Genomic DNA, 57,671 nt, shown 5'->3' on the forward strand with positions numbered 1-57,671 from the left:
GTCTACCTATGCCAGTATTATCTCCACGATTCAGGACCGCGGCTATGTGCGTCTGGAAAACAAACGTTTCTATGCCGAAAAGATGGGTGAGATTGTCAACGACAGATTACTGGAAAACTTCCAGGATCTGATCAGCTACGATTTTACCGCCAATATGGAGCAGCATCTGGATGAAATTGCCGATGGCAAGCTGTATTGGAAGCAGGTTCTGAATGAATTCTATGGGGATTTTTATAGCAAGCTGCTGAACGCTGAGAAACCTGCCGAAGAGGGCGGAATGCGTGCCAACGAAGCGGTAATGACGGACATTCCCTGCTCTAAATGCGGCCGTCCCATGACCATTCGCACCGCCAGCACCGGCGTGTTCTTAGGCTGTTCCGGTTACAGTCTGCCACCGAAAGAACGGTGTACCAATACCATGAACCTCACGCCAGGTGATGAAGTGGTCAAGGTGGACGATGAGGAAGAAATGGAAACTGAGGCGCTGCGCGCTAAACGCCGCTGTCAGGAGTGCGGCACAGCCATGGACAGCTACCTTATCGACGAGAAGCGCAAATTGCATGTCTGTGGTAATACACCGGTGTGCAAAGGCGTGTATGTGGAGCAGGGCACCTTTAAGATCAAAGGCTACGATGGCCCGATTATCGAATGCGATAAGTGTGGCGCCAATATGGAGCTTAAAAATGGTCGCTTCGGCAAGTATTTCGGTTGCACCAATGAAGAGTGTAAGAATACCCGCAAGCTATTGCGTAACGGCGAAGTGGCACCGCCTAAAGAAGACCCGGTGGATCTTCCTGAGTTGCCTTGCACTAAGTCCGATGCGCACTTTGTGCTCAGAGACGGCGCTTCAGGGATTTTCCTGGCGGCCCATAACTTCCCTAAGTCGCGGGAAACCCGTGCCCCGTTAGTCGAAGAGCTGGCGCGTTTTCGAGACCGTTTGCCGGAGAAGTTCTTGTATCTGGCCGATGCGCCTCAGGAAGATCCTGATGGTAACAAGACACTGGTACGCTATAGCCGTAAAACCAAACAGCAGTACGTTACCTCAGAAAATGAAGACGGTAAGGCAACCGGCTGGAGTGCCTGGTACAAAGGCGGGAAATGGCAGGTTGACGATAAGCGTAAAGGTAAAAAATAACCATTCGCTGCAGATTACGATCAGCGAAACGTAACGTGATGTAAATCGGGTAAAAGGGAAGCGGTCGCTTCCCTTTTTTATCAGATTTATTGGAATACAGCATGCCGTCAAAGGTTAAAAAACAACATTTGCCAACCAAAGTCTGTCCTGTGTGCCAGCGACCCTTTAGCTGGCGCAAGAAATGGGAGCGTGACTGGGACAACGTCGTATACTGTTCTAAGCGCTGTCAGAGGAATCCATCCGCATCACGAATAGATGCATGAGTCTGTGTCACACGATATCCCGTTTTGTAGCCTTGTACAGAACCAACACCTTCTTAGAGTGGATGATTGGCATCCCAGGTATCTTCTGTGACGCCCTGTTCACGTAATACGACTTTGCGTAACTTGTTAGTTGAAGTTCGGGGCAATGCCTCTGCACTTACCTGACGAAAGTAGCGGGGTAACGCATACGCCGGGATGTGTTCTGTGGCGTAAAGCAAAACCTCTTCGAAGTTAAGGCGGATGTCACTGACGATTACGGCCATGACTTCCTGCTCATTATCGATGCTCCCGGCAGTCACTCCAATTACGGCACACTCACTGATATCAGGGTGTGTAAGTAGCGCTGATTCAACCTCGTAGGAAGAAATGTTTTCGCCGCGGCGGCGAAGACAGTCGCTGAGTCGATCAACAAAGTAGAAATAGTCATCTTTGTCCTGAAATCCCGCATCTCCGGTATGAAACCATAAGTTTCTCCAGGCTTGCAGTGTTGCTTCCGGCATACGGTAATAGCCGCTCATAAAACAGCCTGCAATTTTGGGCCTGACCTGAATTTCGCCCACTTCATCAGTATGACAGGGGAGATCGGTGTGTGGGTTTGCAATGCGCACCTCGAAATATCGGTGGTAAGCCTTTCCGCAACTGCCGGGTCGAGGTGCGCTGAGAGGGGTGTAAAGCGGAATGTTGACTTCAGACATACCGTAGAGCTCTACCATCTGGATCCCAAAGCGCTGCTCAAATAAGTCGATGCGTTCTGCCGAAGCCGGTGCTGCCGCAATCACCCTGAGATGATGGGCTCTATCCAAATTAGATGTCGGTTGTGATGTAATGAATTCAGCCATCACTCCTAAAAGATTGGTGTGAGTAATCTGATAATGACAAACATCATGCAGCCATTGACTGGCACTGAACTTCCTGCGAATGACCGCTTCCGCACCGGCAATCAGACAGGCATAGAGCTGCATAAATAGCCCGTTAGCATGGAATAAGGGCAACGTGATGTAATAACGTCCATCACTGGTCAGCTCCAGGTTGTCGATACATCCCTGTCCATAAAGGTAACAGTGAGCATGGGGCATCATAACGGCCTTCGAGGGGCCAGTGGTGCCGGATGTAAAAATCAGCGCCGCCAGATCAGAAAAGCATGCTTGTGGATGCTGCGTTTTTATTGGTGTGTCGTACAAATGAGAAAAGGGCAGCACCTTAATGTTAGGAAGTTGTGTGGTCTCGCTGCTGTCAACAACAAACACCGTGTGTAAGCAGGTAAGCTCATTTGCCATCGACTCCAGCATTGCCAGGTGGGCTTGATGACAGATTACAACCTGAGCTTCACTGAGCGTTAACGAATGGGCCAGGAATGGTCCTTTAAGTGCTGGATTCAAGCCCACAAATACTGCGTCCAGCTGATGGCAGCCCAGCCAGATTCCCACTAGTTCAGGACAGTTTTCCAGTAGTGATGCGACCTTACTCTGAGCTGCAATACCCTGAGCCGCCAGTCCAGAACTTATTTGTATGGAAAGCTGCCGCAACTCACTAAAGGTGTAACTGGGTCCATCAATAAAGCGTATAGCAAGCTGATCCGGTCGTTCTTGAGATTGTCGGTCAAGCACCTGGACGGTGGTCCAATGTTTTGGGTCAGGTGTCATAGTCATGAGTGAATGCCGGTAAACAGACCTGCTCAAAGGCCATGTCAGAAGCCGATGCAACAAGTTAATCAATCAACGGGCTACCCAGCCTCCGTCCAGCACCAGTGTTTGCCCACAAATGTTTTTTGCCGCAGGACTGAGTAAAAACGCTGCACAGCCGGCCAGCTCTTCCACATCAATAAAGGCCTTTTTAGGCATGGGCTCAAGCATGATTTTTCGCTCGACGTCCTCAACACTCATATTGTTTTCTTTAGCCTGCGCCTCGATCTGTTTTTCCACCAAGGGTGTTTTAACGTAAGAGGGGCACAAGGTATTGATGGTAATGTCGTGTTCGCCCACTTCCAGTGAAAGGGTTTTTGCAAAGCCCAACAGGCCATGCTTGGCCGCTACATAAGCTGATTTATAAGGCGACGCCACCAGAGAGTGAATCGAGCCTACATTAATAATACGGCCATAGTTACGGGCTTTCATTTCAGCCAGAAAGGCCTGTGTGAGCAAGGCCGGGCCCGTTAACATCACATTGATTAGCTGCTGCCACTTCGCAGCGGGGAAATCTTCCAGTTTGGCCACATGCTGAATGCCTGCATTGTTGACCAGAATGTCGACGTGTCCGGTTTGTTGCGGTAATTCGGCAATCTGACTTGCATCACTCACATCTAAGGCAATAGCTGAGGCCTGGGTTCCCGCAGCAACAAGTTCATCTGCCGCTTGCTGCGCGGGTTCAAGATTAATGTCGGCAATGATAATGCGATAACCCAGCGTTCCAAGATGTCTGGCGATCCCAAGGCCAATGCCGCTGGCACCTCCGGTAATTAAAACAGTTTTGCTGCTCATATTATTCTCCTGCAAGACGATGGACCATATTGGTCACAGCCATGATCTGCTGCCCTTTCTGGGTGGCATAGTGTTCATCGGTATAACCCCACCAATCCCAGCAAGCCTGTGGATTCAATGGCATGATGTTGGACTTTTGGGTTTGCGGGTACAGCACCACGGTATTGTGCTCATCGGCCCAGTTATTGATGCCGGTGAGGCGGGCATAGTCGTTTCCAACCGCTTCGATATTCTGGTTACAGCCATGAAAGCTCACGTGAACCTGACACGTGGCGCCGTTAATACAGCTGGAAGGCGCATAAACATAGGCCATATCTGCCAGTCCTGATGCGGCGTCCCCGCCCAGTTCCTGCTGGTTAATACTGAACAGTTGCCCCTCGGCAGTGACGCTGACAGGCTCTGCATCGGAAATATGACCCAGCATCTCAGCGGCTGCGTCATAATCGCAGTTACCGATAAAGGGTGCTTCAGACACCTCACAGGCGGTGCCGTTATCAAGGGTAGGAAAGTGATGGGCAAACGGCTTGTCGTTAATGTATTGAACGGATTCTGTCCCGGCCCAGCGCTGATATTGTGAGACCAGTTGCTCAGTGACCGGTACAATTACTTTTTTATCTTCACTGCCATGTAAAATCCAGACTTTATCGCCTTTGAGGTGCTCAAGGTCGCTGATCAGCTTTTGGCTCTCCCAGTCTTTGAGCGTTGTTTCGATTTGGGACAGATCTACGGGTTTGTCCTGTTTGTTGACGCACTCTGAGAGCGCAGTCATGATGCTGTTACGTGCACAATAATAGGGCCCTGCGGCAATGATACCCGCACCGGAAACCCAGTCACTGTGAGCAACATGGAACTGGGTTGCCATATAGCCACCACTGGAGAGGCCAGATACGGTAATTGCATCGATATCCAGTTTTAATTGGGGCAGTTGTGCCATTGCCTGAGCACTGAGACCCAAAGTCGCCGCCATTAATAGGTGTTTCATAATCACTCCGATGCTAAAAAGTCGCTGAGTATGGTGCTTGCCTGTTTGATTTCGCTAACGCCATTAAAATGCCCTAACTGACCGTCTAACTCGTGGTATTGACTGTCTTTGCCCAGGCTTTGTAAACGTTTGTGGATATCGCGAACCAGATAGGGCATCAGGATCAGATCCTGCGCCGCAGGTAAGAACAGGGTTTGGGCCTTAATGTTCTGCAAACCGTCCTGAAGCTGTTTGCCCTGACCGGCCAGATAGAGCTGACTGGCTCGCACCAGGTAAAGCAGGTGATTGGCGTCAGCCGTCTTAGCTCGTTGTGCAGCCCGGCCATTGACCCAGTCTACGATCTGATGAGTATTGCGAATATCCTCAAGTGGCGCCGTTTCAATCGGGTGGTGATCCTTTAGAACCTGATTAAAAAACGCCGGATGCAAGGCATTTTGGGTGACCAGTGCCAGTGCGGCCGTCAGCCCCTGAGTTGGCGGCTCATCAGAATAATAATTGCCATCATTGAAATTGGGATCGAGTTTAATTGGCGTCGCCCAATGCTCAAGCGCTGAGACGGTCCAGGCATCCATATAACCGGCGCCAATTACCGACACCATACGCTCAACCCAGTCTGGGTAGGCACTGGCCCATTCAAGGGCCTGTAGCGACCCCATCGATGGCCCAATCACCGCATGTAGTTTTTTAATGCCAAGGGATTCGAGCAGGGCTTTTTGCACATTCACAAAGTCCCGTATGGTCACGACCGGAAAATCCAGCCCATAGGGTTTGCCCGTATCCGGATTGATGCTGGCGGGGCCGGTGGTGATCACATTGGGATTATGCACGCCCAGATTAGCCAGGGTATCGACACTGATAACAAAGTAGGTGTTGGTGTCGATGGCTTTACCGGGGCCAATAATGGCATCCCAATACCCCGGCTGCTCATCATCGGGGTGATACTTGCCCGCGGCATGTGAATTGGCCGAAAAGTAATGGGTGATCAGCACGACATTACTTTTATCTGCGTTTAGCTCACCGTAACTTTCCCAGCCTACCTGGACCTGCTTAATGGTCTTGCCACCAAAGGTCTCAAAATTGCTAAGTTCGAAGCGCTTTTTCTCAACCAGTAATTCGCTGGCTTGCGCCAAATGACTACTGGTAAAGGAAATGACAACAAATAGTAGCGTAAGCAGCTTTTGCATCTTAGTCTCCTCAGAACCAGTTAAACAAGGCCACAGCCATACCCAGACCGATCAGCGGTACCACTACGGTCAGTGCGCCTACTGCCCAGTAAGCTCGCTGATGGGTCTCACCGCAGATGGCGCGAATAGTCGTGACCACATAACCGTTGTGGGGCAGGGAATCCAGTGCACCGGAGGAAATCGATACAATGCGATGCAGTTGTTCCGGATCCACACCTTGGTCCATATAGTGCGGGCCAATCAGCGGCAGAGCGATAGCCTGTCCACCTGAGGCAGAACCTGTCAGGCCGGCAATGACACTGACCGCCACGGCCGCCCCAATCAGTTCGTTACCGGGTAGATGTGTCATCACATCAACGGCCACCTGGAAAGCTTCGGTAGATTTGGCCACGGTACCAAACCCCACTACTGCAGAAGTGTTACCGATGGCGACCAGAGCCCCGGTTGTACCGGCACTGACGGCGCCACTGAGGTTATGAAAATGCTTGAAGTTAATCGCCATCAGGGTGAGCACGCCACCGCCCAGCGCCACAATCAGCGCCAGTTGTTGCAGGCTTTCGTGAAAACTAAAAGACAAGACTAAAACCACCATAAGAGGAATGATGCCTGTCATCGGGTGCGGGTAGTCACGCTCTGGAATGGCAGGATCGCTGTCTCTGTGTTCAAAGCGCTCGCCGTTATCGACAGCCTTTTTGATCATGCGCTTGAGCCACCAATAACCGAAGCTGGCCATAAATATAGCGACGACCAGGCTCACTTCCCAGGCCGCAAAAGGCGAAGTGCCAAGGTATTTAATCGGGATCCAGTTCTGGATCTCCGGGGAACCGGCTGAGGTCATGGTAAAGGTCACAGAACCAAATGCCAGGGCAGCAGGAATAAAACGACGGGGTAAATCCGCATCTTTAAACAGACTCAGTGCCATCGGATAAACCGAAAAGGCCACCACAAAGACACTGACGCCGCCATAAGTGAGAATGGCGCAGGCCAGCACAACCGCCACAACCGCATGTTTCATGCCGAGTTTGCTGATGATCCAGCGGGCCACCGCATCCGCGGCGCCGGTGTCCTCCATAAACTTGCCGAACAATGAGCCGAGTAAAAACATGAAAAACCAGGCGGCGATAAAGCCTGAGAAGCCGTCCATATAGGCGCCGACAAAATTGGTTTCACCGACAAAAACAGGAATGCCACTGGTGAGGGCAACGATCAGGGCGCATAATGGCGCCGCGATAAACAGGTTCATACCCCTGATGGTCAAGATAATGAGTAACAGCAGTCCGCCAACCAGACCCAATAAACTCAACATAATAAAATGTCCTTAGCATTTACTCCGTTAGCCGGAGTGTGAAATAACAGACAAAAACCCCATTACTGGCCCTTCGTCTTGATGACCTTTTGTTAACAAATGCCAAGTACTCTTATTCATACGAGCCCGTACATTGTGTGTCATACCTGGCTTTTGGCCCATAGTACTATGGTACAGCATACGTTTTTAACGGAATGATCTAGAGTAGCGGTGACCTTGTTAATAAATGCAACAAAAAATAAACAAATAGGCTAACACCCGTTAAATAAGAAGTTAGAAGGAAACATCATGACCATGTTCACCTCACACAAAACCCTGAGCGCACTGGCAGTCTCTGCTGCGCTGACCAGCGCCATGCCTGCAATGGCGCAGGAGCAACAAGAAGAAGAGAAAAAAGGCGGTCTGGAACGCATTGAAGTCACAGCCCGTAAAACGGTAGAGAGCATTCAGGAAGTGCCGATTGCACTGACGTCGGTTGGTGCCATTGAAATAGCGGAAAAGGGAATCAGTACGGTTGTTGAATTGCAGCAAATGTCTCCTAACACCACATTACAGAAAAGCCGTGGTACTAACTCAACATTAACCGCCTTTATTCGTGGTGTGGGCCAGGAAGATCCGCTTTGGGGCTATGAGCCAGGCGTCGGCATTTATGTAGATGATATCTATATGGCCCGTCCACAGGGTGCAGTGTTGGATATCCTTAATGTTGAGCGTATCGAAGTACTGCGCGGCCCTCAGGGCTCACTGTATGGCAAAAATACCATCGGTGGGGCAGTCAAGTATGTGACCAAGAAGATGACGGGCGACACAGAGCTGTCTGTTCGCGGTACGGTTGGAACTTACTCACAAAAAGATCTAAAAATTGCCGGTCAGCTGCCATTAATTGAAGACACTCTGTACCTCGGTGTGTCTTATGCCAACCTGAACCGCGATGGCTTTGGTAAATTCATAACCTCTGCGTTGCCTGGTCAGGACAATGAAAACTACAACAAAGATCTTGAGGCTTATCGTATCACCCTGGAATACGCGCCGACTGATGATTTGTTTATACGTTTGAACTACGATAACACCGTGGATGATTCGAACTCCAAAGGTGGTTATCGACTGCTCCCCAGCTTGCTGACTGATGCGCCGGTTCCGGATAGCAAGTATGACTCTTATACCAGCTTACCGACCAGGAACAAGGTCGAGAATGAAGGGATCAACCTGACGGTTGAGTGGGATATCAATAATGAGTTTGCGTTTAAATCGATTACCTCGAAGCGGGAAGGGTACTCACCAACCAACATCGATTTTGACAATACCTCGCTACCTATCTTTGATGTGCCCGCTATTTACGATGACGAACAGTTTACCCAGGAATTTCAGTTAAATTATGTGACTGATAACCTGAATATGGTAACCGGTTTGTACTACTACACAGCCGATTCCTGTGGTCAGTTTGACGCCATTCTGGGCGTGCTCGGTCAGGCCCTTGGTGCGCCAGGTTTAACCCGTGAAGTGCGCGGTTGCAGTAATGGCGACAGTATCGCGGCTTACGCTCAGGGTAGTTACAATGTTACGGAAAAACTCTCCGTTACCGCGGGCGCTCGCTATACCAAAGACGAGAAAGAAGCGACCGTTTACAACGGCTTGATTTTTTCCAATGTCTATCCTGAAACAGACTGGATCCCTGGTTATGTGCGCGATGAAAATGTCATCAATGCGTCTGTACCGAAAGTGCTGGATGATAAAGAAGACTGGTCACGGTTTACGCCAAGGTTGGGGGTTGAATATCAGGCCACCCCTGATGTGATGGTCTATGCGTCCTATGCCCAGGGCTTTAAGTCAGGTACCTTCAACCCAAGAGCCTCAACACCGGAGCCAGCAGCCAACCCTGAGATTGTTGATTCCATGGAGATGGGCTTTAAAAGTGATCTCGGCGACTATGTGCGTCTGAATATGACGGTATTCACGCTGGATCATAAAGATCGTCAGTATATCTCCGTGATTCCAGACCCAGATGATGCAACCGTACTGAACCAGCGTTTAGGTAACATTGGGCAATCCAGTGCAAAAGGCCTGGAATTGGACCTGACGGTAGCCGCCACGGATAACCTGGAGATGTTCGCAAACCTCGGTTATATCAACGCCAAGTTTGATGAAGTTCGCTCATTCGTGGATGCGGAGAACTTTATTGATATCTCTGATCGATTCAGTATCACTAACACGCCCAAAGTCAACGCGAACGTCGGGTTTACCTATAATATGACGTCAAGTTATGGCGACTTTATTATCAATGGTAACTACTACTACCGCACCAAGTATGATCTGGTGGAGCTGGATAACCTGTTGACTCAGGACGAGTATGGTCTGCTTAACCTGGGTGTGAACTGGTACTCCAATGATGGTCAGTGGACAGTGGGGCTGCATGGTAAAAACCTGACCAATGAGGAATACCTGGTGGGTAACTATGCCTTCATTGCTCGGGATCCTAATAACCCGGGCGAATTCATCCCTGGATTAGGCGGTGATAATACGCTGATTGGTTATTATGGCGATCCACGTACTGTCAGTCTGACAGTGGGTTATCGTTTCTGATAACTGCTTAAGGTGAGAATAAAAAGGGGCGGTTTGTCGCCCCTTGCATTTCCCGCCCGCCTCACGGATAGTAGTCCGGCTTGTAACCCGAGATAAGTCTGTATCCTGATATGAGTACCCAACCCCGAGCCATTATTGCTGACGATCACCCGTTGTTCCGTAGTGCAATGAAACAGGCTGTACAAAATACCCTTGGCGGCAATATTCTGGAAACCGCCAATCTCGAAGACACCCTCACTCTATTGCAACAGCACCCTGCCATTGAACTGGTGTTTCTGGATTTGAATATGCCCGGTAATCATGGGCTCACAGGGCTGACAACCTTGCATAACGCTTATCCCGGTGTGCTGGTATTAATCGTCTCGGCGGAAGAAAATCCGGCCGTGATTCGCCGCGCCATTGATTTTGGCGCCAGCGGTTATATTCCCAAATCTGCCTCACTGGATAAGATTGCTGAGGCGGTGGAAGCCGTTTTAGACGGCGAGCAATGGTTACCCGAAGAAATCGAGCCTTTAATACAGCGCGAAGGCGATGTCCGTGATCAGCATTTTGCCCGTAAACTCGAGTCGCTGACACCACACCAGTTCAGGGTGCTCAAGCATCTGGCCAATGGCCTGCTGAATAAGCAAATTGCCTTTGAAATGCAGGTGCAGGAAACCACCATCAAACAGCACGTTTCAGCCATTTTGCGCAAACTGGAAGTCATTAACCGCACCCAGGCCGGCGTGATGTTCAAACAGTTTATGGAAAAGCCCGACACAGCAGCGTAGTAGGGTGAAGCGGGCTTGTAACCCGTGTAGCAGCGCGTCGAGTGAAAGCCGTTTTTTGGCCGTAACGATGTTTAATACACTTGTCAGATGGCACTTGCCGCAAGTGTTTTAAGCTCACTTTCGTATCCTTGTGAATTGAAATTATCCGACAACTTATTCATAAAACCATGAAGGTACGACACCTGTTTAATTTTGGTCCTTTGCGTGTGGCTTAAATCCGCGATTAACTCTGATACTGAAAAGTGTTCTTCTGTTTGAGGGAAGATAAGAGTTATCGGAAACAGTGGTACGACTTCTCGATTATTTCTTATTTGTGAACCATAAAAACATGTAGCTTGTTTGACAGAAGCAGATGCAGGGCTATTTGAGAGATTCCATATGGCAGATGCACCGACACTAAATCCAACTAGATTTACATCAGATTCTAATTGGGTTAGTAATTTACTTAAATGCTTGGTGTATTTTTCAAGGCCAGTATTTGAGGTGAAAAACTGATATGCATCGTTTTCGGTTTGGAAGGCCATTTTTTGACCGTCGTATGGGTCTACGATGAGATAGTTCTTACAGATTGCATTTGCTAACTCCTCAAGAGCAGATGTTTTACCGAAAATATCTGTAACGATTATGGTATTCACTTAATTTTCCGTGTCATGTAACGCCTCGCTCACCGGGAAATTGGGGGCGCAGCGAGTAATTTCTCCGCGTGCAGCAACTTGTATGTCTGGGCTTTGCAATCAAGTGGGAGCAGGTCTTTGTAGCAAGCTCATGGCGATGCTCATTTTGCTGCTTTTTCATCATTGCACATAATAACGTCGCATAACGTCCAGATAGAATGATTCATTAACCAGTGACATGCCTTTGGCTTTAAAGGCCTGTAAGTCCGACTCAGAGGGGAAGGTGAAATAGTTGCCACCCGGTGGCTGCGCTGAGCAGGCAAGCTTGCCGGATGTGTTCAGTTCGTTTACTGCCCAGAGAATATCTTCAGCGCCCTGGCGATAGAGACTGAGTACGTTTTCCAGGTAACAGGCCTCAGGCTTTGTGTCTTGCCGCGAAATACGAATAATACGGCCGGTATCGATGGAGTTGTCGTCAATGGTATGCAGTGTGGTGCCAATCTGTTTTTCACCGCGCAGCATGGCCCAGAATGTGGCCATTACCCCGCGATAGTCTGGCAGCACGCCGGAATGTAAGTTGATGACGCCAAATTCAGGCCGATTAATACAGTCAGATTTAAGAATGCACCCGTAACGAATACAGATAATCAGATCCGGTTTTAACGCGTTTAGCTCAGCCAGACTCTCTTCGCTATTGGCGTTGTTCTGTACCTTTGGCGGTGCAACCAGGTAGCGGCATAACCCATCGAAACTGTGAAACTTTCCCTGTTGAGCGTTGGTATTGAGCAAAGGCTCGATCACCTGGTTGGGCAGAGACTGCTCGAAAAAAGTGAGCCGCTGCAAATCAGGTGGCTTCGAGCCGTTACCGCCCACTTTTGACGATAGCCAGAGATAACACTGGTGGTCATGCAGCGCTGGCAGTAGCTGGTTCAGTGCCACATTGCTGGCGAGATCGCGATTAGACAGAATGACTATGTTCATCTGATTCGTACAGCGAGACCATGGTTTAGGAACGTTTCCCGAGTGTAAACCTGCGACAGCCTGTCATCAATGCTGGGGATGAAAGCCTCAGGCTGATTGACCGTCGTTATTCGAGCACCGCTTTACTAAAAGCGTTAAGGTGCGCTGCCCAGGTATCGCGGGTCAGGGCACTAAAGGCATCACCGATGCTGATCTCTGCGCGGAGATGCTGCTGTGAAACGCTGTAGGGGGGCGGAATCAGCGCCACACCCTGCTCATTAACCCACTGACAGGCGCGTTTGAAAAAATGCTCCGGTTTAATGTTAATCTGCAATCGGAACATGCTGGTATGGGGCACAGTGGGGAGGGTAGAAACACCGGGCAGGGTGTTTAATTGCCCGGCCAGCCAAAGGGCCTGCTGATGACGCTCAGCCATTTGCAGTAAGTGTGTTTGCATCCCCAGGCGCGCGGCAAGCACAAAAGGGGCCTGCGTGTGCAGGTTACCACCGGCGCGGCGCTGCCAGCTTCTGGCCTGTTGAGTAAAGTCGGTATCGCCCAGTAACATGGCACCGGCCAGCCCGCCTAAATCCTTGTAAAAACTCACATAAACAGAATCAAACAGGGCGGCAATCTCGGCCAGGTTCTTGTGATAGGCCGCAGAACATTGCCACAACCTGGCACCATCAAGGTGGGTTTTAATACCCTGAGCCCGTGCCCAGTGTGTAAGGTCGTTCAGGCTTTGCCAGCTTGGCAGCACACCGCCGAGTTCTCGCATCGGCAATTCAATCAGCACGGCTGCCAGCGGCTGAGTCTGATGAAGTGCCTGTAGCGCTTCCAGGGTTGGAATGTCGTCTTCATCGCCCCACAGTTTGCCGCTGAGATTCCACAGCTTCTGGTAACCATCCTGTTCGTGCAGCACCAGGTGGCTGGTTGGATGCAGGGCGACTGTGCTGTATCCGGCTTTATCGGCCCAGATGCGAAGTGCCAGTGGCTGGGCGAGGGTACCACTTGGCATAAAAACCCCGGCGGGCTTACCCAGTAAGCCGGCGACCTGCTGCTCAAAGTCATTAATAAGGGCGCCCTGACCATAATAATCCGCTTCATCCAGTGCCTGGGTGTTCTGTGCCAGTATGCGCATGGTGGTTTGCAGATCCTGTGGCTGATGCCGGTGCAGTCGAAAGCGTGCTTTGGCGCAGGCACGGTTGTAGGCTTGCTGGTGGATGTCAGACGTAGTGTATTCCATTTAAAGGGAGAGAAGCTTACGGATAAGGCGCTTCAGGGCACCGGCTTTCACCGGTTTATGTAAGAAACTGAAACCGGCTTCTATGGCCTGTTCACGAATGCTTTCCTCATAATTGGCACTATTGAGAATAGTGGGGATTTTTTGTTGCCATGTCTGGTAGAGCACTTGCGCCAATTCTGTTCCGATAGCACCGTGGTCCAGATGATAGTCAATGACCAGCAAGGAAGGAGGCGAGGTCATCACCTCAAGCGCCTGTTGCTGGTTTGCCGCAGAAAAGGTGGTGGCCCCCCAACTTTCGAATAGCTGTACCATGGCAGAGAGGACCTGAGGCTCGTTATCGATCAACAAGACAGTGCGGCCGCGTAAAAACAGGCTCTTATCGCCCGGTTCGTTACTAATGAGGCTACTGTTGCGTGGTTGCTGCTGTTCAAAACGGGGCAGGGTAACAAAAAAGCCTGTCCCCTTACCAAGCTGTGAGGTAACGCCGATGGGGTGGCCTAATAATGAGCTGATACGCTCCACAATGGTCAGCCCCAGTCCCAGGCCCTGTTTGTTTTCCTGCTGAAGCTGGTGAAACTCGTTGAAGATTTCCTGTTGTTGCTCTTTGGCAATACCAGGCCCTGTATCCCATACCTGCAGGAGCAGGCTGTCCTGGTGGCGACGACAGCCAATCAGAATCTTACCTTTGGCAGTGTAGCGGATGGCGTTAGACACCAGGTTTTGCAGAATTCTCCTGAGCAACTTTTTGTCGGACTCGACCACCAGGGAAGAGGGACAATACTTAAGCTCCAGGTGCTTTTGTGCTGCAAGCAGGCGAAATTCTGCCACCAGAGGATCCAGAATATCGCGCAGGGGGAAGCGCTGACGATGCACCTTGAGGACACCAGCATCCAGCCGGGTCATGTCCAGTAACATGTTGAGGAGCTCCTCAGCATTATTCAGGGATTGCTGTAAGCCCCTGGCCAGTTCGGCTACCTCGCCGTGTTGGGTTTTCTGGGTAATCATGCCGGCAAACAGGGTGGCGGCATTAAAAGGTTGCATCAAATCATGGCTGGCCGCAGCCAGAAACTTGGTTTTACTCTCGTTGGCCTTTTCTGCCTCCAGTTTTGCAGCCTGCAGGGCCTGATTGGTGTGCTGCAATTGCTCCGTACGCTCTTCAACCCGATGCTCCAGAGTACTTTTCGCCTCTTCCAGTGCCTGTTGTGTTTTCACGTATTCGGTAATGTCACTGTAGGTGGTAACGAACCCGCCTCCTGGCATGGGGTTGCCCTGTAATTCAATTACGCGGCCATCGGGTTGGGTGCGCAGGTATTTATAACTGCTGCCGCGGCGGATATAGCCAATACGTTTGGCCACCTCTGCATCCAGATCGTCGATGGCACCGAGCATTCCGCGGCGCGCGTTAAACCTGAGCAGCTCTTCAACAGTGAGCCCTGCTTTAACGAAGCCTGCAGGGTAACTGAACAGTTCAATATAACGCTGATTCCAGGCCAGCAGTTTCAAATGCCGGTCTACCACGCTGATCCCCTGTTCAATATGTTCCACAGAGGATTGCAAGAGTTCATAGTTGAACTGGTAACTTTGACTGGCTTCTTCTACCAGTCCCACCAATTCATCCAGAGGCACATGCTGCTGCTCGGTAATGGCAGAGAGCAGGATGCGCGCACTGGCGCTACCCACATGGGCAGACAATTCCCGCTCTGCCTGTTGAATCAGCTGGCCGCTGGCATACCGCTGGTTGCCGGTGGCCTGTATTCGCGTTGTGAGGGCGTGTTGCCGTGCAGCAGGCAGCACCTTTTGTGTGACAGCCAGTAAAGAAGCGATTTTTATGGTCGGCGTAATCGCCTGGGGCTGCTCCTGGGCCGCAATGCGCTGGCGATAACCGCCGCGCATCAGGCTGACCAGCACAAAGCAGAGCAGATTCAGGGCAAGACTCAGGAGTACCCCTTCACTCATGGCCTGATCGCTGGGCGTAGACTCAAAATAATAGCTGGCTTTAATACTCGGCCACAGCAACCACACCACCCAGCCACCACAGCCGGCCAGTGTTGAGATAATCGCTGCGCTCTTGCTGGCCCGTTTCCAGTAAAGGGCGAAGAGCAGTGTTGGTGCCAGCTGTGCCAGTAGCGCCATGGCGATGATGCCACTGTTTACCAGTGGCGCAGTCTGACTCAGGTATTCAGAATAAAAATAGGCCAGACCTATCACCAGTAGCACCGTCAGACGACGAATGGTGAGCAAACTTCTGGGCTTTAGCGCCTGATGCTGATGAGGGCGAAAATGCAGTTTCAGCCATAAGGGGGTGATCAGGTTGTTGGCAATCATAATGCCCATGGCCAGTGTTGCCACAATGATCATACTTGAGGCTGCCGACAGCCCCCCGATAAAGGCCACCAGAGCCACTAGCGGGTTATCAGCCAGCATAGGTAGCGCCAGAACATAGGTGTCGGTATTGGCCTCTGGTAACAGGATTTTTCCTGCCAGGGCCACCGGTAACACAAACAGGTTTATGGCCACTAAATACAACGGAAACATCCAGCGTGCGGTACGTAATTCCTGTTCCCCGTTGTTCTCCACATAGTTAATGTGAAACTGCCGTGGCAGGCAGAACATAGAACAAAACCCCAGCAGCATGTGGCTGAAATAAACCAGTGGTGCAGCGTCACTTTGCAGAACCTGCCGGGCCGGTTCACTTAACTGCACTTTACCCAGCAAATCCAGCACACCATCAAACATGACATAGCAAATAAACATGCCCACCAGCACAAAGGCCAGCAACTTGATCACCGAGCCAAAGGCAATGGCCAGCATCAGGCCAGGGTGTTTCTCGGTCAGGCTGAGACTGCGGGTACCGAATAAAATGGCGAAAATCGCCATTAATAGCGCCACATAAAAACTGGTTCCGCCGGGCCATTGGGGTTCACCATCGGCAAGCAGGTTGACGCTGGTCGTTACCGCATCCAGCTGCAGAGCAGTGTAGGGCATCACGCCAAGAAAGCAGATCAGGGTGACGAACGCGGCAATCAGGTGAGAGCGGTTGTACTGGGTGCCAATAAAGTCAGCCAATGAACTGACATTTTGCTGCTGACACAGGTAAATCACCCGTCGCAACAGCGGATAACCGAAGGCAAACAATAAAATGCTGCCCACATAGGTAGGGGTGAACGCCCAGCCATAGGTGGCGGATTGGGCCGTGGTGCCAAAAAATGCCCAGGACGTACAGTGAATGCCTAAGGCCAGGCTATAAATGACCGGTCGCTGGGCACCGGCACGATGAAAGCGATCTCCCCAGAAGCCTACGGCAAACAGCAGTGCCAGATAGCCAATCGCCAGTATTGTCAGCAGCCAGATACTAAACATGTAATAAATCTAAATGAATCAATCACATCACTTTACCTTGCCAGTAGAGAGGATGCTATAGAGCGAAGGTGCTAAGCATGGCGTGTAATTTGCTTTTAGTTGCAGCACAGGTGCAAATTGCCAACTTATCAAAGAGGAAGCCCATGCAGATACAAACCGGTCAGAGTCTGTTTGACTATCTGGATAATCCACAAAAATCACAACAAAACCTGGAACAGCTGGCCAGTAACGGTCATCAGAATATGCGGGCTGAGTTAACTGAGCTGAGTGACACCAGTCGAGAGCAAATGGATGAGGCGCTGAAAAAAATGGAGTCAGGCGAGTCATCCGTAAAGCTGCAGACGCTGGACAATATGATTGCCTTTAACCTGCGCCCGGTTGCCGCCGAGCTGCAGGATCTTTCCGGGCGCCTGGGACTGCCGCAGCCGTTAACACTTGAGCAACAGCAGGGGAAATGGCAGGTTGTCAGCGAAAGCAGTGAACAACAGAGCAAGTCGGTAGAGCGCATGCAGCAGTATCTTGATGCTAACCAGCCACTGCAGGAAAAACTCAGCCAGCTCAGCCGGTTGTCTGAAATGCATGAATGGGGGAAAACCCGTGAATTTGCTGCTGAATTAAAAACCCAAGGCGCCGCAGAGGAAAAAGTGGTGGACTTTCTGAGCCATAGTCGCGAGCACATTAAGGGATTGAATGATATTTCATTGTCTTCTGATGAGGTCAGGCTACAATCCCGTGGCGAGGCACAGCGCCTCTTCGACGTGGCCAGCAAAAACTTAGGACTGAACGGATAATGCTAAAATCAATTTTGTTAGCGGTACTTTTGACATTACTCTCGGCCTGCGCCGCAAATGATCAGGCGCCGGTGACTGAAGATAAGCCGCTAACGACAGAAGCTGATAAGGCGCACACCAGCCGCAACGCGCTGGACTGGGGCGGCGTCTACGAAGGCGTGCTGCCCTGCGCCGATTGCGAGGGTATTCAGACTCGCCTGATGCTCTCAGCCAATGGCAATTACCAGTTGAGTGAAACCTATTTAGGCGAAGACCGCCGCGACTTTCAGTCTAAAGGTGAATTTGAATGGCTGGATGATGGCCTGCGTATCCGCCTTTTGGGCCGGCCTTCAGCTCCGGGGCTTTATCAGGTAGGAGAAAACCAGCTGTTTCATCTCGATCAGGATGGCCAGCGCATTCGCGGTGAACTGGCATCTGCTTACCGGCTTGCTAAACAGTTCGGCTCCGAAATTGTTGGCGTTAAGTGGCAACTCACAGAACTGATGGGGCAGCAGATAGCCAATGATGCACAAAAGCCCGTGTATTTTACTATCGGTGCCGATATGCAGGTAACCGGCTTTGCCGGATGTAACCGTTTTTTCGGCAAAGTAAACCTTGAGCAGGGCCAGCGACTGGCCTTTGGCAAAATGGCCTCCACCATGATGGCCTGCCCGGCACTGCAACAGGAAGGTAAGTTACTAAAAGCTCTGGAAATGGCCGATAACTGCACCTTGCAGCAGGGTATCCTGTCCCTTAATAAGGCCAGAATGGCGCCACTGGCAAGGTTTCGTGCGAATTAGTCCACTAACCCGCCAGGGCGTTTGCCACCTTCGAGTTTGTACTGCGTCCGAGCTTGCTGGTAATCCTTTCACCGGCCTGAATCAGTTTATCCAGATCGATACCGGTTTCGATGCCCATACCGTGTAGCATATACACCACATCTTCTGTGGCCACGTTGCCCGATGCGCCTTTGGCATAGGGGCAGCCGCCTAAGCCTGCTACCGCGCTGTCGATAACACTGATACCCTGCTGAAGGGCAATCAGGATATTGGCGAGTGCCTGGCCATAGGTATCATGAAAATGCACCGCCAGCTGCTCATTGGGAACGTATTGACTGACGACATCGAGCATATGCGCGGTTTTAACCGGTGTGCCCACGCCGATGGTATCTCCCAATGAAATTTCATAGCAGCCCATTTGCAGTAACTTATCAGATACTTCTGCCACTTTTGCGGCGCTGATCTCACCCTCATAAGGGCAGCCCAGCACGCAGGATACATAGCCACGTACACGAAGGTTATTGGCTTTGGCGGCATCCATCACCGGCGCAAAGCGCTCCAGGCTTTCAGCAATGCTGCAGTTGATGTTTTTCTGGGTAAAACTCTCTGAGGCTGCGCCAAATATGGCCACCTCATCGGCGCCAGCCTGCAGCGCCGCTTCAAAGCCTTTGAGGTTGGGTGTCAATGCCGAGTAGGTGACGCCGGACTGACGGCTGATGGCCTCGAACACGGCCTTACTGTCGGCCATTTGTGGCACCCATTTGGGTGACACAAAACTGCCGGTTTCCACCATGCGCAGGCCCGCATCAGCAAGGTTTTGTACCAGTGCCACTTTATCTTCCAGGGCAATCCGGCCCTTTTCATTCTGCAACCCGTCGCGGGGGCCCACTTCGACGATTTTTACTTTCTCAGGATACATGAATTCTTAGCTCTCAGGTTTCAGTTAAAAGCTTTCAGTTCAAAGCAATTGGCCGTTGGGTTTAACGAAAAACAATTTTGAATACTGACGACTTATTCTTCAGCTTCAAATGCCAGCAGTTCAGCGCCGCCGTCTACCAGTTCGCCTTCCTGAAAGAAAAACTCTACGACTTTTCCGTCAGCAGGGGCTTTGAGGCTGTGTTCCATTTTCATGGCTTCCATGATCACCAATTCCTGCCCTTTACTGACCGACTGACCCACTTCCACAGCCAGTTTGACCACAGATCCATTCATCGGGGCGGTGAGTCCGCCACCATGATGATCATGATCCAGCAGGCCCAGGTCAGGTAACTGACGTGAGAAGTGCAGGGCACTGGACTGGGTATACAATGAGCAGCTGTGCTCATCGCCGCTGATGGTGACGCGTTGGCGGTGACCATTGATAATAGCGATCAGGCTGTCGCCAAGGATCTCGCCAGTGGCATCCACCTGAAAGCGTTCACCACTGATCACAAAGCGTTTCTGAACGCCGCTTTCCTGCTGCTTTACCCTGACACTGTGCACGTTGTCGTGGATAAGAATATCCAGACTTTGCTGATATTGTTGATTACTGCGCCAGGCATTCAGACTTTGCCAGGGCGAATAGGGGTCCTGATGTTGCAAACTCACATTCTGGTGCGCCTGTTGTTGGCGCAGTACCAGATAGAGTGCCGCCAGTGGTAGTAAACCGGCAATATCGGCTTCATCTTCCAGAAATATCTCTTTTTGATGGGTGTCGATAAAACCGGTGTCCAGTTGCGCCTGTTTAAAGGCCTTGGTGCTAACCAGGTTATACAGAAAATCAATGTTGGTGGTGACCCCCTTTATCCGGTATTCGGAGAGTGCCTTGACCAATCGACGCAGAGCTTTATCACGATCCTCATCCCATACAATGAGTTTGGCGATCATCGGATCATAATACACCGACACCCCATCACCCTGGCGTACGCCGGTATCTACTCTGACATAGTCAGATTCGTCGGGGGGTTGTAAAAAGCTCAGCGTACCGGTTGCCGGTAAAAACTCATTGTCTGGATCTTCAGCATAAATCCGGGCTTCGAAGGCGTGACCGTTAATCCTCAACTGTGACTGGGTCAGAGGCAACTCTTCACCACTGGCAACACGCAGTTGCCATTCCACCAGATCCTGCCCGCTGATCATTTCTGTGACCGGGTGCTCTACCTGCAGGCGGGTGTTCATTTCCATGAAATAGAAGCTGCCGTCGGTATCCAGCAAGAACTCTACTGTGCCCGCGCCAACGTAATCAATGGCTTTGGCTGCTTTGAGCGCCGCTTCACCCATTTGCGCTCTGAGTTCGGCTGAGACGCCCGGGGCGGGGGCTTCCTCGATAACTTTTTGATGACGGCGCTGCACAGAACAGTCCCGTTCAAACAAATATACACCGTTGCCATGTACATCACAGAATACCTGGATCTCCACATGGCGGGGTTGGGTCAGATACTTTTCCACCAGCATCTGTTCATCACCAAAACCTGCCATGGCTTCACGTTTTGCAGCCGCCAGCGCCTGTTCAAATTCATCTTCATGATGAACCTGCCGCATGCCCTTACCGCCACCTCCGGCAGCCGCTTTGAGCAAGACCGGATAACCCATTTTGTCGGCTTCGGCTTTGAGGGTCTCTGCGCTTTGGTCATCGCCATGGTAACCGGGTACCAGTGGCACGCCTGCAGCCTGCATAATTCTTTTGGCGGCGGACTTTGATCCCATGGCATCGATGGCCGCAACCGGTGGGCCGACAAAAATAATCTGATTGTCTTCACACAGACGAGCAAAGTGCGCGTTTTCAGACAAAAAACCATAACCGGGATGGATCATGTCGGCACCTACTTTACGGGCAACATCGATGATGGTTTCAGCGCGAAGATAGCTGTCCTTTGATGGCGCCGCACCAATATGTACGGCTTCGTCGGCCATTTGTACATGCAGGGCATTGGCATCCGCATCGGAATACACCGCCACGGTATGAATGCCCATTCGCTGCGCCGTTTTAATGATCCGGCAACAGATTTCACCGCGGTTGGCGACTAGCAGTTTTACCAACATAATTACTCCTGAATCCAGTTGGGGCGGCGTTTTTCTAAAAAGGCACTGAGGCCTTCCTGTCCTTGCTCAGAAACACGGATGGTGGCGATACGCAGACTGGTCTTTTCCATGAGTTCTTCATCGTCGTCTTTGTGATCGGCAATATCAAAAATCAGTTGTTTGGCGGCACTGACCGCATCCGGACTGTTTTTCAGAATATGCTCAATAATATCGTCCACCGTACTGTCGAGTTCTTCTTCGGTGACAGCTTCACTCAGCAGTCCCAGGCGCCGGGCGCGACGGGCAGAGAACACCTCTGCGGTGGTGAAATAGCGTCTGGCCACCCGCTTACCAATGGCATCAATGACATAGGGGGCAATTGTGGCGGGGATCAGGCCAAGCTTAACCTCACTGAGGCAGAATTTACTCATTTTACTGCCTATGGCCATATCACAGCAGGCAATCAAACCTACCGCTCCGCCAAAGGCGGCTCCCTGAACTTTTGCCACAGTGGGTTTGGTCAGGGTATTGAGGGTATGCAGCATGGTGGCCAGGGCTTTGGCATCGGCCACGTTTTCTTCAAAACTGTAGCCCGCCATTCTTTTCATCCAGTTCGCATCGGCTCCGGCACAAAAACTTTTGCCGTTTGAAGCCAGTACCAAAACACGTACCTGGCTATCCTCACCAGCCTGCCTGAACAGTCCGGTCAATGTTTTGATCAGTTCATCGTCAAAAGCATTGTGCTTGTGAGGCCGATTGAGTGTCACGGTGGCGACACCGCGATGATCTACTTCATATAACACATCAGACATAAGGCCTCCTTACATGCGGAACACGCCGAAACGGGTGTCCTCGATGGGTTTGTTAAGGGATGCAGACAAACATAAGCCAAGCACTTTACGGGTATCGGCGGGGTCGATTACCCCGTCATCCCAGAGCCTGGCCGAGGCGTAGTAGGGATGACCCTGTCGCTCATAGTCATCAATAATAGGTTGCTTAAAGGCCTGTTCCTCTTCGCTGCTCCAGTCCTCATCTTTACGGGCCTTTTGGTCGCGTTTTACCTGCGCCAGCACACCGGCGGCCTGTTCCCCACCCATTACCGAAATACGCGCATTGGGCCACATAAACAAAAAGCGTGGATCGTAAGCACGGCCGCACATGCCATAGTTACCGGCACCAAAACTGCCGCCAATCAGAATGGTGAATTTAGGCACCTTGGCGCAGGCCACTGCCGTCACCATTTTCGCGCCGTGTTTGGCAATGCCGCCGGCTTCGTACTGTTTACCCACCATAAAACCGGTAATGTTTTGCAGGAAAACCAGCGGAATCTTACGTTGGCTGCAAAGCTCAATAAAATGCGCGCCTTTTTGTGCGGATTCTGAGAACAAGATACCGTTATTGGCGACGATCCCCACCGGATATCCGAATATACGAGCAAATCCGCAGACCAGTGTATTGCCGTACAGGGCTTTGAATTCGTCAAATTCTGACCCGTCTACAACACGGGCAATGATCTCCCGCACATCATAGGACTGACGACTGTCTTTGGGCACAATGCCGTAGATTTCACTGGCGTCATAATGCGGCTCTGTGGGCTCGGTCAGATGCAAAGAGACGGGCTTGGTACGATTAAGCCTGGCAACCGCATCACGGGCAATTTTGAGGGCGTGATGATCATTATTGGCAAGATGATCCGCCACCCCTGAGGTGCGGCAATGCACATCACCGCCACCCAGCTCTTCGGCGGTCACCACCTCACCGGTGGCGGCTTTGACTAAAGGCGGTCCGCCAAGAAAAATGGTGCCCTGTTCTTTAACAATAATGGATTCATCAGCCATCGCCGGAACATAGGCGCCGCCTGCGGTACAGGAGCCCATAACCACGGCAATTTGTGGAATGTTGGCCGCCGAGAGGTTGGCCTGATTATAGAAGATGCGGCCGAAGTGTTCGCGATCGGGAAAGACCTCATCCTGACGGGGCAGGTTGGCCCCTCCGCTATCAACAAGATAAATGCAGGGCAGGTTATTCTGTTCAGCAATCGTTTGTGCGCGCAGATGCTTTTTGACCGTTAGCGGGTAATAAGTACCACCTTTTACTGTGGCATCATTGGCGACAATCATGCATTCGACACCACTGACACGGCCCACGCCGCAAATGATGCCTGCGGCAGGGACCTCTTCGTCGTAGACGTGCAGCGCAGCCAGTTGAGACAGCTCAAGAAAAGGGGCGCCGGGATCAAGCAGTGCTTCGATGCGCTCACGGGGTAATAACTTGCCTCTGTCCGTGTGGCGCTGATTGGCTTTTTCGCCTCCACCCTGACTGATTTGGGAAAACTGCGCGCGCAGGTCCTCTACCTGTGTCTGCATATGTTCGGCATTCTCGGCAAAGGCCTGACTCTTTATATTGATTTTAGATTCTATTCGGGGCACAAGGCTCTCCTGCTAAAACGTTGTCAGATATCAACTATCAGTTGGCAGCAAAAAGCTGATCACTGACAGCTGTAGACTGATGACTATTTAGGCTGACTCTTTAAACAGTTCGCGACCGATTAACATACGGCGGATCTCAGAGGTACCGGCGCCAATCTCATACAGCTTAGCATCCCTGAGTAAGCGTCCGGTGGGATATTCGTTGATGTAGCCATTGCCGCCCAGCAGCTGAATGGCATCCAGTGCCATTTTGGTTGCCAGCTCAGCAGAATATAGAATCACCGCGGCGGCATCTTTTCGTGTGGTTTCTCCGCGATCACAGGCTTTGGCAACCGTATACACATAGGATCTGGCAGCATTCATTTGTGTGTACATGTCGGCAATCTTGCCCTGTACCAGCTGAAATTCACCAATGCTCTGACCAAACTGCTTGCGGTCATGAATATAGGGCACAACCACATCCATGCAGGCTTGCATTATGCCCAGTGGACCACCAGAGAGGACCAGACGCTCATAGTCGAGGCCGCTCATCAGCACCTTCACACCACCCCCTTCAACGCCCAGGATATTTTCTGCCGGTACCTCACAATTATCGAACACGAGTTCACAGGTATTGGATGAGCGCATGCCCAGCTTGTCGAGTTTTTGTGCCTGAGTGAAGCCAGGGGTGTCTTTTTCAACAATAAAAGCAGTGATGCCTTTAGAGCCGGCATTGACGTCAGTTTTGGCGTAGATGACAAACACGTGGGCATCGGGACCATTAGTGATCCACATCTTGTTACCGTTGAGGATGTACTTGTCACCGTCTTTTCTGGCGTTAAGTTTCATACTGACCACGTCAGAACCGGCGTTGGGCTCGCTCATGGCCAGTGCGCCAATATGTTCACCGCTTACCAGCTTCGGCAGGTATTTTTCCCGTTGTGCGTCGTTGCCGTTTTTATAGATTTGGTTCACACATAAATTGGAGTGCGCCCCATAGCTGAGTCCGATACCGGCTGAGGCGCGGCTGATTTCTTCCATCGCCACCACGTGGGCGAGGTAGCCCATGTCAGCACCACCATATTGCTCTGATACGGTGACACCCAACAAGCCCATGTCGCCCAGTTTAGGCCACAATTCATTAGGAAAGGCATTGTTTTCATCGGCACTTTCGGCCAGTGGCGCAATCTCACCCTGGGCAAAGGCATAAACATGGTCTCGAAGCATATCGACTTCTTCGCCAAGTCCGAAATTCAGGGTAGGGTAATGGGCTTTCATGCGCGTTGTCCTCTTGTCAGTTGTTCGAGTTCCAGGCGACAGCGTTGTTCCAGATCGTCCAGTTCATTCATCAGCATACGGATGTCTTCCAGTTGTTGGCTCATGCTGGCGCGTTTGAGGGCGATCATGTCGAGGATCACCTCGTTCTGGGCCAGGGAGTTCTGGTTGCTGTCATAAAGGTTAAACAGGGTTTTGGTTTCTGCCAGTGAAAAGCCGAGTCTTTTTCCTCTGAGGATCAGTTTCAGCCTCACCCTGTCTTTGTTGTGGTAGATGCGAGTCTGACCGTTGCGCTCAGGACACAGTAGCCCTTGTTCCTCGTAAAAGCGGATGGAACGGGGGGTAATGTCAAATTCTTTTGCCAGTTCGCCAATACTGTATGTGCTGTTGTCGGCCATATCACTTTACGTTTACGTAAGCTGTAAGTTAACCTAAAGGTAAAGTAAGCGTAACAAGGCGTCAACATGGGGGAGAGCAGAAAAACTGGTCAACCTGTGAAAATGTTCATTATGCTGTACGTTTGGCTTATAGCGTTTGTTCCCGCAACTGGTTTAGCATAGCCCCCAGATGAGGCTGGCGGACCGGGCCGGATGTCCAAAAAACGTGGGGCGCGGGTCGATATAATTTTGGTTAACCCATACAGAGGATTCGATGATGGATAAGAATGATGCAGTGGTAATTGTTGATGCAAGACGTACCCCGATGGGGGGCTTTCAGGGCGCACTGTCACCTCTGACTGCGGTTGAGCTTGGAGCCGAAGCGATAAAAGCGTTGCTTGAGAAACAGGACGCTGATGCAGTGCAGGAAGTGTTTATGGGATGTGTGTTGCCTGCCGGACTGGGACAGTCTCCTGCACGTCAGGCAAGTTTGAAGGCGGGGCTACCGTTGTCTGCTGGCGTCACTACCATTAATAAGGTGTGTGGTTCAGGTATGAAAGCGGTCATGCTGGCGCACGATTTAATCAAGGCGGGCAGTATTGATACGGCCATAGCCGGAGGCATGGAAAGTATGAGTAACGCGCCTTATTTGTTGCCGAAGGCGCGCAGCGGATACCGTATGGGCCATGGTCAGGTGCTGGATCACATGATGCTGGATGGTCTGGAGAATGCGTATGACGGTAAAGCCATGGGATGCTTTGCCCAGGATACCGCAGACAAAGAACGCATCGATCGTGAACAAATGGACGAATTTGCTCTTACTTCTTTGTCACGGGCCAATCAGGCCATCAGCAGCGGCGCTTTTGCCAACGAAATTACGCCTGTGACCATTGCCACCCGCAAAGGTGATATCACCGTCGATACCGATGAAGGGCCGGGTAATGCTATGCCTGAGAAGATCCCCAATCTTCGCGCTGCATTTAAAAAAGACGGCACGATCACTGCCGCAAATTCCAGTTCGATTTCTGATGGTGCCGCGGCACTGATGGTCATGCGCGAATCCGTCGCGCAGCAAAAAGGCCTGACACCCCTGGCGAGAATTGTAGGCCATAGCACTCACTCCATTGAGCCAGAAAATTTCACTGTGGCACCGGTGGGCGCAATGCAAAAGCTGCTGGACAAGGTTAACTGGCAGACCAGCGATGTAGATCTGTTTGAAATTAACGAAGCCTTTGCCATGGTCACCATGCTGGCGATAAAACAGCTGGAGCTGGACGCTGAGAAGGTGAATGTTAATGGTGGCGCCTGTGCGCTGGGCCATCCCATCGGTGCTTCCGGTGCCCGTATTCTGGTGACGCTGCTGCATGCGCTGAAAAATCGGGGACTGAAAAAAGGCATCGCCTCATTGTGCATTGGAGGAGGCGAGGCCACCGCTATCGCTGTGGAGATGCTCTAAGGTCTGAAACCAGGGTGGGGTGCAGCCCCACCTTGCACTGACTAATGCTGTTCGGGGGTATGCGTCGCGTACCCCTGCTTGTTAGGGAAATAGCGTAACACCAGGTTTTGATAAGCCTCGGTACCCAGAAAATTACGCATTGCTGATGCAACCCCTTCAACCAGTTGCGGATCCGAATCCGGATGAAAGGCGCCGTAAAAGGTCAGTTCATCGAAGGTCACCAAGTGCTGTAACAGCCTGATTTCATGCTCTTGCAGTTGGTGCAGCATACTTTCAGATAGGGAGATCACATCGACCCTGTCCAGTTCAAGCAAGCCCGTAAGCTGTGCAATATTCTCTACTTCGACCAGATTGTTTCTGGTTGAGAAGGCGTCATGTGAGGTCATGATATGCGCTGTGGCGCTATCTCTGATGACCCCGACCCGGTAGAACTGCGCATCTGTCCACTGCTTAAATCCAGGATAATGTTGAGATTTTCGTCCGAATAGTGAAACCTGATTACTGGCAAAAGGCTCCAGCCACAGAAACTGGGTTTCACGCTCTGCGGTTCTGGCCATGGAAAATATCAGGGTATCGGGCTGAGTGCTGGCAATATGGTAGGCGCGGGCCCAGGGCATCATTTCTACCTTGAGTTCCATATCGAGCCGCTCTGCCACCTGTTTGAAAAATGCAATTGAAAAGCCGTCGTAGCCGTTTTCGGTTTTAAAACTAAATGGCGGGAAATGCTCTGTCACGGCACGAAGCTGAGCACCGTGAGCACTCAGGCTGCAAACCAACAGCAACAGAACGTGACTTAACACCCTGATTGTCACCAGATCGCTCCACTTCGCCCCAACAATATTCTTACAGCATAACAATAAATCAGGAAATGTGTCTGTCCTGCTGTGGGTGCAGCCTTTCACAAGGTTAACTACTACTGCATGAGGGGGCTTAGGAGGGCGTCAGTTGCTCTTCTTTGATGCGCTGAATATAGGCCAGGCGCCAGCCAAGGAAAATGGCCGCGCTGGTCAGGCCCACAATAAAGCCGATCCAGAAGCCGGTAGCGGCCATTTTGGGTACGATCCAGTCGGTCAGACCCAGGATGCAGCCAGTGGTGAGGCCGATTCCCCAGTAAGACAAAAAGCTGATATAGAACATGGCCTTGGCATCTTTATAGCCGCGCAGCGCACAGCCGGATATGACCTGTATTGCGTCAGAAAACTGGAATACGGCCGCAAGAAACATCAGATCTGCAGCCATACGCACCACTTCAGCATCATTGCTGTAAAGGTCTGCTATCTGAAAGCGCAGCAAGAATGAGACGCTTGCGGTAAACAGTGCGCAGGCTATTCCCACAATCCAAGCGCCATGCACGGCTTTTCTGGCATGTAAGGGCTTCTCTTCACCTAACAGAAAACCGACCCGGATGGCGACCGCCAGTCCGATGCTTAAGGGGATCATAAACATCAGGGCTGAAAAATTCAGTGCCACCTGGTGGGAAGCGACAATAAGGGCGCCAAAGGGGGCCAGGAGTATCGCCACCACAGAAAATAAAGACACTTCAAACAGAATGGTCATGGCGATGGGCAGTCCCAGCCGCAATATTTCGGCAAATTCAGACAGCCTGGGGGCATACCACTGACTGAAAAAAGGGTAATGAGACATTTTGCGGGAATAATGGGTGTAGACCCAGGTACACACCATCATGCCGACAAATACTAGACCCGTTGCAATGCCGCAGCCCGCGCCACCAAAAGCGGGTAGCCCCAGCTTGCCGTAAATAAACACGTAATTGGCGGGAATGTTAATCAACAGCCCGACAAACATGATGATCATCGACGGGCGGGTAACAGACAAGCCCTCGCAGTACTGGCGGAGGACCTGGTAGACAGCGAAAAAGGGCATGCTTATGAGCATGTACTGCAAATATTCCAGCGTAATGGCCTGCAGTTTGGGTTCCATGCCCAAAAGACCTTTAAGATGAGGTACCCAGAAATAACATAAAGCCAGTGGAACAGAGAGCAATAAGGATAACCAGAGTGTTTGTTGTCCCTTGGCAGGGATCAAATCAGTGCGTCTTGAGCCATCCAGACGGGATACGATAGGCGGGAGGGCTAAAATGATGCCCTGCAGAAAAAACAGAATGGGCATTACAATACTAGATGCAATAGCCACTGCAGCCATATCTGTGGCAGATACTCTGCCGGCCATAATGGTATCGGAAACCCCCATCAGGGTCTGTGTGACCTGAGCAATAAGAAGCGGCCAGGCCAGTTTAACCAGTTGTCGTATTTCGTGGGACAGACTCATAGATGATGATGGGTTCAGGGGCAGTATTTTTGGGGCTCTTTATACCATAAGCGGTGAAAGTCAGCCCGTAATTTTATTGCTACAAAGGGTTACCGCTGGCCAGAGTTTAAAAAATTCCGGTGTGATAACCGTTGCACTATAACGGGGCGGTATTGCACCTTATATTGCAATAACCGGCATGCTCAGTGCCTGTGAAAATAAGTTATCGTATTGAAAATAATGGAAAAAATAAAACTGGTACGGCCTGTGCTTTTAAATCGCTGCGTTAATTTGAGGGGTGGTCGCCAATGGGAATTGCCGATACTAAAACAAAAGCGACCTGAAATACGGGAAATAACAATAATAAAAGGGCACTAAAAACAATAACAGCCTGCTCCCGGTGGTCGTAACATAATAATCTCCCCCGATTCTGCTTTAGGAAAACGAAGCGGTTGTTGCGAAGGTCAGAACATAACAATAATAATCTGACCTGGCATATTAATAAGCCCATGGCGGAAGATTCCCCCATGGGCTTTTTTATTCAGTGTTTTTATCCAGCAGACAACGGGTTGCTAATTGCCTTCGTTTTGCGCCAGTAAATCTAGAAAAAAGGCATATTCCAGCGCGATATCGTGCAGACGTTGAAAACGTCCTGATACACCGCCGTGGCCTGCATCCATATCGGTCTTAAACAGCAGTACATTATCGTCTGTTTTATACTCGCGCAGTTTGGCCACCCACTTTGCCGGTTCGAAATACTGTACCTGTGAATCGTGCAACCCTGTGGTGACCAGCAGGTGCGGATAATTCTGGTGCGATATCTGATCATAGGGCGAATAAGACAGTATGTAATCATAGTAAAGCTTGTCTTTGGGATTGCCCCATTCGTCAAATTCGTTGGTGGTCAGCGGAATCGTCTCATCTAACATGGTCGTTACCGCATCCACAAAGGGCACATGGGCCGCGACCCCCAGATACAGCTCAGGTGCCTGATTGATAACCGCGCCCATCAGTAGTCCGCCAGCACTGCCCCCCATGGCAAACACCTTGTCCTTTGCGCCATAGCCGCTTTCTACCAAGGCTTCCGTGACATCAGTAAAGTCATTGAAGGTGTTCTTTTTCTTCAGTTTTTTGCCGTTTTCATACCAGTGTCTGCCTAACATTTGCGAACCGCGTACGTGCGCAATAGCAAATACGACGCCACGATCCAGCAGACTCAACCTGGCACTGTCAAATTCCGGCTCGGAGATGAAGCCGTAAGCGCCATAGCCATATTGATACAGTGGGTTGGTACCGTCTTTGTTGAATGTATCTTTGCGGTAAACCAGTGTTACCGGCACTTGAGTACCGTCTCTGGCTTTAATATACAGGCGCTCTGAGCGGTAATTGTCAGCCTCAAAGTCCCCCGGTACAGGCTCTTGTTTGAGCTGATGTTGGTCTAATGACTCCAGCGCTATGTCATAGTGAGTGCCCGGCGTGGTCATGCTGGTGTAATACACTCTCACGCTCGGGCTGTCGAGCTCATTGTTACCATACAGATAAACGGTGTACGCCTGGTCCTGAAAGGTGAGGGTACGCTCCTGACCAGTGTCGAGGTGACGCACAACAACCTGTGTCTGGCCCCGCTGCCGCTGCAGATACACCAGATGCTGATTAAACATCTCAATGTCTTCCAGTATGACATCCTGGCGATGAGCAATGACTTCCTGCCAGTGCGCTTTGTTGCCTAAATTATCAGCGGCAACCCGCATCAGACGAAAATTGACCGCCTCCAGATTGGTCAATACGTAGTACTGGTCATTATGCCTGGCGATATGGTACTCCAGTCCTGCTTCCCGTGGCACAAACTCAACAGGCATTGCATTGGCATCGTTGGCATCGAGCAGGGATACCCCTTTGGTCTCGGTAGCGTCATGAATAATGTAAATCTGACGGTCATCCTTGCTCTTATCTATTTCTGTGAAAAAAGTGGGGTCCTGTTCCTCATACACCAGCCTATCCTGGCTTTGTTCAGTGCCTATTACGTGGCGGTATACCTGATAGGCAAGTAAAGTCTGGGGATCTTGCTTAATATAATAAAAATGTTGGCCATCATTACCCCATACAATGCTTCCTGAGGTATTGATAATCTGATCAGGCAATAGCTTGCCTGTGCGCAGATTCTTGATACGAATTTGATACATGCGCCGGCTCAGGGTGTCCTCACTGTAGGCCAATAACTCATTATTGGGACTGACAGCAATGGTGTCGACCTCATAGTAGTCATGGCCCTGGGCCAGTTGGTTGATATCCAGTAACACCGTCTTGTCACTGTCATCGATGTTTTTGCTGCGCACATATCGTGGATATTCATTATCGCCGGATACTTCACTGAAGTAGAAATAGTCGCCATCTCGTACCGGTACGGACTGATCATTCCTGGCGATACGCCCTTTCATTTCCTCGAATAGCTGCCGCTGTAACGTCTCGGTATGCGCCAGCATCTTCTGCGCATAGGCATTTTCTGCGTGCAGATAAGCCAGCATCCTGGGATCTTTGCGTTCGTCGTCGCGCATCCAGTAGTAGTTGTCGATGCGGGTTTCGCCGTGAATGGTCATTTTGTGGGGGATTTTGTCTGCAACAGGAGCACTGTTGTGATGAGCCGTATGAGCAGAAACAGCGCCCTGTTCCCGTTCTGCCAATGAGCAGGACGGCAGCAACAAAGTGAACAGCACAGCAAGGGGAATAGCGTGAAAAGATGACATAGGCTGGCGTTGTCAGGAGATAAGAAAGCCTCGAATATAGCAGTACGTGAAACAGACTGTCGATAACCAAGTGGGCAATGTGGCGATGGCTTATCTCATTTACAGGGGGATCTGTCGCTATTTGTGGGCACAGACTTACAAATCATAGGTTTTTGTGGCAAAAACGCAGGTCTAAAACTCTACATAATAACGAAAACGCAAAAGGCAGGTGACTGTGAACAGATGTAAATTAACTACCCTAAGCCTTGCCATATTACTGGGCCTTAACTTCAGTGCTCCGGCCATGGCACAGAGCGAACAAACGGATAGCAGCCCTGAAAAGCAGGAATGGGACGTACTCAACCCACCGTTTGAGTTTGATACGGTCAATATTGAAACCGATGAAACCACCTGGTCGAGTCTGGATATCGCTCCTGACGGAGCGTCTTTTGTCTTCGATATGCTCGGCGATATATACACTGTGCCTGTTGCAGGTGGAGAGGCCCGTGCGCTGACTTCAGATTTTGCGTTTAACATGCAGCCGAGTATCAGTCCTGATGGGCAACGTATCGCGTTCATATCGGACCGGGATGGCAACACGAATGTGTGGACCATGAACCGGGATGGCAGCGATCTGAAACAGGTGACCAGGATTAAAAACGATTTGGTTCACTCGCCGAAGTGGAGTCCGGATGGCCAATACATCACGGTAATGAGAGGGATTGTATCCCGTCGTAGTATTCCGGCAGGTGAAATCTGGGTATTTCATCATGCTGGTGGTGAAGGCTTACCCATTGCCAAACGTGATGGAGGGGAGCATGAACAGAAAAATACCGCCGATCCGGTATTCTCTCCTGACGGTCAATACCTTTACTACACCAAAGACATCACCGCTGGCAGTGTTTTTGAGTATAACCGGGATCCTCTCAAGAGCATTTTTGCCATTAACCGCTATGAGCGGGAAACCGGTGAAGAAATTACGCTGGTCAGTGGTACGGGTGGGGCGGTAGTGCCGACGCCATCACCAGATGGTAAAAAACTGGCGTTTGTCCGCCGTATTCGTGAGAACACCGCGTTATTTATCAAAGACCTGCAAAGCGGTGAAGAAACGCCCGTATATCGTAACCTGGAGCGGGATATGCAGGAAGGATTCGGCTCTGAGGGCTACTATGCTTACTTTGACTGGACCGCTGACAGTGAGGAAATCCTGTTTTGGGCCGGGGGCAAATTTAAGCGTCTCGATGTCACCACAAAGCAGGTGACGGAGGTACCGGTTACCGTCAAAGCGCAGAAGAAAATTGCGAAAGCACTGCGCTTTGACGTGGATGTGGCTCCGGATGAATTTGATGTGAAGATGATTCGTTGGGCGCAGAAGTCGCCGGATGGTAAACATATGGTGTTCCAGGCTCTGGGAAAACTGTATATCAGGAATATGCAAACCGGAAAACAACAACGCCTGACGGATCAGAATGAGCACGATGAGTTTTATCCCCGTTTCGCTAATGATGGCAAGCACATTGTTTATACCACCTGGCATGATGAAAAGCTCGGTGCGGTCAGGGTCATTCCGGCGCGCGGCGGTAAAAGCAAAATAATCACCTCTGAGCCCGGCCATTATTCAGAACCCAGCTTCAGCACCGACGGCAAACAGGTGACCTACCGCAAGTTCACTGGCGGATACCTGCTCTCACCCAAATGGTCGTTGGAGCCAGGGTTGTATGTGGCCGATCTTGATTCCGGCGAAAACACAAAAGTATCGAGCTCTGGCTTTGCACCGCATTTTGCTGGTGACAATGAACGGGTATATTTCACCGACTACACCCCGGGTAGCAACGCCACGCAGCGTAAGCTGGTCAGTGTCAATTTGCAGGGGCAGGACAAACGAGAACACCTTGACGGCAACAATGAAGTGGTTGAATTCAGACTGTCTCATGACAAGCAGTGGGTTGCCTTTACCTATCAGTATAATGCCTACGTTGCCCCTTATGCTGAGACGGGAAAGTTAACCTCAGTGGGGCCCAATATGACCTCATTACCCGTCAAACAAGTGTCCGCCCGTGCTGGAGAGTATCTGACCTGGCGTGCCGATAATCAGGCATTGTCCTGGCATCATGGGGCACTGTTTTTTGAACGTGAACTCAAAGATGCTTTTGCCTTTATTAAAGGGGCCCCTGAAACTTTGCCTGAACCCATGGTGCAGGGAGTGGATTTATCCTTCACTCAACAGGCTGATAAGCCCGATAGCCTCAAAGCGCTGGTTGGAGGAACGCTGGTCACCATGCGGGATGCCAATAATCGTCAGGAAGTCATCGAAGATGGCGTGATTGTGATTCAGGACAACCGCATTAAAGCGGTGGGTAAGCGCTCAGAGGTCATTGTGCCGAAGGCGGCGCAGATCATCGATATCAGCGGTAAGACGGTGATTCCTGGCCTGGTGGATGCACACGCCCACGGGTCACAGGGAAATAATGAAATTATTCCACGTCAGAACTGGCGTAACTATGCGGATCTGGCCTTTGGTGTGACTACGGTTCATGACCCTTCAAATGATACCACTGAGATATTCTCTGCGTCGGAGCTGCAACGCGCCGGCCATATACTGGCACCCCGCATTTACTCAACCGGTACCATTTTATACGGGGCAAACTGGCCCGCATATAAAGCCATCATTGACGATCCTGATGATGCCACTTTCCATTTACAGCGCCTCAAAGATGTAGGGGCCATTTCGGTGAAAAGCTATAACCAGCCACGCCGAGATGTGCGCCAGCAAATCGTGGCGGCGGGCAAAGCGTTGGGGATTATGGTCGTGCCCGAGGGGGCAGGACGCTTTTTGTATGATTTGACCATGCTGGTGGACGGTCATACGGGGCTGGAGCATTCTATTCCGTTAAATCAGGCCTATTCTGATGTGACGCAGCTTTGGAAAGCCTCAGGTTTTGGTTACACCCCCACTTACGTGGTGACCATGGGCACCATGATGGGAGAGGAGTTCTGGTACGACCGTACCGAAGTCTGGAAGAATCCCCGTTTGCTTCGTTATACGCCCCATTTTATGCTGGATAGTCGTGCTATCCGCAGGCCCACTGCGCCCGATGAACAATACCATCACTTCTCGGTAGCGAAATATTCTAAGCACCTTCGCGACAATGGCGTCAGTGTTCATATTGGTGCTCACGGACAGCGTCCGGGACTTGGTGCGCACTGGGAATTATGGCATATGCACCAGGGCGGCTTTACACCCTGGGAAGCGTTACGTGGCGGTACGATAGACGGAGCCCGTCATTTGGGGATGGATAAGGATATTGGCAGTCTCGAAGCCGGCAAACTTGCTGACATGGCGATCATTGATGGCGATGTGCTCAATGATCTGAGTCGCTCAGAATATGTTACCCATACCGTTCTTAACGGGCGTATTTATGACACCAAAAGCATGAACGAGTTGGGCACGCAGAAACGCCGTGCACCGTTTTTCTTTGAACAGATGAATGTGTCTGCGATGCCTCAGCAAACCGAGGCAGAACTGGAAGCCAAGGCGCAGCGGCATCATTGGGTGCACTAGTTACGTTGTTTTATTGCATTAAGGCGGCTTCGGCCGCCTTTTTTGTTTTGGCAAGGTGAAGTATTGAAGGATTCTGATAAAGAGGGCGTTTTGTAATCGGACCGTCCCGGGACTATGCTCAATAACACTATCATTTTTGAGAAGTGAACGACTTTGAATGACCTGTTCCGAGCACTGATCGTCTTTTCCTTTTCTGCCCTGAGCTTCGCGGACCCCACTTTTCGGGTGGTGACGGAAAATCATCCGCCGGTGCAGTATCTTCATGAAAACAATATTGTTGGGCCGGCAACAGAGGTGGTCAGAGATTTACTCAAACGCTCTGGCATTGACGCCGATATTGAGATGATGCCCTGGGCCAGGGCGTATCACTTTGCCCAGACTGAAGCGAACGTCTTGATATTTTCAATGTTCCGCACACCCCAAAGGGAGAACAAGTTTCACTGGATCACGACGGTCAGTGAACATCAGGTGGCGGTGCTGTCATTGTCAGACAGGGATGATTTGCAGTTCACCGAGTTGTCTGATGCCAAACCCTATCTGTTTGCTGTTATCCGCGGTGCCTATTCATTGGAGTATCTCAAAAGCGCAGGTTTTTCCGAGGAAGAAAACCTGTTTGTTGCAGCAACAATGAATGAACAGGTGAATTTGCTGCTCAAACGTAAAGTGGATCTGCTTTTTACGGACCCAGCAACGGTAGCCTACCGCCTGAAAGAACTCGGTTTGCCGCCAACCAGAATAAGAACTGTATTGGCATTACCTGAACTTTCTCAGGGTTTGTATCTTGCGGCGAGTCTTCAGACATCACCTGAATGGGTTGAAAAGCTCACGGCCCATGCTCAGAAGCTGCATAGTGAAAGGGAACATGCCTCTGCAAAATAAGACCATTGAGCCGGATTAGCAATAACCCGGCTTCACCGGTTGCTATCTTGAATGTCTGCCCTCACTATGCGGTCATCTCATTGAATCAAATATCACAAAAGGACGTGTCGTTAGTATGCGGTCTAATAGTCTTTGTGCACTGGGCCTGTGCCTCTCTCTTATCCTGAGCACTGCTGCCTCATCAGAGCTGTCAAAGTCAGTGACGTTGGTCACCAATGACGACTATTTCCCTTATGCCCATGAATCTGTTCCCGGTGGTGGCTGGTCCAAAGCCATCGTTGAGGCAGTGTTTGATGAAATGGGGATAGATACCGAAACACATAAATTGCCCTGGAGCCGCGGCCTGATGTGGACCGGGCAGGGCAAGTATCTGGGCACCTATCCTTATATTTATTCGGCTGAAAGAGCGGAGTCTTTTTACTATTCTGTGCCGATTAACAGAGTGCCGGTAAAGCTTTATGTGTCCAGAACATCAGGTATTACTGACCCGGAGCATCTGCATGGTAAAAGCCTGTGTTTGCCACATGGATATAGTAAAGCGGGTGTCTATGCGTACTTAACAGAGCGTTGGAACATGGTAATGCACAGAGCTCAGGATGGAGTAGGGTGCTTTCTTCAGGTAGAAAAAGGCTGGAGTGATGCCGGCCTGACCAATGGGTATTTGTCTGAACCAAATAATTTAGCGCGTTTTGACATGGATTCCAGTCTGGCCATTTTACCTATTGAGCTTGATTCAGAGGCTTTACATTTTCTGATTTCCAAAGATTATCCCAATGCGAGCGTCTGGGTTGCGCGCTTTAACAACGCTTTGGACAAGATAACCGAAACCGGGAAGCGGGCCAGAATAGACGCGCACTATCAGCAATGGCTGAGCCGTTAAGTTTCCCAGGGCATAAAAAAGCCCCATCAGGATGAATGGGGCCTTTTTTGTTTCATTGTCTATAGCTGACAGGGCAGGCAATACGCGTAGGCACCTTTGGGGTCATTCAGGCGGGCCATCGCATCGTATTCTGATACCAGTTGTTTAACCAGTGACAGTAAATGACTGTCCTGTTGACTGTCCAGAGCGCCACCGAGTACCACCGATGCCGCGCCAAAGAATTCCTGCCAGAACTTTTCTTTGGCAGAAAGGTCGCGTTCCACATACTCACTGTCGTATTGGTCAATATTGGCGAGTTTCGCTGCAGCGGCCACGGCATCTTCGAGATATCCCAGGTTATCGACCAATCCCAGGTCGAGAGCCTTCTGACCAATCCATACTCGTCCCTGGGCTATGTCATCGACCTGCTCTTTTGACATGTCCCGCTCGCGAGCAACAAGGGTAATAAACTGGTCATAACCATGCTCGATACTGCGCTGTATGACATTACCAATCTTTGGATCCAGTGCTCTGGTCGGACTGAAGCCGGCAAATTCGGTGGTACCCACGCCATCAACGTTAACACCCAGATAATCCAGCGTGTTTTCGTAGGTCATGAACATGCCGAAAATACCAATGGAGCCGGTGATGGTGGACGGAGCCGCCCAGATTTCATCTGCCCCAGCGGATATCCAGTAACCACCGGACGCAGCATAGGTGCTCATCGATACCACTACGGGTTTGCCCGCTGCTTTAAGTTGCTCCACTTCCTGGCGAATGACTTCTGAGGCGAAGGCACTGCCACCGGGGGAGTCTACGTGCAGAACCACAGATTTTATATCGTCGTCCAGGCGCGCCTTTCGCAGCATTCTGGCTGTGCTGTCGCCGCCAATGCTACCGGCTTTCTGATTGCCATTTAAAATAGCCCCTTTGGCCACCACAATGCCCACCTTATCGGTGTCGCTGCTGCTTGGGATAAAAGGCATTTTGATGACACTCAGGTACTGTTTGTAGGTAACGTGGTTGTAGCCCCTGGATGTTTTATTATCGCCGGATATTGCCGAGAACTCATTGCGGATTTCCTCGCGTGTGCGCAATCCATCGACCCACTTATTGGCCAGCGCATATTGGGCGAAATCACCCTGTGCGGCCTCAAACTTGGTCATGAAGGCATCAACCTGTTCATCAAAATTATTGATGTCCATATCCCGGGCGGCGGCGACATCTTCTTTATACTGTTGCCATAGTGCGCCCAGCCAGGCCTCATTCGCTTCTCTGGCAGCATCGGACATGTCATCACGGATAAAGGGCTCTACAGCAGATTTAAAGGTTCCCACCCGGAACACATGAGTCGTGGCCTTAATTTTTTCCAGCATGGATTTGAAATACATGCGATAACGGCCGTAGCCGTCTAATAACATGCCGCCCATAGGATTCATGTAAACATGATCGGCGCGGCTGGCCAGATAATACTGATTCTGCGAGTAGTAATCGCCGATGGCGTATAAGGGCTTACCACTGGTCTTAAACTCATCCAGTGCCGTACCGAGTTGCTGTAGCTTATCCAGCCCGGCACTGCGCAGACCTTGCAGATCAAGCACCAGGGCCTTGATGCGGTTATCCTGCTTGGCATTATCAATGGCAAAGATCACGTCTCGCAGCAATACCTCAGGATTTTCTTCTTTCTGGTCAAAGGCCTCTTGCATGAACTTTTCAAACGGATCAACAGCGGTCTCCTGAATCACCAGATTTCCATTGAGATTAAGCACCAGCACAGCTTCGTCAGGGACGGTCACTTTGCCGTCATCGGAAATAATGGCGATCAGAATAAAGGCCGCGAGGGCGAGAAAGATCAGATTGAAAAACAACTTGCGGCTGAAATTCAGTACGGTCCAGATGCCGCTGAACAGTGCCTTAGTAAAACTTTTGCCTGTGGCCATAAAACTACTTCCTACAATTTAGTGACGCTATCCTATCTAAAGTCCTGAAGATACCCAAACAGCAAATGTAAATTTTTATGTCTTTTCAGGCCAGACAGATCACTTTGCGCACACCTGTGCGCCCAATAGCGGGTGAAATTTTATTCGGGAATAGGTTAGACTGGTAACAGATTAGACCAGTTGAGAAAGCAATGAGTAAGCATCCTTTGTATCCAAACCTGTTGTCCCCGCTGGACTTAGGCTTTACACAATTAAAAAATCGCGTGCTGATGGGCTCCATGCACCTTGGCCTGGAAGAAGAAAAAGGCGGCCCTGAAAAGTTAGCAGCCTTTTACGCTGAGCGGGCAGCCGGAGGCGTAGGCCTCATCGTCACAGGCGGGGTGAGCCCCAATCGCCAGGGCTGGGTGTTCCCGTTTGCATCCAGAATGAGTAAGCGTTCCCACGCTAAAGAGCACCAGGTGATCACTGAAGCGGTGCATGCCCATGGCGGTAAAATCTGTATGCAGATTCTCCATACCGGGCGATACGGCTATCATCCCATTGCCGTCGCTCCTTCAGCTATAAAGGCGCCCATTAATCCGTTTAAACCCTGGGAGATGACCAAACTCGGCATACGCAATACCATCAAAGATTATGCTACCAGTGCGGCTATGGCCAAGATGGCGGGATATGATGGTGTTGAAATCATGGGCTCTGAAGGCTATCTGATTAATCAGTTTTTATGCCCGCGCACAAATCAGCGCAGCGATGAATGGGGAGGCAGTTTTGAAAACCGTGCTCGCTTTGCGGTAGAAATCGTAAAAGCCGTGCGTGATAAAGTCGGTAGCGATTTTATCCTGATATTCCGTTTATCCATGCTGGATCTGGTGGAAGGCGGCAGCGAGTGGAGTGAAGTGGTGGCGCTGGCGAAAATACTGGAAGAGCAGGGGGTTACCCTCATCAATACCGGTATCGGTTGGCATGAGGCAAGGGTACCTACCATCGTGACATCGGTGCCCAGAGCCGCGTTTACCTGGGTAACCGAAAAAATGAAACAGGAGGTCAGCGTACCGCTGATCACCACCAATCGAATCAATATGCCCGATGTGGCAGAAAAGATTCTTGCTGATGGGCAGGCAGACATGGTGTCGATGGCACGGCCTTTCCTGGCAGATGCCGAATTTGTGAATAAGGCTGAGCAGCAGCGGGCCGATGAAATTAATACCTGTATTGCCTGTAATCAGGCCTGTCTTGATCATGTGTTCAAGAAAAAGCAGGCCTCTTGTCTGGTGAACCCCAGAGCCGGATATGAAACCGAACTGAATTTCACACTGACGAATCATAAGAAGAAACTGGCCGTTGTTGGTGCAGGCCCCGCGGGAATGGCGTTCAGCTGTTATGCGGCGGAGCGCGGACATGAAGTGCATCTGTTTGATAAAGCCGATGAGATAGGCGGTCAGTTTAACTATGCCAAGCAGATCCCCGGCAAGGAAGAATTCTACGAGACGTTACGTTACTTCACCCGCCGTATTGAGATTACCGGCGTCAAGTTACATTTGAACAGTCCTCAGACGGCGGAAAGTTTGCAAAAAGAGGGATTTGACCAGGTAATTCTGGCAACCGGAATCGTGCCTCGGCCTCTGGACTTACCCGGTGTGGATCATCCTAAAGTGCTCTCATATCTGGATGTGCTCAGAGATCATAAACCTGTGGGCAAAAAAGTCGCCATAGTCGGTGCCGGGGGCATCGGCTTTGACGTGGCTGAATACCTTGCAGAGCCTGAATCGTTGACCAAAGAACCGGATCACTGGATGAAATATTGGGGCATTGATAAAGCCTACACTCAGCGTGGTGGCCTCACGGAGCGGGAAATAGATAAAACGGAACGGGAAATCTGGCTGCTACAACGTAAAACCAGCAAAGTGGGCAAATATCTTGGGGCAACCAGTGGTTGGGTGCATCGTAAAACACTGCAAAGCCACAATGTGCAGATGGTGCCGGGTGTGACATACAAAAAAATTGATGACAGAGGACTGTTGATCGAGGTGAATGAGCAGGAAAAGTGGCTGGAGGTGGATAATATTATTATCTGTGCCGGCCAGATTCCTCAGCGAGAATTGCAGCAAAGCCTGGAGCAGGCGGGTATCGTGACCCATCTTATCGGTGGCGCAGATGTAGCGGCAGAGCTGGATGCGAAAAGAGCCATCCGCCAGGGTGCGGAATTAGCGGCAAGGATTTAAACGTCATATGTATGGCCGTGAAAGGCCATACATATCGCCTTAATTTATTTGTCTAATCAAGACCTTAGCTTTATAGTGTAGTCACGATAAAAGCGATAGGTAAAGTGCGTTGCGTGTTCCATACCAACTGCTAACCACCACCATCCTGTTTCTTATGCTGTGGCAGGTGGATGCCCGCGAGTTACGTGTTGTGACCGAGGACCTTCCACCTTATCAGTTGGTCGAAAATGGCCAGGTGACCGGTGGTCTGTCTTATCACATCATGCAGGAAGTACTCAGGCGCGCCGAGGTTGATCCTGTTCATGAGGTGATGCCTTGGGCCAGAGCCTATCGTACCGCCCTGGAGCGCGACAATACGCTGATTTATTCCATGATCCGCAGTGACAAAAGAGAACCGCTTTTTCACTGGATAGGCCGGTTGCAACGCATTGATTATCAATTTTATGGGCTACGCAGCAACCAACAATTGCACGTTAACACGGTGGAAGATGCACTCAACTATACGGTGGTGTCGATACGTAATAGTTTTGAAGCCTCGTCATTAAAACAACTTGGGTTTGAACTGGGACGTAATCTGATCCTGGTGGTGGACTATGCGTCGGCCTGGGAAATACTCGAACTCGGCAGAGCCGATCTTATTTTCGCAGATGCGGCGACGCTCACCTCTATAACCTCTGATCCGGCGCTATTCAGCAAATATGGCGATAGGGTAAAAAGTCGGGATCTGTATGTGGCGGCCAATCTCAACACCCGTCAAAGCCTGATTTCAGAACTGAGAAAAGCGTTTGCCAGTGTTAAGTCTGATCCTCAGTTTTCGCATTTGTTTGATATCAGTTCAACATCAACAACTACACAAAGCGTCGACCCTCTCTGAAAGAGAGCAAGCTGGAATCAGATAAACTCTGAACGTCAGCAACAATTAACCTGGGTGAGATTTTATTGGGTCAGACATTTGCCTGATTCCCCCTGATTCAGGGAAATCGATTCAAACGGGCTCTCTACCTGATAATACAATGACAGAATTTTCCACTGCGTTCCCAGACGGAATAACTGAATACTGTTGACGCCGGTAAAATCAGGCTTTTTAGCGTCTTTGTCAGTGCGCGACTCCACTACGCTGTAAATGGTGGCGAAACGGTCATAAACCTGCACATGCCGGTATACCTCACACTCGTAAAAACCGTAATCACGAATGGTTTCCAGGCCTGACAAAAAAGAAGAAGCTTCAACCTTATTCAATGTTGCGTGTTTATCAGTATAACGTGCCCCGAAAACCACTGCGTCCGGGTGAAAGAGTGTTCTGAGTGTCTCGACATCGGTGGCTTCATTCGGACCATGGCTCAGCCCCCGCCATAATTCAGAGGCAACGGACTCAGCAGAGCCATTGTCTGCACTGGCGGTTCCGACAGTAAATAAAAACAGTATAAGAAGTCGTTGCATAAGAGTATTGGGTGTTTTTGGATTCGGGAAAGGTTCACCATTGTGACAGCTTTAAATGTGGGTTTGTATATTAGCCAGAGGGTTTTGCCGCGATATGGAGTCGGTTAGTCGTCTAGTGTTACCGATTTATCTGTATATTAACCTTGGGTGAAAGCGTTAATTTGTAAAAATGTATGGTTAGATTTATAGTCCTGATAACCTCTGAATCATAGGGTCGTCGCCATTTTGTTTAACTGTTTCAAAGTGCTGAGTGTGCTTGGCATTTTGCTCGCTGCACAGGGCGTCAGCAGTCAGGAAATCCGTCTTCTTACAGAGCACCTTCCTCCCTACCAGGTGGCTGAGCAAGGAGAGGTAGTCGGGGGCTCCTCGTATCAGATAATGCAAGAGACCTTTAAGCGCGCTGAAATTAAGGTGCGGCACGAAGCGATGCCCTGGGCGAGAGCCTACAGGACCGCGCGCAACCTGCCGAATACTTTTATCTACTCGATGGTAAAAAGTGCCGAAAGAGCGTCGCTGTTTCACTGGGTAGGTCTTTTGCACACTCAGCACTACTATTATTATTCGCTACGGGAAAACAACACCATCAGCCTGTCAAATATTGACGAGGCCAGAAACTATATCGTGGTGTCGGTGCGCGACAGCTTTGCAGCAAACAGCCTTCAACGTCATGGGTTTGAGCCAGGCCGAAATCTTATTTTGGTGGTAAGTTACCAGGCAGCGGCAGAGATGTTGAAATTGGGGCGCGCTGATCTGATTTTCTCTAATGAGGCGGCGCTGCGTTCAGTTGATAAGGTACCTTCCCAATTCAAGTCCCATGGTGATGTGGTGGAAACCCGAGCGTTATATGTGGCGGCTAACATCGACTCGGATCCGATGCTTGTTGATAGAGTGGCACGTGCTTTTGCCAGCGTAAAAGCCGATCCGGCTTTTGCTAATCTCTTTGATGCCGGCGATTAGGCTGTGTTGTCCAATTCAGGCAAGATGTTGTTCACTTCCATCTCATCCTGACACCGCTTGGTTACCAAAAGGATTATCCGCTAATGCCGGTATTATTGTACAACGTGCAATTTAATCAGGTTGCTTCTCCGGCAGAGAACCACTGTCGCCTACCTCCTTCATCATCAATTCATTTACTTTACCGGCATCCCAAAGGGCTTTGAACTGTTGATTAAATCGAGCTTTCAACGTATTGCCCTGATCGTTTGCGGTGAATGCAAAATACACTGGTAAGCCCCCGGTTTTCTAAATACCTTTAAGCTTCTGACAATACAGCTGCTCGCAGTGAACTGGAGACCGTTCGCCATTTGTATCATGTTGTTGCTGAGATTGACGCCATTCTGATAAAGTTTCAGGCGGCGTTAATACCCCCGTTTTTTATCCTCCTCAGACTGGTATTCAAGAATATCTCCGGGCTGGCATTGCAGCACGTCACAAATCCGCTCCAGTGTCGCGAAACGCACTCCTTTAACTTTACCAGTGCGCAGCAGCGACAGATTTTGCTCGGAAATTCCGACTTTCTCAGCCAGCTCCTTTCCACGCACTTTTCGCTTCGCCAGCATGATATCCAGATTAACAATTATTGGCATGTTACGGATCCTAGATAAACTGACTGTTTTCTTTTTCCAGCTCTCCGCCCTTAAGCAGCAGGTTGCTCATCACCCATAAAATCATCGCCAGGGCAATGACCTTAACTTCGCCGCTGCCAACCATCAGTGAGAGCATTTTTTGTCCGGGAGGATGATTAAAAGACAGCAATACACTGGCAAGAGCGAAATGCAGCGGTTTGGCCAGTGCCTGTGCAAACAACATGATGGCAAACAGGCGCAGGTGGCGGCTGTTACTGTGGTTAAACAGCTCACCTTTGGCGAAGTTGGCAAAGGCCCGACGCAAAAAATACAACCCTGTCAGACCGATGCCAATATAGCCCACAGTTAACAGCCACAGGCTGTACCACTGGGTATCTGAGACCGTTTGCCATTGTATGGGTAAATTCAGATTGCTTCTGGCCAGACTGGCAAAAAGCTCAATATCGAACAACAGGTACAGCCCCGCGACTGGGGTGAAGAATAGCAATGCCGAGCAGCCGTGTGCGATGAATAAGGAGAATTGACGAGTCATAATAAATCCGCTTGACGTAAATGTTTAAAGTTAATAAATTAATGTTTTACGATAATTTGTCAAGAGGGATTTAAACAATGAGCAACCGAATTTACCTCAGCCTGGTGATGGCTCTGATACTGGGGCTGTACACAACCCGTGTCCCGGCACTGACGGTACAGCAGTTTTCCGATATCTGTGCTTCAGCACCTGGTGAATGTAGCGACCTGCCTGTTATTCAGGCCTATGTGGGTGGGGCACTGGACTTGCTGGCCACCCTTGATGAACAAACGGAGTATCTTGAAACACTGTATTGCAAAGAACCCAAAAAGCTGTTTGATATGGCGGCCATTGTACGTTTTATGCAGCAACAGCCTGAGCAATTTGCGAACAGTAATGCGATGTTGCTGTTAATCCACTACGTTGAAAAAAATGGCGGCTGCGAGAAATGATGAAACTAAAGTGTGGTGTATGGATATTGCTACTTGGCGTAGCCGGATGCAGTAACAAAGGCATGTATGACAACCTGCGCATTCATCAGCGTCATCAGTGCCTGGAAGAACCACCGCCGGCTTCTGTTGAATGTTTGCAGCGCACCAATAAGTCTTTTGAGGAGTACAAGCGCGAACGGGAAGAGGCGCTGAAACAGTCCTCAAAAGAGTAATAAACCAATACAGTGCATACTTTACTGCCAATATAAAAAAGCCGCGGAAATTCGCGGAGGTATAGTGTAAGGAAATTTTTTCCCACCTGTATAGAGTGATTATACCTAACCATAAATAGACAAGCCGTTATCTGGAAACAGGTAGCGGCTTTTTTAATGTGTAGCCAAAACTCGACGTTTAAGACTTAACAGTCCAAAAATAAAGGAGATTTGCTTTTTACTTGTTATGTCGAAGTCAATGATGGATTTCTGGTCTAACTAGAAACGTATTTTTTGTGAAATATTGGGCCGTTAAGACGTCAGTGATATTTTATCAAATTACAGAAGTGGAAATTTCAGGATAGCGTTTTAGGGTAAAATCAAAGGGCTGTTTGCAGACATAACTGTTTGTGAGGATTTAGTCTCCTAAGAGCGAAAAAGGGACACACAATATTATCTGATAGTGTTAGGTTAGGTCATTTTTCGACCCATTTTCGGACATTTGTCCGATATGTTGCGATACTCCAAAGCGGACCCAAGTTGCCAAATTCTGAAACGTTCTAGCTTAGAATGAAAGCTGAAACTTCCAAACACTTTAAATCGCCTCATTGCCTAAACAGCTTCCAGTGGTCTCGCTTAAGTTCGCGTATTTGCAATGCCTTAGCTTTCGAGTTCGACCAGGGTGCCACTCATGTCAAACGGGTTGCGACTTTCATGTAGCTTTACGCCAGCGACCCATTATTGTGAAATCCAGCCGTCGTAGAGCTAACCTTGGTCAAGTCGGCTGGGGATGCTTGCGCAGCGGCACTTTCCAGTCGTTCAAGGTTGCTGCGCGCCAAGTCCATTCCAGCATTCCATAGCGGTATCGTGCATACCACCAATGCGCGAACAGGATTTGCAATCCAAAAAATGCGATTGCGAATAAAACTCTCTGTTGCGTGTTCCACACTTCAGCCATTCCCAGACCGAACTGATACAAGATGGGAACGGCGATTACAGAATGGGCGACGTAGAGCGTAAGCGTCATCCGCCCGGGACCTTTGAACAGGCCTACGAGCCACTGCACTGGCGAGTTCCACAAGAGCGCCAAGAGCCCGATTTGTGCTGCTATTCCGCTGATTCCTATCCACTGGAAGAGGATTGCGCGCTCGGTAAAGGGTCCGATCGCAAACTCTGCGCCTGATGGTGAACCGGGGACCATCGGCTTCACGATGAATTCGAGGATCGCGAAGATGGTGCCGGCAATGAGAACCAGTGCTAATGCAATCCCACGATTTTTCGCAAGGTTGGCGAAGAAGCCTGTCCGCTGGATGACAACGCCAACGGCAAACAGTCCGGCAATCTCGCTTACCCTGCCAAACGACCAGTTTATCGACCACTTGACGAGGTTGCCCTCGATGAGATTGGCACTGATTAGTTCTCCCAAGCTACCGTTTCTGAAAACATCCCAAAGACCGGAGCTCGTATAATAGGGCTCTGACGCGGCAAAGGCATTGCCCAAATGAGCCAGTAGCCACTGGATGAGCAGCGGTATTTGAAGGAAAAACAGGCCCGCAATTACCATCAGTGCATAATTGCTGCGAACTCTGTCCAGTGGGATGAGTAGAAGACCCAGAAACGCGAGCAAGCGGAGTATCTCAGGGGAATACAGCAGCGAGTGGACAAATCCGATCGCCAGGAGGAGGAAAAGTCGCCATGCGAAACGGCCGGTGAAATCGACGCCGCGTGCGCGCTGATTGGCCATGATGGTTGCGAAACTGAACCCGAAAAGAAGCGCGAATATCGCGAAGGCCTTGCTTCCGAAGAGAAAGAAAATGGCCTGGCCCCACGGATCGTCAGTCCCTCGCGACAGACCGACACCAAATGCTTCAGCCGCATGCACCATGAGCAAGCCGAATAAAGCGAAGCCGCGTAGGGCATCGACGAATTCAATGCGTTCAGGCTGAACCTGTACTTTGCATGCGACGTTCATCGAAATCATCTCTGCCTGTTTTTCCGATACGGTCTAGAGTATAAGACGGATTAAAGCTATTTGCTACAGCTTGTGACAGCTGTCTTTTTGACTAGATTGGTTTGTTGAAATGTCGAATTGTGGAAGTTTTGTGTGGCGTATTAGTTTCCAATTTGATGAGTAGATAGGTCATTTGTTCAGGGAATGGGTAGTTAAAACGCGAATGCCCCACCTTATAATAGCGTTTTTCTTTACTCTTGCAGTAACGGGAGTCTACACCCCAAAAGTTGAAGTCACGTTGGGTGGTGAAATAGAGTGGTAAGCTATGACTGCTTTTGCCGCGCAAGCGACGTCAACTAGATGGGTTCAATGATTGTACCCGAGTATAAATATGAAATGATCATACGGCCTGATTTCCTTATTTAATTCTAAAATGTCAGATTTTTGAGAAATTATTATACCGTTTCCAGTGTGTTTATTGGTCATTATTTGAACTGACAGCCATAAAAAAAAGCCGCTACCTGTTTTCAAGTAACGGCTTTCTAATTAGTGGGTATGTGTAATCACAGTATACAGGTGGGAACAAAATTCCCTTACACTATACTCCCGCGAATTTCCGCGGCTTTTTCTTGGTCGTTCCTGCCTGGCAGAGGCAGGGGACTCGTGCTCTGACTCGTCAGAGTTTCAGAGCACGTCAGCGCTCAGCTTTACTGGCCTAAACTTGCCGGTTTGCCTGCCGGAGCATTGGCCTGATTACTCAGGCTTGACTGGCTGGCCGCTTTACCGGACTTTTTCAGACCCTGGCGCTGTTCATTGTCAATGGCAGAGATAGTGATTTCGTTAAACTCATCGCTCAGACTCAGGGGTTTGGCCATAGGGTGAGACATAAAGCTCACCTTTTTCATTGGCTTTTCAGAGCGCACCTTGTCTGGTGTGCTATCCGCTTTGTCGTCTGCGCTTTTTTCTGTCTCAGCACTGACTGCAGCTTCAGCTTTATTCTCGGCGGTATCAGCAGGCGCTGGTGCAGATGACGTCTGTGCGGGCTGTTGTGTCTGAACATCAGTCTGTTCAGGTGCATTAGCCTGGGCAGGCTCTGTTGCTTCAGAGTTTAGCTCGGGTTTAGCAACTGCTTGTTCGTCAGCTTTCTCATCTGAAGGTTCAAGCGCAATCTCCACCTGTTCAGGGTTTTTACGTCTAGGCTTACGCGTGGTCTTCTTCGCTTTAGCAGCTTTTGGCGCTTCATCTTTAGCAGGTTCAGCCTGTTTCGTGGCATCTGATACCGCAGCTTCTGAGGCAACCTGCTCTTGCTTATCAGCAGGCTGGCTGTCATTGCTATCGGCCTCATTGGCAGGCTTGGTGCCGGCTTTGGGTGAAGCTTTTGTTACCTTAGCCTCAACCTGAGCGCTGTCGTCGTTTGTCTCATCGGATGCCGTGTTGGCATCCGCGACAACTTTCGTTGTTTGCGTGCTTTGGGCCTCAACCGCCTTAGCGGTATTGTCAACTGGGCTCACCTCTTGCACCGTATCAGTTTCAGCGTGCTGCTGTTCCTGTACCGGTTGTTCTCCAGCAGCCTGAGGCGACGCTGACGCATCACTTTCCAGTGGTGCTTGTTGTCCTTCAGACTGCTGTTCTTCCGTCTGGTCTTTACGACGTTTCTGACCCGCTGCGCGGATGTGTCGGGGTGAACGACGGCTGCGGTTGCGCCCGCCCTCGGTTTTCTCATCCCCGGCTTTTTCAGCATTCTGATTCGCCTGAGCGTCGCCAGTAAGTACTTCATTTTCACTTTTCTCGGCTGGCGCAGCGGCTTTGCTCTGCTCGACCGGCTGTTTAGGCGTCGGCTTTGATGCCGGGTGTTGCGCCTGTTCGGCTTCCACTGCGGCTGGTTGCTGCTCGTTAGTGGTAAGCTCTTGTTTGTCCTGCACTCTTACGCTGCGTCTTTTATCACGGCGCTTGCGACGTTCTGCCAGTTGTTGCTTCTGTGGCTCCTGATTGTCATTGCGCTCCTGAACTCGGGTAGTGGCCTGTTCTTGCTTTTGAGGTGCCGCGTTTTTCTTCTGCGTATCCTGCGTTTCAGTCTGCTCCTTACGGGGCTTACGGGCAGCCGGCTTGCGATCCTGCTGACGCTCTGACTGAGGCTTACCTTCCTGAGGTTTGCCACGTCGGCCATCATTGCGGCGACTGGTGTTACGGCCTCCGCGAGGATTTCGGGTTGTCTCTTTACCCTTAGTGTTTTTGCGCGCTGTAGAGGACTCAGCAGGCTCTTCTTTAAGTAAATCACCCAACCACTTGCCAAAACGAGCTAACAAGGAGGGGCCCTGTGGTTGGCTTTGCGCTTCCGGAGCTTTTGCTGCAGGAGGCGCTTTGGGTGGTGCAATCAGGGTTTTCAGCGCAGGCTCTTCTCTGGCAGGCATGGTGCTGCTGGGGCGATCCGCTTCAATGGTTTTGACTTCGTCTAATTCAATGTTGTAACTGACATCGCTGATCTGATCGTCAGCGCGATGACGAGAAACACGGTAATGAGGGGTTTCCAGATTGGGATTAGGAATAATCAGCAAATTAACTTTGTGACGCTGCTCAAGTTGCGCCACTGAAGCACGCTTTTCATTGAGCAGGTAAGTGGCCACGCTGACCGGAACCTGGGCCTCAATCTGACCGGTATTGTCTTTGATGGCTTCTTCTTCCATCAGACGCAATACTGACAGTGCCAGTGATTCAGTGCCGCGCACGGTGCCATGACCATCACAGCGCGGACAGACATGATGCGCTGATTCACCTAATGAGGGACGCAGACGCTGCCGTGACATTTCCAGCAGACCAAAACGTGAGATCCGACCTAACTGAACCCGTGCTCTGTCCGGACGTACCGCATCGGTTAAGCGTTTTTCAACTTCGCGCTGATGGCGTACCGGGCCCATATCGATAAAGTCGATAACAAACAGACCGCCGAGATCCCGAATACGCAGTTGGCGGGCAATTTCGTCGGCCGCCTCAAGGTTGGTGTTCAGCGCCGTTTCTTCGATATCGCCGCCTTTGGTAGCCCGCGATGAGTTGATATCGATGGAGGTCAGAGCCTCGGTCTGATCAATGACGATAGAGCCACCGGAGGGCAGGCGCACATCACGTTGAAAAGCAGACTCAATCTGGCTTTCAATTTGATAATGGCTGAACAGGGGAACATCACCCTGATAGCGTTTTACACGGTTAGAAAAGTCCGGGCGCACCAGCTCAATATGCTGTTTGGCCAGTTCGAAGATCTTCTCATCGTCTACCAGAATCTCACCGATATCGCGACGAAGGTAGTCGCGAATGGCGCGGATAATTACGTTACTTTCCTGATGGATCAGAAACGGAGCAGGGCGTGACTCAGAGGCTTCTTTAATAGCACTCCAATGGGTCAGCAAAACACTGAGATCCCATTCCAGTTCTTCAAAAGATTTTCCGACGCCTGCGGTGCGTACAATCAGGCCCATGCCATCAGGCAGGTTGAGCTTATTCAGTGCTTGTTTGAGCTCTGTGCGCTCATCGCCTTCGATGCGTCGTGAAATACCACCGGCTCTGGGGTTATTTGGCATTAACACCAAATAGCTGCCAGCCAGGCTGATAAAGGTCGTCAGTGCTGCACCTTTTTGACCGCGCTCCTCTTTGTCGATTTGCACGATCACTTCCTGACCTTCTTTGATCGCGTCTTTTATCTGTGGACGACCTTCGAAGTTGTAACCTTTGGGGAAGTAAGTGCGGGCAATTTCTTTTAGGGGGAGGAAGCCGTGACGCTCTGCGCCGTAATCAACAAAAGCCGCTTCCAGGCTGGGTTCAACCCGGGTTATTTTGCCTTTGTAAATATTCGATTTTTTCTGTTCATGACCGGGACTTTCTATGTCCAGATCATACATTTTCTGCCCATCTACCAGGGCAACACGCAACTCTTCTTGCTGGGTTGCGTTGATTAACATTCTTTTCATATTGTGACTCGATAGGTATCGATCACTATCGGCGAACAGTACACCACCAATCTAGCATTGAGTGGCAGTCTCCCGACTGGCAGGTGGCTCTAGCCTGAGCAAATTCTCTAATTGTTCAACTTATATTACTTGCCAGGCTTGTCTGGCCGGGCAGGTGTCTAAACTGGTCTTATGCTGTGCTTCGATAGCAATCTGGTAATAATAATTTGGGTGTATCGCCTGGGTTTTGCTGTGTCTGACTTAAACGAACTATTACACTCTTCGCAGCCGACCTGTTTCGCTCATTGTTACGCGTGTTATCGCTGTTGCGTACAAAACCCCATCTGCAATCTGGCAGAGCTGGCCTGTTTCAGGGCCAAAAGCGTAAGGATTATCGCACGTAACCCTTATCACAGGCAAGTTAATAAAACCCCTTGTTATGGGCTGTATTGACAGCGGTTGTGACATTAACCGGGATGAATTGCTGCTGAGTTTTACTGCTTTCCCCTGTAAACGGGCTTAACGTGCCGATACGGGGCATGTAACAGTCTGAAAAATCAGTTCAAAAAGCGTCGTAACCTCATCGGGATTTAAGTAGAATAGCACTCCTATGACAGATTCAATATCACCAAAAGTACAATTTATCTCTGTGGATCCGGAGCTGGAGGGGCAAAGAATAGATAATTTTTTGCGAACTCAGCTCAAGGGCGTACCCAAGAGTCTGATTTATCGTATTTTGCGCAAAGGCGAAGTGCGCGTAAACAAGAAACGTATCAAGCCTGACTACAAACTTCAGGCCAATGATCAGGTACGGATTCCTCCGGTGAAAACCGCAGAAAAAAATGAAGGGCCTTCAGCCAAACTCGACAAAGTGTCGGCGCTGGAATCCTGTATTCTGTACGAAGATGAACTGCTGATTGCCATCAATAAGCCCTCAGGTATGGCGGTGCACGGTGGCAGCGGATTAAGTTTTGGCGTGATTGAGGCGTTAAGGGCACTGCGTCCTCAGGATAAGTTTCTGGAACTGGTGCACCGGCTCGACAGAGACACATCGGGGTGTTTGCTGGTGGCAAAACGGCGCTCCTGTCTCAAGGCCTTGCACGAACAACTGCGCAATAAGCAAGTGGACAAGCGCTATCAGGCCCTGGTGGCAGGCAACTGGCCAGAGAGCCGCCACAAGGTTAAGGCGCCGCTACATAAAAATACGCTCAAATCCGGCGAGCGCATGGTGTCAGTAGAAGCCGAAGGTAAAGCCTCTGAGACACGCTTTCGGGTGCTGGAGCAATTCGAGAACGCCTCATTGGTTGAAGCGTTTCCGGTAACGGGTCGTACTCATCAAATTCGTGTGCATTGCCTGCATGCCGGCCATCCTATTGCATGCGACAGTAAGTATGGCGATGAGCATTTCGACAAGAGAATGCGGCAGTTGGGGCTTAATCGTTTGTTCCTGCATGCCGGTAGTATCAGCTTTGTACATCCGAAAAGCGGCGAGACCATGAAGTTGCAGGCCCCGTTGGAGCCTTCTTTATGTAAAGCCCTGGATGCCCTGCGCAAGTAGCAACGAAGAATATGTATAAATTAGTCATCTTTGATTGGGACGGGACCTTGATGGATTCATGCGGGCGTATTGTGTCTGCGATGCAAACCAGTGCCCGTCGAGCAGGGCTTGCGGTACCCGAAGAAGCAGCTGTGCGCGATATTATCGGAATCAGTTTGCGTCCGGCCATCGCCAGACTGTTTGGAGATCTCTCCACCGAGCAATCAGAACACCTGTTTGAGCTGTATCGTCAGGAGTATGTGGAGAACGATTCGACGCCCACACCGCTTTTTGATGGTGCCCTGGGGTTGTTGCAACACATACAAGACCGTCAGTTGATGATGGCAGTGGCAACGGGCAAGGCACGCAGGGGACTCAAGCGGGTTTGGCAGGAAACCGGCACCGGGCATTATTTCAGTGCTTCGCGCTGCGGTGATGAAACCCGCTCCAAACCAGACCCTGACATGCTGCAACAGATTTTGACCGAGCTTAATGTACAACCCCATGAAGCGGTTATGATCGGTGACACCTGCTATGACCTGCATATGGCGGAGCAGCTTAATATGGATCGTATCGGGGTTAGCTTCGGTGTGCATGAAAGTGAAAGGTTGCGACAACATCGTCCCAAAGCCATTGTGGACTCACTGACAGACATTACCGCGCTAATTTGAGTCGTCATTGGCACAGTAAAACGCATCAAAACAAAAACAACCCTCACTCAGGGGGAGTGTTAAAAACATTATCTGCGCAGGGCACACACAGAATCGGCAAGTATTCTTTGGGCGCGTTTTCTGCTAAGGCTTTTGCCTTACAACAAAGGTGTCAAGGCTGTGCCCGCCGTGTGCACGTTGTCTTGACCCGTAGCGTTGTTTGAGAACAACGAAAGCCCCAGCACGTCGCGCATTCGTGTTACTCAATGAAAATCGTACTTTGTTAACCTTGATCCTGAGACAGATTGCGCTTTTTTTATGAATTCTATTAAGCCAGAATGGCGTATTGGATAGTGTTTACGTGCCGACATGGGTTTGGCCCAAATAACAGGAAAAAAAGATGCCTAAGGCCAGTGAGATTAAAAAGAACAATACCATCGTGTTTAACGGCAAAACCTGTATCGTCAGGGATATAGAGCGCTCAGTACCGCAGGGGCGTGCCGGCGGAAGTATTTATCGTATGCGTATGTATGATGTGGTCAGCGGCGCTAAGTTCGACGAGACCTTTAAAGATTCAGATATGCTCGACATGGCTGATCTGAACCGTCGCCCCGTGATGTTCTCTTATCTGGATGGCGATGAGTATGTATTTTTAGACACCGAAGACTACACCCCTTATCACCTGAACAAAGACAGCATTGCGGATGAGGTTTTGTTTTTCAATGAAGATACCGACGGCATGCAGGTGCTGATTGTCTCCGATCAGCCGGTTGCCCTGGATTTACCCAAAAGTGTTGAGCTGGAAGTCGTGGAAACTGACCCGTCAATCAAAGGGGCATCCGCTACTTCCCGGACCAAACCTGCGACCTTGTCCACGGGGTTAGTGGTTCAGGTGCCGGAATACATTTCCACGGGCGAACGGGTAAAAATCAATACCGAGGAGCGTAAGTTCCAGAGCCGGGCGGAAAAATAGGGCATCTGTTCAGGTTGTGAATTCATAACCCAAGCGCTGATGCTCCGACGGCTACAGCAGTGCATCAATGCCTTTATTACGTAACATTTCGCTCAGTAAAATCAGGGGCAGACCAATCAGGCTGTTTGGATCGCGCCCTTGCAGACGCTCAAAAAGACAAATCCCCAGTCCTTCGCTTTTAAAACTACCGGCACAATTATAAGGCTGTTCTTTTCGCAGATAGCCTTCAATTTGTTGTTGGCTTAAAGGACGAAACACCACATCGAAAGGTTCTACCTGAAGCTGGTAACTGCCGTCTTCGCTGTCCATTAGGCATAACCCCGTGTAGAAGCGCACGGTTTTGCCGCTGGCCGCGTTCAGTTGTTCCACCGCTTTGTCATGGTCAAGGGGTTTGCCAATGATGTCACCATCGATACAGGCCACCTGATCAGAACCGATGATAAGTGCATGAGGGTGCGCTGCGATAATACTTTGAGCTTTATGCTTTGCCAGACGCCTGACTAATTGTTCTGCGGTCTCGTCAGGGTGGGGCGTTTCGTCACAATGGGGAGTATCACACTCAAAAGGCAGGCCGAGCTTTTGCAGACAAGCTCTGCGGTATTGTGACGTCGATGCGAGGACGATGTTTTTCACCACTAGGTTCCAAAACGGGTTGATGCTGCTTAAATGGTATCAATAATCGGGTTTAAGAGCAGCCTATCCCCTTTCGACAATGGCTTGATCATAGTATATTTTCTTTGACTCTCCCCCCTTCAGGCTATATGATGCGCGCCCTATGCAGAAAGTGAAACTGCCCAAGCAGCTTGATCCAGTCAGAAATGCCATGAAACGCGCCGAGTATATCGGGGTGTATCAGGCCAGTGACATGGTCAGATTGCAGCAAGCAGTGGCATCGGCAGACAGCGACATTGATGTAGAAGTCAGCTTCAGTAAAGACGCGCAGGAACTGGCTTTTTTTGAAGGTCGTCTGAAAGCACAGGTGTCACTTATCTGTGAAAGGTGTAATGAACCTTTCGCTCATCACTTGGACGTGTCATTTTGCTATTGTCCTGTAAAGGATGGGCAAGACATGGATGAGTTACCGGAGGCTTACGAGCCGGTTGAAGTTGATGAACATGGAGAAATCAATTTACTCCAGCTTTTAGAAGACGAGTTGATTTTAGCTTTACCCATTGTGGCCTTCCACGCAGAAGAAGATTGCAAACGGGGAGCGGATGAAATGAGTTTTGGAGAAATTGAACCGGTCGCTGAGCGTCCAAACCCCTTTGCGGTGTTGAAAGAACTTAAGCGAGATCAGGAGTAGGTAATGGCGGTACAACAGAATCGTAAAACCCGTTCAAAGCGTGGCATGCGTCGTTCGCATGATGCCTTAACAGCGGAAACCTTGTCTGTAGATTCCACGTCAGGTGAGACGCATCGTCGTCATCACGTAACAGCTGACGGTTACTACAAAGGCAAAAAAGTCATCGCAAACTAAGCGAGCTGACTTTGACAGATCTAACCATTGCGTTAGATATGATGGGGGGGGATAACGGCCCCCCCGTTACTATCGAAGCCGCAGTCCTTGCGGTGAAAGAATTTCCATATCTTAAACTTATCCTTTGTGGTGACAGTCAGACCATCCGTGATGGACTGGACCGCTATACGGATCTTCCCGAGCAGCGTTTACAGATCCTGCATACCGAGCAGCAGGTGGAAATGGACGAACGGCCCAGCAGCGCCTTGCGTAACAAGCAAAACTCTTCCATGCGACGCGCACTGGAGTTGGTAGAGCAAGGCGAAGCGGACGCCTGTGTCAGCGCAGGTAATACCGGGGCCTTGTTAGCCATGGCCTATTATGTGCTGAAAACCCTGCCCGGTATTGATCGCCCAGCATTGATTTCCTCATTACCCACTTCCGGAAAACAGAAAGTTTACCTTCTCGATCTCGGAGCGAATGTGAACAGTGATTCTGAGATCCTGTTTCAGTATGCGGTGATGGGATCGGTGATGGCCGAAGAAGTGGAGGGCATCAACAGGCCACGTGTAGGCTTGCTGAATGTGGGTGAAGAACAGATTAAAGGCAATGATCAGGTTAAGCACACCGCCCAGATCCTCTCTACCGTGCCGAGTATCAATTACATTGGCTATGTAGAGGGCAACGATATTTTCACGGGCAAAGCCGATGTCGTCGTGACCGATGGTTTTGTCGGCAATATTGCCCTGAAGGCCTGTGAGGGCCTGGGAAAATTGATTCTTGGCGAGGTTAAACGGGTATCAGGCAAAAACTTACTCACCCGTATGATGGCCAGACTGGCATTACCCATTCTCAGAAAAATCTACAACAGGGTGAACCCCGACCAGTACAACGGCGCGAGTCTGATAGGATTGCGCGGAATTGTTGTGAAGAGCCACGGTAATGCCTCCAGCGAAGCCTTACTTTATGCCATTAAAGAGGCCATAAACGAGGTTAACAGGCAGGTTCCGACAAAAATCAAACATAAAATAGAAACCCTTCTAATGGAAAGGCCGTGAATCATGTATTCGAGAATTATTGGCACCGGTAGTTACTATCCCAGTCAGGTACGCACAAACGCAGATCTGGAACAGATGGTCGATACCAATGACGAGTGGATAACCGACCGCACAGGTATTAAAGAACGGCGCATTATTGGTGAAAACGAAACCGCCGCTACTATGGGTGCTGAGGCATCTAAAAAGGCCATAGAAGCGGCCGGTATCGATCCTGGCAGCATTGATATGATTGTCTGCGCGACCACCAGCCATAGTAAGGCACTTCCCAGCGCAGCGTGTGATATTCAGAAAATCCTTGGCCTGGATGGGATTCCAGCCTTTGATGTGGCCGCCGCCTGTGCCGGCTATTGTTATGCATTGAGTGTGGCCGATCAGTATATTAAGTCCGGCATGAGCAAACGTATTCTGGTGATCGGCACAGATTGCCTGAGCAGACTGGTATCACCTGAAGACCGGACCATGGTCATCCTGTTTGGTGACGGAGCAGGGGCGACATTAATCGAAGCCAGTGAAGAGCCGGGTATATTATCTACCCACAT

General features: G+C 50.3%; 48 protein-coding genes (2 of these 48 cut by a window edge). 22 read left to right on the forward strand and 26 right to left on the reverse strand.

Going from position 1 to position 57,671, the window contains the following annotated elements:
- Positions 1–1,135: the 3' portion of a type I DNA topoisomerase gene (gene topA / locus CCY32_RS00190; RefSeq protein WP_088328348.1), read on the forward strand. 1,502 nt of this gene lie to the left of the window's left edge; 1,135 of the gene's 2,637 nt are visible here — the last part of the coding sequence; its start codon lies off the left edge, out of view; it ends in the stop codon at positions 1,133–1,135.
- 101 nt (positions 1,136–1,236) lie between these two features.
- Complete coding sequence (locus CCY32_RS00195; RefSeq protein ID WP_088328349.1) at positions 1,237–1,398, forward strand: DUF2256 domain-containing protein; 162 nt, start codon at positions 1,237–1,239, stop codon at positions 1,396–1,398.
- A gap of 53 nt (positions 1,399–1,451) precedes the next feature.
- On the opposite strand, the gene CCY32_RS00200 is transcribed toward CCY32_RS00195, so the two are convergent.
- The 5 genes from CCY32_RS00200 to CCY32_RS00220 all read right to left on the reverse strand — a co-directional run bounded on the left by CCY32_RS00200 (position 1,452) and on the right by CCY32_RS00220 (position 7,347).
- Positions 1,452–3,047, reverse strand: a complete 1,596-nt coding sequence (locus CCY32_RS00200) for an AMP-binding protein (RefSeq protein ID WP_088328350.1) — start codon at positions 3,045–3,047, stop codon at positions 1,452–1,454.
- A gap of 66 nt (positions 3,048–3,113) precedes the next feature.
- Complete coding sequence (locus CCY32_RS00205) at positions 3,114–3,875, reverse strand: 3-hydroxybutyrate dehydrogenase (protein ID WP_088328351.1); 762 nt, start codon at positions 3,873–3,875, stop codon at positions 3,114–3,116.
- 1 nt (position 3,876) lies between these two features.
- Entirely contained in the window at positions 3,877–4,857 is a 981-nt protein-coding gene (locus CCY32_RS00210; protein WP_088328352.1) for a PHB depolymerase family esterase, read from the reverse strand.
- Positions 4,858–4,859: 2 nt separating this feature from the next.
- Positions 4,860–6,041, reverse strand: a complete 1,182-nt coding sequence (locus CCY32_RS00215; RefSeq protein ID WP_088328353.1) for a homoserine O-acetyltransferase — start codon at positions 6,039–6,041, stop codon at positions 4,860–4,862.
- 10 nt (positions 6,042–6,051) lie between these two features.
- Entirely contained in the window at positions 6,052–7,347 is a 1,296-nt protein-coding gene (locus CCY32_RS00220) for an SLC13 family permease (protein WP_088328354.1), read from the reverse strand.
- A 294-nt stretch (positions 7,348–7,641) separates the two neighbouring features.
- Here CCY32_RS00220 and CCY32_RS00225 point away from each other — a divergent pair, with 294 nt between their 5' ends.
- Complete coding sequence (locus CCY32_RS00225) at positions 7,642–9,927, forward strand: TonB-dependent receptor (RefSeq protein WP_088329196.1); 2,286 nt, start codon at positions 7,642–7,644, stop codon at positions 9,925–9,927.
- A 110-nt stretch (positions 9,928–10,037) separates the two neighbouring features.
- Positions 10,038–10,697 carry a response regulator transcription factor gene (locus tag CCY32_RS00230; RefSeq protein WP_088328355.1) on the forward strand — a complete coding sequence of 220 codons (660 nt, stop codon included), beginning with the start codon at positions 10,038–10,040 and terminating at the stop codon, positions 10,695–10,697.
- 83 nt (positions 10,698–10,780) lie between these two features.
- Here CCY32_RS00230 and CCY32_RS00235 read toward each other — a convergent pair whose 3' ends face one another.
- The 4 genes from CCY32_RS00235 to CCY32_RS00250 form a co-directional block, all read right to left on the reverse strand.
- Positions 10,781–11,332 carry a dienelactone hydrolase family protein gene (locus CCY32_RS00235; RefSeq protein WP_088328356.1) on the reverse strand — a complete coding sequence of 184 codons (552 nt, stop codon included), beginning with the start codon at positions 11,330–11,332 and terminating at the stop codon, positions 10,781–10,783.
- 159 nt (positions 11,333–11,491) lie between these two features.
- Positions 11,492–12,292 (reverse strand): formyl transferase, encoded by an 801-nt coding sequence (locus CCY32_RS00240; RefSeq protein WP_088328357.1) that lies wholly within the window; start codon positions 12,290–12,292, stop codon positions 11,492–11,494.
- 106 nt (positions 12,293–12,398) lie between these two features.
- On the reverse strand, positions 12,399–13,514 hold the full coding sequence (locus CCY32_RS00245; protein WP_088328358.1) for a beta-eliminating lyase-related protein: 1,116 nt from the start codon (positions 13,512–13,514) through the stop codon (positions 12,399–12,401).
- Positions 13,515–16,874: a NahK/ErcS family hybrid sensor histidine kinase/response regulator gene (locus CCY32_RS00250; RefSeq protein WP_088328359.1), complete on the reverse strand. Its 3,360-nt coding sequence runs from the start codon at positions 16,872–16,874 to the stop codon at positions 13,515–13,517.
- 143 nt (positions 16,875–17,017) lie between these two features.
- Between CCY32_RS00250 and CCY32_RS00255 the strand changes: the two genes are divergently transcribed.
- Positions 17,018–17,665, forward strand: a complete 648-nt coding sequence (locus tag CCY32_RS00255) for a hypothetical protein (RefSeq protein WP_141096150.1) — start codon at positions 17,018–17,020, stop codon at positions 17,663–17,665.
- Positions 17,665–18,444 (forward strand): copper resistance protein NlpE N-terminal domain-containing protein, encoded by a 780-nt coding sequence (locus tag CCY32_RS00260; protein ID WP_088328361.1) that lies wholly within the window; start codon positions 17,665–17,667, stop codon positions 18,442–18,444. The genes CCY32_RS00255 and CCY32_RS00260 overlap by 1 nt, the downstream gene beginning before the upstream one ends.
- 4 nt (positions 18,445–18,448) lie before the next feature.
- Here the strand turns inward: CCY32_RS00260 and CCY32_RS00265 are convergent, their stop codons facing one another.
- From CCY32_RS00265 to CCY32_RS00290, 6 genes are all read right to left on the reverse strand, one after another.
- A complete protein-coding gene (locus tag CCY32_RS00265) occupies positions 18,449–19,342 on the reverse strand; it encodes a hydroxymethylglutaryl-CoA lyase (protein ID WP_088328362.1) in 894 nt (297 codons plus the stop codon).
- Between the two features lie 92 nt (positions 19,343–19,434).
- Positions 19,435–21,444: an acetyl/propionyl/methylcrotonyl-CoA carboxylase subunit alpha gene (locus CCY32_RS00270; protein ID WP_088328363.1), complete on the reverse strand. Its 2,010-nt coding sequence runs from the start codon at positions 21,442–21,444 to the stop codon at positions 19,435–19,437.
- A gap of 2 nt (positions 21,445–21,446) precedes the next feature.
- Positions 21,447–22,235, reverse strand: a complete 789-nt coding sequence (locus tag CCY32_RS00275; protein WP_088328364.1) for an enoyl-CoA hydratase/isomerase family protein — start codon at positions 22,233–22,235, stop codon at positions 21,447–21,449.
- A gap of 9 nt (positions 22,236–22,244) precedes the next feature.
- Positions 22,245–23,852 (reverse strand): carboxyl transferase domain-containing protein, encoded by a 1,608-nt coding sequence (locus CCY32_RS00280; RefSeq protein ID WP_088328365.1) that lies wholly within the window; start codon positions 23,850–23,852, stop codon positions 22,245–22,247.
- Positions 23,853–23,939: 87 nt separating this feature from the next.
- The gene (locus CCY32_RS00285; protein WP_088328366.1) at positions 23,940–25,109 is read right to left on the reverse strand and encodes an isovaleryl-CoA dehydrogenase; all 1,170 of its coding nucleotides are present in this window, start codon (positions 25,107–25,109) and stop codon (positions 23,940–23,942) included.
- Positions 25,106–25,504, reverse strand: coding sequence for a MerR family DNA-binding transcriptional regulator (locus CCY32_RS00290; protein WP_088328367.1), 399 nt, complete (start codon positions 25,502–25,504; stop codon positions 25,106–25,108). The genes CCY32_RS00285 and CCY32_RS00290 overlap by 4 nt, the downstream gene beginning before the upstream one ends.
- A 253-nt stretch (positions 25,505–25,757) precedes the next feature.
- Here CCY32_RS00290 and CCY32_RS00295 point away from each other — a divergent pair, with 253 nt between their 5' ends.
- Entirely contained in the window at positions 25,758–26,939 is a 1,182-nt protein-coding gene (locus CCY32_RS00295; protein WP_281492493.1) for an acetyl-CoA C-acyltransferase, read from the forward strand.
- Between the two features lie 41 nt (positions 26,940–26,980).
- Here the strand turns inward: CCY32_RS00295 and CCY32_RS00300 are convergent, their stop codons facing one another.
- The 3 genes from CCY32_RS00300 to CCY32_RS00310 all read right to left on the reverse strand — a co-directional run bounded on the left by CCY32_RS00300 (position 26,981) and on the right by CCY32_RS00310 (position 31,951).
- Positions 26,981–27,739, reverse strand: a complete 759-nt coding sequence (locus CCY32_RS00300; protein WP_168171388.1) for a transporter substrate-binding domain-containing protein — start codon at positions 27,737–27,739, stop codon at positions 26,981–26,983.
- Positions 27,740–27,869: 130 nt separating this feature from the next.
- Positions 27,870–29,228, reverse strand: a complete 1,359-nt coding sequence (locus CCY32_RS00305; RefSeq protein ID WP_088328370.1) for an MATE family efflux transporter — start codon at positions 29,226–29,228, stop codon at positions 27,870–27,872.
- 551 nt (positions 29,229–29,779) lie between these two features.
- Entirely contained in the window at positions 29,780–31,951 is a 2,172-nt protein-coding gene (locus CCY32_RS00310; RefSeq protein ID WP_088328371.1) for a S9 family peptidase, read from the reverse strand.
- Between the two features lie 283 nt (positions 31,952–32,234).
- Between CCY32_RS00310 and CCY32_RS00315 the strand changes: the two genes are divergently transcribed.
- The 3 genes from CCY32_RS00315 to CCY32_RS00325 all read left to right on the forward strand — a co-directional run bounded on the left by CCY32_RS00315 (position 32,235) and on the right by CCY32_RS00325 (position 37,251).
- Entirely contained in the window at positions 32,235–35,492 is a 3,258-nt protein-coding gene (locus CCY32_RS00315) for an amidohydrolase family protein (RefSeq protein ID WP_088329197.1), read from the forward strand.
- A gap of 153 nt (positions 35,493–35,645) precedes the next feature.
- Positions 35,646–36,371, forward strand: coding sequence for a transporter substrate-binding domain-containing protein (locus CCY32_RS00320; protein WP_088328372.1), 726 nt, complete (start codon positions 35,646–35,648; stop codon positions 36,369–36,371).
- Between the two features lie 115 nt (positions 36,372–36,486).
- Complete coding sequence (locus tag CCY32_RS00325) at positions 36,487–37,251, forward strand: transporter substrate-binding domain-containing protein (RefSeq protein WP_088328373.1); 765 nt, start codon at positions 36,487–36,489, stop codon at positions 37,249–37,251.
- 59 nt (positions 37,252–37,310) lie between these two features.
- Here the strand turns inward: CCY32_RS00325 and sppA are convergent, their stop codons facing one another.
- A complete protein-coding gene (gene sppA / locus CCY32_RS00330) occupies positions 37,311–39,170 on the reverse strand; it encodes a signal peptide peptidase SppA (RefSeq protein WP_088328374.1) in 1,860 nt (619 codons plus the stop codon).
- Between the two features lie 191 nt (positions 39,171–39,361).
- On the opposite strand from sppA, the gene CCY32_RS00335 reads away from it, so the two are divergent.
- Positions 39,362–41,389, forward strand: coding sequence for an NADPH-dependent 2,4-dienoyl-CoA reductase (locus CCY32_RS00335; protein ID WP_088328375.1), 2,028 nt, complete (start codon positions 39,362–39,364; stop codon positions 41,387–41,389).
- A gap of 109 nt (positions 41,390–41,498) precedes the next feature.
- Complete coding sequence (locus CCY32_RS00340) at positions 41,499–42,263, forward strand: transporter substrate-binding domain-containing protein (protein WP_088328376.1); 765 nt, start codon at positions 41,499–41,501, stop codon at positions 42,261–42,263.
- 62 nt (positions 42,264–42,325) lie between these two features.
- Here CCY32_RS00340 and CCY32_RS00345 read toward each other — a convergent pair whose 3' ends face one another.
- The gene (locus CCY32_RS00345; RefSeq protein WP_088328377.1) at positions 42,326–42,829 is read right to left on the reverse strand and encodes a nuclear transport factor 2 family protein; all 504 of its coding nucleotides are present in this window, start codon (positions 42,827–42,829) and stop codon (positions 42,326–42,328) included.
- A 252-nt stretch (positions 42,830–43,081) separates the two neighbouring features.
- Here CCY32_RS00345 and CCY32_RS00350 point away from each other — a divergent pair, with 252 nt between their 5' ends.
- Positions 43,082–43,786 carry a transporter substrate-binding domain-containing protein gene (locus CCY32_RS00350; protein WP_168171389.1) on the forward strand — a complete coding sequence of 235 codons (705 nt, stop codon included), beginning with the start codon at positions 43,082–43,084 and terminating at the stop codon, positions 43,784–43,786.
- Between the two features lie 111 nt (positions 43,787–43,897).
- On the opposite strand, the gene CCY32_RS17150 is transcribed toward CCY32_RS00350, so the two are convergent.
- From CCY32_RS17150 to CCY32_RS00360, 3 genes are all read right to left on the reverse strand, one after another.
- Positions 43,898–44,053: a hypothetical protein gene (locus CCY32_RS17150; protein WP_168171390.1), complete on the reverse strand. Its 156-nt coding sequence runs from the start codon at positions 44,051–44,053 to the stop codon at positions 43,898–43,900.
- A gap of 134 nt (positions 44,054–44,187) precedes the next feature.
- Positions 44,188–44,415, reverse strand: coding sequence for a helix-turn-helix transcriptional regulator (locus CCY32_RS00355; protein WP_088328379.1), 228 nt, complete (start codon positions 44,413–44,415; stop codon positions 44,188–44,190).
- A gap of 10 nt (positions 44,416–44,425) precedes the next feature.
- The gene (locus CCY32_RS00360) at positions 44,426–44,947 is read right to left on the reverse strand and encodes a DUF2975 domain-containing protein (protein ID WP_088328380.1); all 522 of its coding nucleotides are present in this window, start codon (positions 44,945–44,947) and stop codon (positions 44,426–44,428) included.
- 77 nt (positions 44,948–45,024) lie between these two features.
- Here CCY32_RS00360 and CCY32_RS00365 point away from each other — a divergent pair, with 77 nt between their 5' ends.
- Both CCY32_RS00365 and CCY32_RS00370 read left to right on the forward strand, forming a co-directional pair.
- Complete coding sequence (locus CCY32_RS00365) at positions 45,025–45,378, forward strand: hypothetical protein (protein ID WP_088328381.1); 354 nt, start codon at positions 45,025–45,027, stop codon at positions 45,376–45,378.
- On the forward strand, positions 45,375–45,590 hold the full coding sequence (locus CCY32_RS00370; RefSeq protein WP_088328382.1) for a hypothetical protein: 216 nt from the start codon (positions 45,375–45,377) through the stop codon (positions 45,588–45,590). Before CCY32_RS00365 ends, CCY32_RS00370 begins: the two co-directional genes overlap by 4 nt.
- Positions 45,591–46,344: 754 nt before the next feature.
- Here CCY32_RS00370 and CCY32_RS00375 read toward each other — a convergent pair.
- Both CCY32_RS00375 and rne read right to left on the reverse strand, forming a co-directional pair.
- The gene (locus tag CCY32_RS00375) at positions 46,345–47,550 is read right to left on the reverse strand and encodes a DUF418 domain-containing protein (protein ID WP_088328383.1); all 1,206 of its coding nucleotides are present in this window, start codon (positions 47,548–47,550) and stop codon (positions 46,345–46,347) included.
- A 677-nt stretch (positions 47,551–48,227) separates the two neighbouring features.
- On the reverse strand, positions 48,228–51,479 hold the full coding sequence (gene rne, locus CCY32_RS00380; RefSeq protein WP_210401661.1) for a ribonuclease E: 3,252 nt from the start codon (positions 51,477–51,479) through the stop codon (positions 48,228–48,230).
- 589 nt (positions 51,480–52,068) lie between these two features.
- Here rne and rluC point away from each other — a divergent pair.
- The 3 genes from rluC to yeiP all read left to right on the forward strand — a co-directional run bounded on the left by rluC (position 52,069) and on the right by yeiP (position 54,618).
- Entirely contained in the window at positions 52,069–53,016 is a 948-nt protein-coding gene (gene rluC / locus CCY32_RS00385) for a 23S rRNA pseudouridine(955/2504/2580) synthase RluC (RefSeq protein ID WP_088328385.1), read from the forward strand.
- Between the two features lie 11 nt (positions 53,017–53,027).
- Complete coding sequence (locus CCY32_RS00390; protein ID WP_088328386.1) at positions 53,028–53,666, forward strand: HAD-IA family hydrolase; 639 nt, start codon at positions 53,028–53,030, stop codon at positions 53,664–53,666.
- 379 nt (positions 53,667–54,045) lie between these two features.
- Positions 54,046–54,618, forward strand: coding sequence for an elongation factor P-like protein YeiP (gene yeiP, locus CCY32_RS00395; RefSeq protein WP_088328387.1), 573 nt, complete (start codon positions 54,046–54,048; stop codon positions 54,616–54,618).
- Between the two features lie 51 nt (positions 54,619–54,669).
- Here the strand turns inward: yeiP and CCY32_RS00400 are convergent, their stop codons facing one another.
- The gene (locus tag CCY32_RS00400; protein WP_281492494.1) at positions 54,670–55,254 is read right to left on the reverse strand and encodes a nucleoside triphosphate pyrophosphatase; all 585 of its coding nucleotides are present in this window, start codon (positions 55,252–55,254) and stop codon (positions 54,670–54,672) included.
- 139 nt (positions 55,255–55,393) lie between these two features.
- Here CCY32_RS00400 and yceD point away from each other — a divergent pair, with 139 nt between their 5' ends.
- The 4 genes in view from yceD to CCY32_RS00420 are tightly spaced (at most 11 nt apart) and all read left to right on the forward strand, a layout consistent with a single transcriptional unit that may run on beyond the window.
- Positions 55,394–55,921 carry a 23S rRNA accumulation protein YceD gene (gene yceD, locus CCY32_RS00405; protein ID WP_088328388.1) on the forward strand — a complete coding sequence of 176 codons (528 nt, stop codon included), beginning with the start codon at positions 55,394–55,396 and terminating at the stop codon, positions 55,919–55,921.
- Positions 55,922–55,924: 3 nt separating this feature from the next.
- Positions 55,925–56,095 (forward strand): 50S ribosomal protein L32, encoded by a 171-nt coding sequence (gene rpmF, locus CCY32_RS00410; RefSeq protein WP_088328389.1) that lies wholly within the window; start codon positions 55,925–55,927, stop codon positions 56,093–56,095.
- Positions 56,096–56,106: 11 nt separating this feature from the next.
- Positions 56,107–57,132 (forward strand): phosphate acyltransferase PlsX, encoded by a 1,026-nt coding sequence (plsX, locus tag CCY32_RS00415; RefSeq protein WP_088328390.1) that lies wholly within the window; start codon positions 56,107–56,109, stop codon positions 57,130–57,132.
- A gap of 3 nt (positions 57,133–57,135) precedes the next feature.
- On the forward strand, positions 57,136–57,671 hold the 5' portion of the coding sequence (locus tag CCY32_RS00420; RefSeq protein WP_088328391.1) for a beta-ketoacyl-ACP synthase III. The gene runs 424 nt beyond the window's last position; the window shows 536 of its 960 coding nt (coding positions 1–536); its start codon is at positions 57,136–57,138; its stop codon lies off the right edge, out of view.

This window comes from Lacimicrobium sp. SS2-24 (assembly GCF_002201535.1).
Taxonomy (GTDB): domain Bacteria; phylum Pseudomonadota; class Gammaproteobacteria; order Enterobacterales; family Alteromonadaceae; genus Lacimicrobium.

Bases quoted from the DNA above. Each gene is read 5' to 3' on its own strand.
- CCY32_RS00195 (WP_088328349.1), top strand. From the start codon at position 1,237: ATGCCGTCAAAGGTTAAAAAACAACATTTGCCAACCAAAGTCTGTCCT.
- CCY32_RS00200 (WP_088328350.1), bottom strand. From the start codon at position 3,047: ATGACTATGACACCTGACCCAAAACATTGGACCACCGTCCAGGTGCTT.
- CCY32_RS00205 (WP_088328351.1), bottom strand. From the start codon at position 3,875: ATGAGCAGCAAAACTGTTTTAATTACCGGAGGTGCCAGCGGCATTGGC.
- CCY32_RS00210 (WP_088328352.1), bottom strand. From the start codon at position 4,857: ATGAAACACCTATTAATGGCGGCGACTTTGGGTCTCAGTGCTCAGGCA.
- CCY32_RS00215 (WP_088328353.1), bottom strand. From the start codon at position 6,041: ATGCAAAAGCTGCTTACGCTACTATTTGTTGTCATTTCCTTTACCAGT.
- CCY32_RS00220 (WP_088328354.1), bottom strand. From the start codon at position 7,347: ATGTTGAGTTTATTGGGTCTGGTTGGCGGACTGCTGTTACTCATTATC.
- CCY32_RS00225 (WP_088329196.1), top strand. From the start codon at position 7,642: ATGTTCACCTCACACAAAACCCTGAGCGCACTGGCAGTCTCTGCTGCG.
- CCY32_RS00230 (WP_088328355.1), top strand. From the start codon at position 10,038: ATGAGTACCCAACCCCGAGCCATTATTGCTGACGATCACCCGTTGTTC.
- CCY32_RS00240 (WP_088328357.1), bottom strand. From the start codon at position 12,292: ATGAACATAGTCATTCTGTCTAATCGCGATCTCGCCAGCAATGTGGCA.
- CCY32_RS00245 (WP_088328358.1), bottom strand. From the start codon at position 13,514: ATGGAATACACTACGTCTGACATCCACCAGCAAGCCTACAACCGTGCC.
- CCY32_RS00250 (WP_088328359.1), bottom strand. From the start codon at position 16,874: ATGTTTAGTATCTGGCTGCTGACAATACTGGCGATTGGCTATCTGGCA.
- CCY32_RS00255 (WP_141096150.1), top strand. From the start codon at position 17,018: ATGCAGATACAAACCGGTCAGAGTCTGTTTGACTATCTGGATAATCCA.
- CCY32_RS00260 (WP_088328361.1), top strand. From the start codon at position 17,665: ATGCTAAAATCAATTTTGTTAGCGGTACTTTTGACATTACTCTCGGCC.
- CCY32_RS00265 (WP_088328362.1), bottom strand. From the start codon at position 19,342: ATGTATCCTGAGAAAGTAAAAATCGTCGAAGTGGGCCCCCGCGACGGG.
- CCY32_RS00270 (WP_088328363.1), bottom strand. From the start codon at position 21,444: ATGTTGGTAAAACTGCTAGTCGCCAACCGCGGTGAAATCTGTTGCCGG.
- CCY32_RS00275 (WP_088328364.1), bottom strand. From the start codon at position 22,235: ATGTCTGATGTGTTATATGAAGTAGATCATCGCGGTGTCGCCACCGTG.
- CCY32_RS00285 (WP_088328366.1), bottom strand. From the start codon at position 25,109: ATGAAAGCCCATTACCCTACCCTGAATTTCGGACTTGGCGAAGAAGTC.
- CCY32_RS00290 (WP_088328367.1), bottom strand. From the start codon at position 25,504: ATGGCCGACAACAGCACATACAGTATTGGCGAACTGGCAAAAGAATTT.
- CCY32_RS00295 (WP_281492493.1), top strand. From the start codon at position 25,758: ATGATGGATAAGAATGATGCAGTGGTAATTGTTGATGCAAGACGTACC.
- CCY32_RS00305 (WP_088328370.1), bottom strand. From the start codon at position 29,228: ATGAGTCTGTCCCACGAAATACGACAACTGGTTAAACTGGCCTGGCCG.
- CCY32_RS00310 (WP_088328371.1), bottom strand. From the start codon at position 31,951: ATGTCATCTTTTCACGCTATTCCCCTTGCTGTGCTGTTCACTTTGTTG.
- CCY32_RS00315 (WP_088329197.1), top strand. From the start codon at position 32,235: ATGGCACAGAGCGAACAAACGGATAGCAGCCCTGAAAAGCAGGAATGG.
- CCY32_RS00325 (WP_088328373.1), top strand. From the start codon at position 36,487: ATGCGGTCTAATAGTCTTTGTGCACTGGGCCTGTGCCTCTCTCTTATC.
- sppA (WP_088328374.1), bottom strand. From the start codon at position 39,170: ATGGCCACAGGCAAAAGTTTTACTAAGGCACTGTTCAGCGGCATCTGG.
- CCY32_RS00335 (WP_088328375.1), top strand. From the start codon at position 39,362: ATGAGTAAGCATCCTTTGTATCCAAACCTGTTGTCCCCGCTGGACTTA.
- CCY32_RS00345 (WP_088328377.1), bottom strand. From the start codon at position 42,829: ATGCAACGACTTCTTATACTGTTTTTATTTACTGTCGGAACCGCCAGT.
- CCY32_RS00355 (WP_088328379.1), bottom strand. From the start codon at position 44,415: ATGCCAATAATTGTTAATCTGGATATCATGCTGGCGAAGCGAAAAGTG.
- CCY32_RS00360 (WP_088328380.1), bottom strand. From the start codon at position 44,947: ATGACTCGTCAATTCTCCTTATTCATCGCACACGGCTGCTCGGCATTG.
- CCY32_RS00365 (WP_088328381.1), top strand. From the start codon at position 45,025: ATGAGCAACCGAATTTACCTCAGCCTGGTGATGGCTCTGATACTGGGG.
- CCY32_RS00370 (WP_088328382.1), top strand. From the start codon at position 45,375: ATGATGAAACTAAAGTGTGGTGTATGGATATTGCTACTTGGCGTAGCC.
- CCY32_RS00375 (WP_088328383.1), bottom strand. From the start codon at position 47,550: ATGATTTCGATGAACGTCGCATGCAAAGTACAGGTTCAGCCTGAACGC.
- rne (WP_210401661.1), bottom strand. From the start codon at position 51,479: ATGAAAAGAATGTTAATCAACGCAACCCAGCAAGAAGAGTTGCGTGTT.
- rluC (WP_088328385.1), top strand. From the start codon at position 52,069: ATGACAGATTCAATATCACCAAAAGTACAATTTATCTCTGTGGATCCG.
- CCY32_RS00390 (WP_088328386.1), top strand. From the start codon at position 53,028: ATGTATAAATTAGTCATCTTTGATTGGGACGGGACCTTGATGGATTCA.
- yeiP (WP_088328387.1), top strand. From the start codon at position 54,046: ATGCCTAAGGCCAGTGAGATTAAAAAGAACAATACCATCGTGTTTAAC.
- yceD (WP_088328388.1), top strand. From the start codon at position 55,394: ATGCAGAAAGTGAAACTGCCCAAGCAGCTTGATCCAGTCAGAAATGCC.
- rpmF (WP_088328389.1), top strand. From the start codon at position 55,925: ATGGCGGTACAACAGAATCGTAAAACCCGTTCAAAGCGTGGCATGCGT.